The organism is Caulobacter sp. 10L414 (genome assembly GCF_056395525.1).
Window position 1 is genome coordinate 1 of sequence record NZ_JBFTJR010000046.1, and the last position, 43354, is coordinate 43354.

Consider the following 43354-nt stretch of genomic DNA (forward strand, 5'->3'; position numbering starts at 1 on the left):
ATCCAGCAAAGTCAAACAAGTCCAGAACCCTACACCACGATACATACCCCTGCCGCGGGGTGGAGCAGCCCGGTAGCTCGTCAGGCTCATAACCTGAAGGTCACAGGTTCAAATCCTGTCCCCGCACCCAAACTCCCGCAGGCGAATTGAAGGTCGATACGGTCGTATCGGCCTTTTTTGATGTCCGCATTTACCACTCATGGTGGTATTTTGGCGACAGGCGGGCCGCCGCGCGCGAATTTTTCTGGCCTGTGGCCGCCTCCCGTCCATATTCTCCGTGCAAAGGCCATAGCGCGTGCCGCAGTTTTGCGTCATGAGTTGCTGTGGAAGGACGCGGGCCGGCAATTGGCCCGTCGATTGAGGTTTTGAGGATAAGATGGCGAACGGTGTCGTTAAGTGGTTCAACCCGGCCAAGGGCTTTGGCTTCATTCAGCCCGAGGACGGCGGCCAGGACGTGTTCGTCCACATCGCCGCGGTTGAACGTTCGGGCCTGTCGGGCCTGAACGAAGGCGATCAAGTGGCTTATGAGCTGGAAGAGGACCGCCGCTCGGGCAAGACCTCGGCCGGCAACCTGCGTGTGACCGGCCATGGCGCCGCTCCGGCCGGCGGCGCTCCGCGTCGTCCGCAACGCAGCTTCGACGCCCCGCGCGGCGGCGGCTACGGCGGCGGCGGCGGCACCGGCGAAGCCGGTACGGGCGTCGTGAAGTGGTTCAACAGCACCAAGGGCTTCGGCTTCATCCAGCCGGACAACGGCGGTGGCGACATCTTCGTGCACATCTCGGCCGTCGAGCGTGCGGGCCTGCGCGGCCTGAACGAAGGCCAGCAAGTCGGCTACGAGCTGGAGCAAGACCGTCGCTCGGGCAAGACCTCGGCCGGCAACCTGCGCATCCTCTAAGCCTCACGCGCGCCGATCGCTCGCGGTCGGCGCCTGACGCCTGAATGCAAGAAGGCCCCGCTGGGGCCTCCGTCATCCTGGGATGGCTGGAGGCTCCGGCGGGGCCTTTTCGCGTTCTGCGGTCTCGACTGAAGTCCCCGGGCGGCCGAAGCCGCCGGGAGACCGGATCAGAGGCCCTGGGCGGCGGCGCGCTCGGCGGCGGCCTGGTTCACCGCCAGGGCGGTCATGTTGACGATGCCGCGGGCCGTGACGCTGGGCGTCAGCACGTGCACCGGGCGGCTCATGCCCAGCAGGATCGGGCCGACCAGCAGGGCCTCGGTGGCGGCCGTCAGCAGGGTCAGGCTGATGTTGGCCGCGTCCAGGGTCGGCATGACCAGCAGGTTGGCCGAGCCCTTCAGGGTGCTGTCGCCGACCAGGCGGTCGCGCAGGGCCTGGGAGAGGGCGGCGTCGGCGTGCATCTCGCCGTCGACCTCGAGCTCGGGTGCGGCCGAGCGCACCATGGACAGGGCCTCGCGCATCTTGCGGGCGGTCGGCGAGTTGCTGGCGCCGAACGAGGAGTGCGACAGCAGCGCGGCCTTCGGCGTCAGGCCGAAACGGCGCACCGATTCGGCCGCCAGCAGGGTCATCTCGGCGATCTGCTCGGCGGTCGGCTCGACATTGACGTGGGTGTCGCAGAAGAACAGCGTGCCGTTGTCGAGGATCAGCGACGACATGGCGTAGACCCGGCCGACGTTTTCGCGCTTGGGGATGATCGGCAGCACGTAGGTCATGTGCTGCCACCAGTCGCCGCTGCCGCCCACCAGGGCCGCGTCGACATGGCCGGTCTGCAGCAGCATCGAGGCGGCCACCGTGCGACGGCCCTCGACGCGGCGCTTGGCGGCCAGGGGCGGCACGCCGCGGCGGCCGACCAGGTTCTGGTACTGGCCGACGATCGGCTCGAACACCTCGTGGTCGGCCAGCGGGTCGAGGATCTCGACGCCGCCGCCCAGGTCGAGGCGCAGGCCCATCTCGGCGACCTTGGCCTTGATGACGTCGCGGCGGCCGATCAGCACCGGCGCGGCCAGGCCGTCGTCGACCACGGTCTGCACGGCGCGCAGGACCCGTTCGTCCTCGGCCTCGGCGTAGGCGACGCGCACCTTGGCGGCCTTGGTGGCCTTGCGGGCGCGCTCGAACACCGGGCGCATCAGCTGGCCCGAGCGGTAGACGAACAGCTCCAGTTCGGCGCGGTAGGCGTCGAAGTCGGCGATCGGACGCGTAGCCACGCCCGTCTCCATGGCCGCGCGGGCCACGGCCGGGGCGATCTGCAGGATCAGGCGCGGATCGAAGGGCTTGGGGATGATGTACTGGGCGCCGAACATCGGGGCTGCGCCGCCATAGGCGCTGGCGACCACTTCGCTGGCTTCGGCGCGGGCGAGCTCGGCGATGGCCTCGACGGCCGCCACCTTCATCGCCTCGTTGATCTCCGAGGCGCCGACGTCGAGCGCGCCGCGGAAGATGAACGGGAAGCAGAGGACGTTGTTGACCTGGTTGGGATAGTCGCTGCGGCCGGTGGCCATGATGGCGTCGGGGCGGTCGGCGTAGACCAGCTCGGGCAGGATCTCCGGATCCGGATTGGCCATGGCCAGGATCAGCGGCTTTTCGGCCAGCAGCGGCAGCCACTCGGGCTTGAAGACGCGCGGGGCCGACAGGCCCAGGAAGATGTCGGCGCCGGGCAGCACGTCGGGCAGGGTGCGCGCGTCGGTCGGACGGGCGTAGCGGGCCATGTTCTCGGGCATGTCCGGATCACGGCCGGCGTAGACCACGCCCTTGATGTCGGTGAGCGTCACGTTCTCGACCGGCAGGCCCATCGAGACCAGCAGGTCGACGCAGGCCAGGGCCGCGGCGCCGGCGCCCGAGGTGACGAGCTTGACGTCCTTCAGCGCCTTGCCCTGGACGAGCAGGGCGTTGCGGACGGCGGCGGCGCAGACGATGGCGGTGCCGTGCTGGTCGTCGTGGAAGACCGGGATGTTCATCCGCTCGCGCAGGGCGCGCTCGATGACGAAGCACTCCGGCGCCTTGATGTCTTCCAGGTTGATGCCGCCGAAGGTGGGCTCGAGCGCGGCCACCACCTCGATGAAGCGGTCGGGATCCTTGGCGTCGACCTCGATGTCGAAGACGTCGATGCCGGCGAACTTCTTGAAGAGGACGGCCTTGCCCTCCATCACCGGCTTGGAGGCCAGCGGGCCGATGTCGCCCAGGCCCAGCACGGCGGTGCCGTTGGWGATCACGGCGACCAGGTTGCCGCGSGCGGTGTAGTCGCGGGCTAGATCGGGATCCTCGGCGATGGCTACGCAGGGGGCGGCGACGCCGGGGGAGTAGGCCAGGGCGAGGTCGCGCTGGGTGGCCATCCGCTTGGTGGCCTCGATCTGCAGTTTTCCGGGCCGCGGCAGCCGGTGGTAGTCCAGGGCGGCTTTACGGAAATCCTCGTCCATCATCGATCCTTCGCGGGTGTTCTGCGCAGCGCTGTGAAAGCGGGCCGTCTTTTCGCGCTCGTCGGATGGCGAACGCTCGCGGCCCGTCTGGCCGTGTAGCTACCGGGGTTGGCCGCGCATTTCCAACCTTACGCAGCGTCCTGGGCCCATTTTTTGCGATTCTGCGGCCAGGACGCGTCGGTCCGCGAGCGCGGGACGACCTGCGGTCGAGCGCTGGTAAGTAATAAAAGACTTATATACGCTCAATCGGCGGGCGCTGGGCGCCGCGAGGCTGGGCGAACCGGCGGCGAGCGGGCGCCGCGGGGCCGGTGCGGAACCGGCGACGCTGGACAGGGGCGGCGGACGGTTCCAGCCTTCGGGGGAAGGCGAAAGAGCGTATGATGACCACGAGACTGCAGGGCGCGAGGAAGCAAGAGCGATGAGCGGCCTGACGACCCATATTCTCGACACCGCCGCCGGCCGCCCGGCCGCTGGAGTGGCCGTGCGCGTGCTGCGTCGCATCGAAGGGCCGCCGGTCCTCCTGAAGGCGACGCTCACCGACGCCGACGGCCGCGCGCGGCTGGTCGAGGGCGAGGCGCTGGAGGTCGGCGGCTATCGCCTGGAGTTCGAGGTCGCCGCCTATTTCGCCGCCAGCGGGACCAAGGTCTCCGATCCGCCGTTCCTCGACGTGGTGACGATCGATTTCGCCGTGGCCGACGCGGCCCAGCATCACCACGTGCCGCTGCTGGTGTCGCCGTTCGGCTATTCCACCTACCGGGGCAGCTGAGATGGGCGGAACGATCCGTTTCCTGCTGGACGGCGAGGTGCGGGAGGCGGCGGGCGTCGACCCGACCACCACCCTGCTGGAGCATCTGCGCGGGCCGCTGCGCCGGACCGGAACCAAGGAGGGCTGCGCCGAGGGCGACTGCGGCTCGTGCACCGTGCTGGTGGGCGAGCTGACCACGGGCGATGATCTGGATCCGGTCAACTGGCGGGCGGTCAACGCCTGCATCCAGTTCCTGCCGATGCTGGACGGCAAGGCGGTGATGACCGTCGAGAGCCTTTCCACCCAGACCATGGCCGGATGCGAGGGAAAGCCGCATCCCGTGCAGCAGGCGATGATCGACAAGCACGGCTCGCAATGCGGGTTCTGCACGCCTGGCATCGTCATGTCGCTGTACGGCCGGGCCGTCGGCGCCTGCGGGGCCGGCGCGCCGGTCGAGGACGTGCTGGCGGGCAATCTCTGCCGCTGCACCGGCTATGGCCCGATCCTGGAGGCCGCGCGCGAGGTGGTGCGCGAGCCCGCGCCCGACGTGGCCGCGCCGCTGAAGGCGATCCAGCGCCAGACCATGCTGAGCCTGGCCCACGAGGATCCGGTGCGCGGGGTCACCCGCCGCTGGCTGGCGCCGCGCAGCCTGGCCGAACTGGCCGCCGCCGCCGAGGCCAATCCCGACGCGGCCTTCGTGGCCGGGGCCACGGACGTCGGCCTGTGGGTCACCAAGCTGAGAAAGCCGCCGGAGGTCATGATCGACATCGGCCGCGTGCCGGAGCTGAAGACCATCGGCCGGGTGGGCGATGCTTTGCGGATCGGCGCGGGCGTGCGCTATGTCGAGGCCATCGAGACCCTGAGCGCCCGCTATCCGGGCCTGTCGGACATGATGCGGCGGCTGGGTTCGACCCAGGTGCGCAACAGCGGCACGATCGGCGGCAACATCGCCAACGGCTCGCCGATCGGCGACATGCCGCCGGCCCTGATCGCCCTGGGCGCCCGGCTGGTGCTGCGCCGGGGCGAACAGACCCGCGAGATCGCGCTGGAGGACTTCTTCATCGCCTACGGCAAGCAGGACCGCCAGCCGGGCGAGTTCGTCGAGGCGGTGATCGTGCCGCGCGGCCCGGCGGGCCGGATCTTCAAGGTCTACAAGCTGTCCAAGCGCTTCGACCAGGACATCTCGGCTGTCTGCGCCGCCTTCGCCATCACCGTGGTCGACGGCGTGGTGATCGAGGCGCGGGTCGCGTTCGGCGGCATGGCCGGCACGCCCAAGCGGGCCGACGCCTGCGAGGCGGCGCTGCTGGGCGCGCCCTGGACGCGCGAAAGCGTCGAGGCGGCCGCCGCCAGGCTGGACGAGGACTACACGCCGCTTTCGGACATGCGGGCCTCGGCCGACTATCGGGCGCGGGCGGCGCGCAACCTGCTGGTCCGGGCCTTCATCGAGAGCGCTGAGCCCGGCGTGGCGACCAGCGTGCTGGCGGAGGCGGCCCATGGCTGACTCCGGCGCTTCGCTGAAAGTCACTCCGTTCCAGGGCGTTCACGCCTCGGTTCCGCACGACAGCGCCCTGCGCCACGTGACCGGGACGGCGATCTATGTCGACGATCTGCCCGAGCCGGCCGGCATGCTGCACGTGCATCTGGGCATGAGCACGCGGGCCCACGCGCGGATCGCAGCGATGGACCTGTCGGCCGTGCGCGCCTCGCCCGGCGTGGTGCGGGTGCTGACCGCCGACGACATTCCCGGCGAGAACGACGTCAGCCCGGTGATCCACGACGACAGGCTGTTCGCGCAAGGCGAGGTCTATTGCGTTGGCCAGAGCCTGTTCGCTGTGGCCGCGACCTCGATCGCCGCCGCCCGCGCTGCCGCCGCCAAGGCCGTGATCACCTACGAGGATCTGCCGGCGGCGATCACGATCGAGGACGCGGCGAAGGCCGAGCTGAAGATCGAGGCCAGCCAGCGCATGGCGCGCGGCGACGCCGAGGCGGCGATCGCCGCCTCGCCAAATCGGGTTCGAGGCCGGTTCGCGATCGGCGGCCAGGACCACTTCTATCTGGAGGGCCAGGCCTCGCTGGCGACCCCGCGCGAGGAGGGCGACGTCCACGTCTGGTGCTCGACCCAGCACCCCACCGAGGTGCAGCACCTGATCGCCCGCGTTCTGGGCCGTCCCGACCACGCCGTGACGGTGGAGGTGCGGCGGATGGGCGGCGGCTTCGGCGGCAAGGAGACGCAGGCCTCGCTGTTCGCGGCGGCCGCGGCCCTGGTGGCGGTCAAGACCGGCCGCCCGGCCAAGTGCCGGCCCGACCGCGACGAGGACATGGTCATGACCGGCAAGCGGCATGACTTCGAGGTGGCCTACGACGTCGGCTTCGACGACGAGGGGCGGCTGGAAGGGATCAAGCTGGAGCTCTCTTCGCGCTGCGGGGCGACGACGGATCTTTCGCCGGCCATCAACGACCGGGCGATGTTCCATGCCGACAACGCCTACTACCTGCCGGCGGTCGAGATCGTCTCGCACCGCTATCGCACCCACACCGTCTCCAACACCGCCTTCCGGGGCTTCGGCGGGCCGCAGGGCATGGCGGCGATCGAGCGGGTGATGGACGCGGTGGCGCAGGCGGCGGGTCTCGACCCGCTGGAGGTGCGCCGGCGCAACCTCTATGGCGGCCATGGCGAAGGAGCGAGCCGCAATCTGACGCCCTACTATCAGGTGGTGGAAGACAACGTCGCGCCGGAGCTGATCGAGGACCTGGCGCGCTCGTGCGACTATCAGGCCCGGCAGCGGGCGGTGGACGCCTTCAACGCCGCCAATCCGATCCTCAAGAAGGGCCTGGCCCTGACGCCGGTGAAGTTCGGGGTCTCGTTCACGACGACGCACCTGAACCAGGCCGGCGCGCTGATCCACATCTATGCCGACGGCTCGATCATGCTGAACCACGGCGGCACCGAGATGGGGCAGGGGCTCTACATCAAGGTCGCGCAGGTGGCGGCCGAAGCGTTCCAGGTGCCGCTCGACCGGGTGAAGATCACCTCGACCACCACCGACAAGGTGCCCAACACCTCGGCCACGGCGGCCTCGTCGGGAGCGGACCTCAACGGCATGGCGGTGCTGGACGCGGCGGGCAAGCTGAAGGGGCGGCTGGTCGCCTTCGCCGCGCAGAAGTGGGGCGTGGATCCCTCGCAGGTGGCCTTCACGCCCGAGGGCGTGCGGATCGGCGGCGAGACGCTGAGCTTTCCCGATTTCTGCCGCCAGGCGTACCTGGCGCGGATCTCGCTGTCGGCCACCGGCTTCTACGCCACGCCCAAGATCGCCTACGACCGCAAGACCCATCGCGGGCGGCCGTTCTACTACTTCGCCTATGGCGCGGCCTGCAGCGAGGTGGTGATCGACACCCTGACCGGCGAGACCAAGGTGCTGCGCGCCGACATCCTGCATGACGTGGGGCGCTCGCTGAACCCGGCCATCGATCTTGGCCAGGTCGAGGGCGGCTTCATCCAGGGCATGGGCTGGCTGACGACGGAAGAGCTGGTCTACGACGCCAAGGGCGTGCTGAAGACCCACGCCCCCTCGACCTACAAGATCCCGACGGCCAGCGACCGGCCCCGCGTGCTGAACGTCGCCCTGTGGGAGCCCGGCCGCAACGCCGAGCCGACCGTGCACCGCTCCAAGGCCGTGGGCGAGCCGCCGCTGATGCTGGCGATCTCGGTGTTCTCGGCGATCACCCGGGCGGTGGCGGCGGTCGCCGATCACAAGGTGATGCCGAACCTGGATGCGCCGGCGACGCCCGAGGCGGTGCTGATGGCGGTCGAAGACGTGCGGAGGCGGGCGGCCGATGCGTGAGGTCGTCTATCTCACACCTCTCCCAGAGGGAGAGGGAGGGGCCCACGCCGTCAGGCGTGGGAGGGTGAGGGGGTACACCTTCAACCGTCTTACCCCCTCACCCTCCCACCGCTGCGCGGCGGGCCCCTCCCTCTCCCCATGGGAGAGGTTTGATTTTGTGGGAGCGGCGTCGTGCTGAACGCTCACAAGAACTGGGCGCGCGCGGCCCTGTCGCGGCTGGACGCCAATGACAACGCCGCGCTCGTCACCGTGCTGGCCACCGAGGGCTCGGCGCCGCGCGAGGCGGGGACCAAGATGGTGGTCTGGGAGGGCGGCCAGTCGGGCACGATCGGCGGCGGAAACCTGGAGCACCAGGCGACCAGCCAGGCGCGGCGGATGCTGACCGGATCGCAGGCCGCCTTCGCGATCCAGGACTATCCGCTGGGGCCGCTGTTGGCCCAGTGCTGCGGCGGCCGGGTGCGGCTGATGATCGAGCGGGTCGAGGCCGCCAGCCGCGACTGGCTGACCGAGGCCGCGCGCCGGATGGACGCCGACCAGCCGTTCGAGCTGCGCACGCGCTTCGACCCGGGCCTGCTGAGCAAGACCATCGCCCCCATAGCGGCGCTGGACGCCGATCCGCCGGCCGTGGCGCTGGGCGGCTCGCCCGCCGCTGCGCGCGGGCGCCGGCCCGAGCTCGGCGACGAACTGGTCGAGCGCAGCGAGGCGCCGCGCCGGCCGCTGCTGCTGTTCGGCGCGGGCCATGTGGGCCAGGCCATCGCGCGGGCCTTCGCGCCGCTGCCGTTCAAGCTCTTCTGGTACGACAGCCGCCCCGAAGCGGCCGAGGTTCCCGGGGTCATCGTGCGCGAGCCGGCCGAACTGGCGGCCCTGGCCATGGGCGCGACGCCGGAGGCCTATGGCCTGATCCTGACCCACGACCACGCGCTGGACTACGCGCTGGCCTCGGCGGGCCTGGCAGGCGGGGGCTTTGCCTATCTCGGGCTGATCGGTTCGAAGACCAAGCGGGCGCGGTTCATGCACCGGCTGCGCGACGACGGCTTTTCCGAACTGGCGCTGAACCGCCTGACCTGCCCGATCGGCCTGCCGGGGCTGAAGAGCAAGGCCCCGGAGGTGATCGCCGTGTCGGTGGCCGCCGACCTCTTGATGCGGCTGGAAGCCGCCCAGGCCAGCAACGACGAGGGGTTTCGTGCAAGCGTATAGGGCGTCGATCCTCCACCTGACTGGGGATCCGACGAAGAGCGGGGAGGCCGTGGCCTTCCACGAGGACGGCCTGCTGGTCGTCGGCGAGGGGCGGGTGGTCGCGTGCGGCGACTACGCCGCGCTGGCGCCGGCGCATGCCGATGTTCCGGTCGAGGACCTTTCGGGCTGCTGGATCACGCCGGGCTTCGTCGACACCCACATCCACTTTCCGCAGGTCGACATCGTCGCCGCCCATGGCGCGCAGCTGCTCGACTGGCTGGAGCAGCACACCTTTCCGGCCGAGGCGGCCTTCGCCGATCCGCAGCACGCCCGCGAGACGGCGACCTTCTTCGTCGACGAGCTGCTGCGCAACGGCACCACGACGGCGCTGGTGTTCGGCTCGGTGCACAAGGGTTCGGTCGACGCCCTGTTCGCCGAGGCCTTCGCGCGCGACATGCGGCTGATCGCCGGCAAGGCCCTGATGGACCGCAACGCTCCGCCGGGCCTGACCGACACCGTCGAGGGCGCGCGGGCCGACATGGAGACGCTGATCGCCGACTGGCACGGCAAGGGCCGGCTCGGCTACGCGGTCACGCCGCGCTTCGCCATCAGCTGCACCGACGCCCAGCTGGAGATGGCCGGCCAGGTGCTGGCGCAGCATCCGGGCGTCTGGATGCAGACCCACCTGTCGGAAAACCCCCGCGAGATCGTCGAGACCGCCGAACTGTTTCCGGGGGCTGCCGACTATCTCGACGTCTACGAGCGGTTCGGCCTGGTGCAGAAGCGTTCGGTGTTCGCCCACTGCGTCCACCTGCAGGGCGAGGCGTTCCAGCGGCTGGCGGCCAGGGACGCGGCGGTGTCGTTCTGCCCGACCTCGAACCTGTTCCTGGGGTCTGGCCTGTTTCCGCTGCCGACGGCCTGCCAGCACGGGGTGAAGGTGGGCATCGGCACCGATGTCGGCGCCGGCACCACCTTCTCGATCCTCCACACCCTGGGCGAGGCCTACAAGGTGGGCCAGCTGCGCGGGCAGGCGCTGGATCCGTTCCACGCGCTGTACCTGGCCACCCTGGGCGGCGCGCGGGCGCTGGACCTGGACGACCGCATCGGCAACCTGGCCCCCGGCAAGGAAGCCGATTTCCTGGTGCTGGACCTGGCCGCCACGCCGCTGCTGGAGCGCCGGCTGAAGGCGGCCAAGGGACTGGAAGACCGGCTGTTCGCCCTTACCGTGCTGGGGGATGACCGGGTGGTGGCCCGGACGTATCTGGCGGGCGTGGAGCGGTGGCGGAAGTAGGCGAGGGCTGAAGAACAGGAACCTCCCCCCTGTGGGGGAGGTGTCGCCGAAGGCGACGGTGGGGGGACGTTTTCAGCTTCCGCGGACCTGGCCGATCTCGCAATAACTCCCCCCACCGACCGCTGCGCGGTCGCCTCCCCCAGAGGGGGAGGTTCTCTCGCTTACCCCACCACCCCGTTCATCGTCCGCGCATAGAGCGCCAGCAGCCGGTCCGCATCCACGGCGATCGCCGCGCTGTGGATCGGCTGGTCGTCCCAGGCGGACGGGCCGAAGAGTTCGCCTTCGACCTTCTGCAGGGTCTGGCCAAGGGCGATGCCCTCGGTGACCACGCGCACCGAGCCGCGGCGGACCTCGAACAGGCTTTCGTCGATGACATAGGCCACGGCGGCGGCGTCGTGGACGCAGCAGCCGACGATGCCGTCGCGGCCGCCGTAGAAGGCGGCGTAGGGCTTGGAGATGGCGTTCAGGAACTGGCCGGCCGGACCGGCCGAGGCTTCCAGCGCCTCCATGAAGTCGGGGCTCATGATCACCTGGGTGGTGACGTCCAGGCCGATGACGGTGACGTGCCACGGGGCGGTGAACACGCGGTCGGCGGCTTCCGGATCGTTCCAGATGTTGGCTTCGGCCACCGGGGTGACGTTGCCCGGCTTGCCGGCGACGGCGAAGGCGCCGCCCATGATCACCACGCCCTTGAGCAGGGTGGCCACTTCCGGATCGGCTTCGAGGGCCAAGGCGAGGTTGGTCAGCGGGCCGACGGCGACCAGGGTGATCTCGCCGGGATTGGCGCGGGCGATGTCGATGATCGCCTGGTGCGCGGGCTTGGCTTCCGGCTGGGCGGGAACCAGGCCCGTCAGCTCGACGTCGCCCAGGCCGTTCTCGCCGTGCACGAAGGTGGGCGAGGGGTTGCGCGGGCGCGAGAGCGGCTTGTCCGTGCCCTTGTAGACCGGGGCGGCCAGGCCGAAGCGATCCTTCAGATAGAGGGCGTTGCGAGTGGTGGTGTCGATGTCGGCGTTGCCGAACACGGTCGTCACCGCCACCAGGTCGAGCGCGGGGCTGGCCTCGATGAACAGCAGGGCCATGGCGTCGTCGATGCCGGGATCGGTGTCGAAGATGATCTTGGTCGTCATCGGTCTTCTTGTCTGCGGACCCGGCGGAAGGCCGGGAAAGCCGATGACCTTAGCCGTCCAAGGCGGCGCGGGCATGTCAAAACGACAACGGCCCGGGCGTTTTTCAACGCCCGGGCCGCCGTTTGCTTCAAGTCTTCGTTCGCTTAGCGGCGGGCGCTCAGCGAGATGCCGACCACGCGCGGCTCGTTGACGAAGCCGGTCAGGTTGTTGAAGTCGATGCCGCCGCGCAGGTTCACCTCGTTGGTGATGTTGCGGGCGAACACGGCCACTTCGTACGCGCCGTCGGTGCGGGCGTAGCCCAGCTTCAGGCCGCCTTCGAAGGTGTCCTTGCTGTTGAACTCCTTGCTCTCGTAGAGGAAGAGGTTCGTGTAGCCCTGACGGAACCAGTCGGTTTCAGCGAAGAGTTCGCCATTGGCGCCGACCGGCACGTTGTAGCGGGCGCCGAAGTTCAGGATGTATTCCGGCGCGTTCGGGAACGGGTTGCCGTTGACCAGGGCCTGGCCGGCGCTGTTCAGCGGATCGGTCACGGTGCACTGGGCGCAGACGGCCACGGCAAGGCTCGAGTCCTTGATCTTGGTGTGGCTGTAGCTGTAGCCGGCGGTGACCAGCAGGTTCGAGGTCACCTTCCACTCGCCGTCGAGTTCGACGCCGTAGGCCTCGCCCTTCTTGGCGTTGATCAGGCGGTTGGAGTTGCTGCCGCCGCCGACCGCGCTGAACTGCGGGTCGTCGATGGTGTAGGTGAACACCGCGCCGTTCAGGCGGACGCGACGCTCGAACAGCTCGCTCTTAACACCGGCTTCCCACGACAGGATGGTTTCCGACTGGGCGACCGAGGCCGGGCTGCCGAAGGCGATGTCGCGGCCCTGGATCGACGGGCCGCGGAAGCCGCGGGCCACCTTGCCGTAGACGCTGACGTCGTCATTGACGGCGTAGAAGGCCGACAGGTCCCAGCTGACTTCGCTGTCGGACACCGAGACCGGAGCCGAGGCGCCGAACGGCGAGGACAGGACGGCCATGTCCTTGTCGTCGTCGGTCCAGCGGACGCCGGCGGTCACCTTTAGGGCGTCGGTGAACTGGTAGGTCCCCTGACCGAACACGGCCCACGAGGTGTTCTTGTGCTCCAGGGTGCTGRGGGCGACGAAGAACGGGTTGGTCGAAACGGTGAAGGCCGACTTGAAGTAGTAGGCGCCGACCTGCCAGCTGGCCTTGCCGTCGGTGTCGCTGGCCAGGCGGATTTCCTGGGTGACCTGGTCGAGGTCGCCGATGGAGTCCTGGGTGTCGGAGTCGAACGGGATGAAGCCCGGGCCGACGCCGGCCACGCCGCCGTCGATGTCGCCGCGGCTGCGGCCGTTGGCAGTTTCATAGGCGCTGATCGAGGTCAGCTTCACGCCGCCGAAGTCGTGGTCGATCTTCAGCGAGACGCCGGTCGAGTCGTACTCCTGCGGGTTGTTGGCGCCGCCGTTGTAGCTGACCTTGTCGCGGTCGAAGTTCGAATTGATCTTGTTGCTGCCGGCCGTGAGGATGTTGGCGCGGAAGACCGCGGCCGTGCCGTCCAGCGAACGGGTGTGGGCGATGGCCAGGATCGAGGTGTCCTCGGTCGGGGTGGCCAGGATCTGCAGGCGCGCGGCCTTTTCATCGTAGCCGCCCAGCGCGTCCTTCACGCCGGTGAAGCTGTTGTCGATGTAGTCGTCGCGGTGCTGGTACAGGGCCGAGGCGCGGACGGCCAGCTTGCCCGGGACGATGGCGCCGCCGACGCCGCCTTCGAAGGTGGCCGAGCCGTACGAGCCGTAGGTGGCCGTGCCGTTGGCGCGGAAGTCTTCGCTCGGCTTGACGGTGTCGAACTTGACGATGCCGGCGGTGGTGTTGCGGCCAAACAGCGTGCCTTGCGGACCGCGCAGGACTTCGACCTGCTCGACGTCATAGACCGGCGAGGACTTGAGCACGACGTTCTCGAGGACGACGTCGTCCATGATCACCGACACCGGCTGCGAGGCGGCCAGGTCGAAGTCGGCGTTGCCCAGGCCGCGGATGTAGAAGCGCGGGGCGGCGCGGCCGTTGGAGCTTTCGATGTAGAGGCCGGGGACGCGGCTCGACAGGGCCAGCACGTCTTCGCCGGCGGCGAAGATCGAGGCCAGTTTCTCGCCCGAGACGGCGGCGACGGAGACCGGCACGTCCTGGATGTTTTCCGAGCGCTTCTGGGCGGTGACGATCACGTCGTCGAGGGCGACCGGCGTATCCTGGGCGAAGGCCGGGGCCGCGACGGCGGCGGCCAGCAGGAGAGCGCCGAACGCGGCGCCGGAGCGCAGCTTGGCTTGATTGGTCATGTCGAAATCCCCTTCGAACACCGGTGGAGGAGCCGGTTGCGGGGTGCAATGCACAATGGCGTCGCTGAAATCAAAAGGCTTGATGACGACTCGGTATCGACTCCGTGAAGTTTGTTCTGGGGCTGTCACTATTTGACCACGCTGCGACAGCGGCGCCCAAAACTAGATCATAAGTCAGGACATACTTACTTACTGTCCTTGTGCGGAGCGTCTTGGGCTTATGGCGCAAGGCGTTGGTCGGCGCCGCCCTGAAGCAGGGAAACGTGCGCGGACACGATTTTCCAGCCCGCTTCGGTGCGCAGCCAGGTCTGGCTCTGGCGACCGGGCTGTTTTGCCCCGGTTCTGAGGAATTCGACGTTGGCGATCGCGAAATCACGCCCAAAAGTGGTGATTTCCGTGCGCAGGCGCTCGCGCAGCGGCGAGCCGCCGGTCCGTCCGATTCGAAAGGCGGCGATCTGCGCGAAGCCGTAGAGGTTCTCGGCGACGCCGTAGCGGACCGTCTGCGGCGCGTCGCGGAAGAAGCCGTCCAGCGCCTCGACGTCGTTGGTCATCAGGGCGGTCTCGTAGGCGTCGACGGCGGCGGTCACCTGCGCCAGCACCTCGGGGTCGTTGATGATCATGCTTTGAACTCTTGGGCAGGCGTTGGGGGACGGTGGGCGGCGATCACGCCGGCCCGTTCCAGGCGCAGGGCGGCGGCGAAGGCCAGGTCTTCGCGCCAGGCCGGCGCAATCAGCTGCACGCCGACGGGCGGCTTGCCGGGACGGTTCACGGGCGCGGCGATCACCGGCAGGCCGATATAGCTGATCGGCTGGGTGTAGGCGCCCAGCGTCTTGCGCACCGAGACCTGGACGCCGGCCAGTTCCATGGTCGCCTGGCCGATCGGCGGGGCGGGGCAGGGGGCGACGGGCGCGAGCAGCAGGTCGAAGTCCTCGAACAGCTTGCGGGCCTCATCCCGGAATACCGGGCGATAGCGGCGGGCGGCGTCGGCGACCTCGTCCGGCAGCAGGGCGCCGGCCAACAGGCGGTCGCGCACGGCCGGGTCGTAGTCGAGGGCGCGGGCGGCCAGGTCGTCGAAGTGCAGGCGGCCGCCTTCCGACGCCGACATGGCGAAGGCGGCGGCGCGGGCGGCCTGGGCGCCGGGCAACTCGACGTCGCGGCGCGCCTGCAGGGCGTCGGCGACGATCTCCAGCGCCTCGACCACCTCGGGAAAGGCGCCTTGCTGGAACCAGCCGCCGAGCACGCCGACCCGCAGGGGCTGTTCGGCCAGGGCGTCGAGGCGGCCCGACAGCGGATCAGCGACCGGCGGCGAAAGCTCGTCGCGCGGATCGGGGCCCTGCAGGGCGTCGTAGGCCGCGGCCAGGTCGGCGGCCGTGCGGGTGAACGGGCCGATGTGGTCCAGGCTATGGACGAACGGGAAGGTCCCGGCCCGCGACAGCCGGCCCAGCGTGGGCTTCATGCCGAACACCCCGCACAGGCTTGCGGGGATGCGGATCGAGCCGTTGGTGTCCGAACCCAGGGTCAGGGGCAGTATCCCGCCGGAGACAGCGGCGGCCGAACCGCCCGACGAGCCGCCGGCGATGCGGGCGAGGTTGTGCGGGTTGCGGGTCGGGCCGTCGTGGGCGTTCTCGGTGACGAAGCCGTAGGCGAACTCGTCCATGTTCAGCGCCCCGACCAGCACCGCGCCGGCCGCCTTCAGGCGGGCGACGGCGGTGGCGTCGGCGGTCGCGGGAGGCGCGCCCCGGCGGATCTTGCTGCCGGCCAGGGTGACGTGACCGGCGACGTCGAACAGGTTCTTGACCGCGAACGGAACGCCGGCCAGCGGACCCAGATCGACGCCGGCGGCGAAGGCGGCGTCCACGGCGTCGGCCTGGGCCAGGGCCTCGGCCTCGAAGACGGCGGTGAAGGCGTTGAACGGCTCGGCCCGGGCGGCGGCCAGCGCCCGCCCGGCGATCTCGCGGGCGGTGGTGCGGCTCTCGCGCAGCGCCTTGCCCAGCCCCTGGATGGTGTCGAAGCTCATGGCTCGAACGCCTCCGTGGCGAAGGCCGGATCGGTCAGGTTCGCAAACAGCGCGGTCTGGTCGCGCAACAGGGCCAGGTTCTCGGCGACGCCGGCGCGGCAGCCTTGCGGAACAGGCAGGCCGAGCTCGGCGCTGCGGGAGTCCAGATAGGCGGCGACCTTGGCGTCGGTGAGGTTTTGGAAGGCCGACAGATCGCCGCCCGACATGGGAAGTCACTCACGCTAGGAAGTAATTGAATACTTCATAGCCAGCCGACGATAACGCCGCCAGCGCGGGTTTTTCAAGCGCTTAAGCTGGAGCGATCGCCTGCCGAATGCGCGACGCGGGTGCAGGCGGCGCCCAGCGCGGAGGCAGGTTTCGCAAAGCGGGGCGCAGGCGGCGGCGCGGGCTTCGCCCCAGCGCCGACGCGGCCGGAGACTGAAGGCCGTTTCAAGTCTTCGGTTCGTCCCGCGCCATGCATCACCACCTCGCCTCCACTCCGGAAACCGTCCGTTTCGGCATCTTCGACGCGGCCTTCGATCCCGTCCTGACCATCCAGTCGGGCGACAGCGTGACGTTCGAGTGCGTGTCGGGCGGCCCGGAGGTGATGCCCAGCGCGGAGTCGTGGCTGACCATCCCGCCGGCCCTGCAGGCGATCCACGACGCCAAGCTGGATCGGATCGGGCCGCACATCCTCACCGGGCCGGTGGCCATCGCCGGGGCCGAGCCGGGCGACACGCTGGAAGTGCGCATCGAGGCCGTGGAGCCCAACAACGACTGGGGTTACTGCGCGGTGCGGCCGCTGGCCGGCACCATCCCCGAGGATTTCCCCGACCGCTATGTCAGCCACATCGCCGTCGACAAGGCGCGCGGGGTTTGCAAGCCGGAATGGGGGCCGGAGCTGCCGCTGCGCCCGTTCTTCGGCACCATGGGCGTGGCCCCGCCGGCCAGGTACGGGCGCCTGTCCAGCCGCGAGCCGCGCGAGCACGGCGGCAACATGGACAACAAGGAGCTGGGCGCGGGCGCGACCCTCTTCCTGCCGGTCTGGGTTCCGGGGGCGAACTTCTCGGCCGGCGACGGCCACGGCCGCCAGGGCGACGGCGAGGTCTGCGTCAACGCCCTGGAGATGGGCCTGACCGGAACCTTCACCTTCATTCTGCACAAGGCGGCCGACACGGCTCCCCTTGGGGCCGTCGCGACCTGGCCGCGCGCCGAGACGCCGACCCACTACATCATCATGGGCTTCAACGAGGACCTGGACCTGGCCATGAAGCAGGCCCTGCGCGGCATGATCGACTTCATCTGCGCCCGCTCGGCCCTGACCCGCGTGCAGGCCTATCAGTTCTGCTCGCTGGCCGTGGACTTCCGCGTCACCCAGACGGTCAACGGCGAGAAGGGCGTCCACGGCCTGCTGGAGAAGGGCGTGCTGTTCTAGGGCGTCCCCCAGACCCGCTCTTCCCCGCCTTCGCGGGGGAGCTCTGTGGGAGGGGGCGGTGTGGATCCGAGCTGGCGCGGCGGCCCTACTTGGTCTGCGCCTTGCCGATCTTGCCCTTCTCGATGATCCAGACGTCCTTGCCGCCGCTGGTGCCGACGGCCAGGGGCATCTTGTAGAGGGTGCTGAGGAACACGTGGGTCTCGACCGGCGTGGGCGAGACGATGTGGCTGGCGAAGGCCAGGGCCGGCTTGCCGTCGGCGGCCTTGGGCTTTTCGATCAGCAGGCACGAGGCCGACAGGGCGTCGACCCGCTTTATCGTCTTGCCGTCGGCGGCGACGAAGATCCGGTAGTGGCCGCCGACCGGAATGGCGCCCGCCGCCGGCGCAGGGGCCAGCAGCCAGACGATCCAGCCGTCGCCGTCCGGGTTCTTGACCATGGCGGTGTTGTAGCCGGCGCGGCAGGTGCTGGCGCCGGTGGTCGCGGCGGCCTGGCGGGCCGAGAAGGCCAGGCGTTCCTCTTCGGTCAGCTTGCGGTCGGCCGGCTCGGTGACCGGACCCGCGCCCTTGCCGTCGACCACGACGTCGTAGCCGACCTCCAGGCCCGCGCCCTTGTCGCGGATGAAGCGGACCTTGGCGGTCTTGCCGTCGTCCTGCACCAGCCAGCCCCGCAGGCCGGCGTTCTGCAGGTCGGGAACTTTGGCGGTCAGGGCGTCGCTGGCCAGCCAGGCGGCGATGTCCTGGCGATAGATGGCGTTCCCGAAGGCCTCGATCTGCGGCAGGTCGTAGGCCTTGATGGGGGCGACGGGCTTGGCAGGCGCCTTGCTGGTGGCGGCGGCGGTCCCGGCCGAGGGCTGGGCGTGCGCGACGCCGGAAAGCAGAAGGGCCAGGCTGAAGGCCAGGGCCGGACGGAACGACGCCACGCAGATACTCCCCCAAACAGGAAAATCGACCGAAGGTAGCGTATGGGCTGCGCACGTCCATGACGAAGGTGGCTGGCCGTGGAGCTTTTCGTCGCGCAACATCAGGCATGGTCGCTCGAGCGGGGGCTCCGGCGCCGATTTCATCGATGCGGAGGGGGAGGGCGTCGTGGGGGACAGATGTGCGGCTCGGGGCGCGTGGAGCGCGCTGTGGCTCGGCGCGGTGGCGCTCGCGGCCGGCGGCTTGGCCGCGGCGGCCGAGCCGGAGACCGTCTATTCCTTTCGCACGATCCTTGCGCCCCGGGATGCGCCCGCCGTGGGCGAGACGCGCGTGGTCGCGCAAGGCTGGGTCAGCGGCGGCCTGTTCACCGAACGCTCGGGGCGGCTCGATCGCGCGGTGTCGAGCGAGGAAGGCGGCTTCACCCTGCCCGAGGGGCAGTTTCTCGCGCTGGCGCGTTCCCGGATGCTGATCGGCTGCACGATCGATCGCGTGAAGATCAGGGCGGGCCGTCCTCACGTCTGCCTGGCGGACGTCGACGGCGACGGGCGGTTCGAGTCGTGGTTTCCGTTCTTCGACGAGATCGTGCTCTTCGCCAACACCCGCAAGGCGCCTCTGGCGAAGATGAAGCCCGTGGCTCCGGTCGGGCTGCGGCCGGTCGACGAAGCCGGGCTCGAAGAGGTCATCCCCGAGGTCGGCTTCGAAATCACGCCGCTCAAGGGACGGCTGGAGTTCTGCCGCACGGTCAAGGGCCAGAGCGACGGCTACTGCACTCACGCGGGGCCGGCGCTCGACAGTTCCGGCCAGGAGGCGACGATCCGAGCCTTTGGCGCGGCGTTTTCCTATCGCCGGCTGGGCGACCGCTATGAGGTGAAGACGATCGCGCCCCTGCGGATCCAGCCCTATGGCGCGGGATCCTGAAGCAGGCTCAGCCCTCCAGCGCCTCGTAAAGCCCTCGCGCCTCGGTCGCGGGGCCCCGGCGTTCGCCGCAGTCGAGGATGCGCACGTTCACCAGCCGGCCGCCGATGGCGAAGACCAGAACGTCGCCGGCCTTGAGCGATCGCGAGGGCTTGTCGATGCGGCTGTCGGGCGCGCCGGCGCGGGTCAGGCGGATGCGGCCCTCGTCGACGAAGCGGGCGGCCATGGAGCGGGTCTTGAAGAAGCGGGCGCGCCACAGCCAGACGTCGGCGCGGCAGTGGTCGTCGTTGTGATGAGCCTCGTCGCTCATGAGGCGGCCTTTTCGGGCGCGGCGGCGGCCGGCTTGCGGCGGCGGGGCTTCTTGCGGCGCGCGGGCGCAGGCGGCGGCTCGGTCAGCTTGGCCAGGGCCGCGAACGGCGAGTCGGGGCGCGCCTTGACCGGCTTGGGCTCCAGCCGCTGGGCGCCGCGGCGCTTCCAGATGATCGGCGCGTCGGGCTTGGCCCGCACGGCCGGGGTGTAGTCGAGCGAGCGCAGCACCGACGAGGCCTCGGCCGGGGTCCAGCCCAGGGCCTCCAGCGCCGCGGGGGTCAGCACCACGCCGCCGGGACGCTGCTCGGCGCGCAGCAGGGCGTCGAGCTTCTCCAGGGTCTCGACCTGGACGAGATGCTTGCCGGCGACGCGCAGGCCGCTGGCGGCCAGGGCGCGGGGCGAGGGAAGCGGCGAGGGCGGGCATACGAGCCCCACCAGCGGGCCGCGCCAGCCGCCGGGATCCAGCGCCCGTGCGCAGGCGATGGCCTCGGACTTCAGCACGCCCGGGCAATAGAGCGAGAAGGCGCCGATGCGCACGCCCAGACTCTTCAGCGCCCGGCGCTCGGCCTGGCTCAGCGCCTTCAGTTCGGGGTCGAGCGGCCGCTTGTCGAGCACGCCGCCGGCTTCGAGCAGGCGGTGGGCGACGCCGCGCGGCAGGCCCTTCAGCTCGCTGCCGGCCAGGGCCTGCTGCAGCTTGCGAAGCGGCGCCAGATGCCGGTCGACCTCGGCGGCCAGGAAGGCGTCGAGGCGGCGCTCGGCCCGCTCGCGCGCCGGGGCGGGGCCAAGCTCGCCCAGCAGGCGGGCGTGGGGCGACATCAGGTCGCCGCCCGAGCGCACGGCCCCGGCCGCCTCGCCGCGCCACAGGATCGCGCCGTCGGGCGTCAGGGCGAAGGCCTCATCCGGCTCGGCGGCCAGCAGGCCCAGGCGCCGGGCGATCTCGGGGCCGACCGCGCGCTGGGCGGCGTTGCGCAGGGCGCGCTCCTCCAGCGGGGTGGCGGCCTTTTCGGGGGTGAAGGTGACGCCGGTCAGCCGGCCGACGACCTGGCCCTCGACGCTGACCTCGCCGTCGGCAGCGACCCCCGCCAGCAGCACCTCGCGCTCGCCCAGCTGCTTCATCAGCACGCTGGTGCGGCGGTCGATGAACCGGGCCATCAGCTTTTCGTGCAGGGTGTCGCTGATCTTGTCTTCCAGTTCGCGGGTGCGGCCCTGCCAGTGGACGGGATTGGCCAGCCAGTCGGGCCGGTTGGCGATGTAGGACAGGGTGCGCACGCCCGACAGGCGCGCGGCCAGGCTGTCGATCTCGCCGTCGGTGCGGTCCAGCGCCTTGAACTGGCCGTTGATCCAGTCTTCCGGCAGGCGCTTGCGGCCCGTGGTCAGGTCGTCGAACAGGGTGCGGACCATCCGCTGGTGGTCGTCGTCGGTGGTCTTGCGGAAGTCGGGCGTCTGGCAGACGTCCCACAGCTTCAGCAGCGCCGAGCGGTCGGTCTTGCAGCGGGCGACGACGTCTTCATGCGTGGCCAGCTTGCGCAGGGTGCGCTCGTCCAGCGCTTCCTGCGAAAGGGTGAGGCCCGTGCGGTTCGGTGGTTCGGACAGCGAGCGCAGCAGGCCCTGCAGCGAGCCGAAGTCGAGGCGTGCGCTGCGCCATTCGGCGGCCAGCACCGGCTGGAAGCTGTGCTCCTCGACGGCCTGGACGAGGTCCTCGTCCATCTCCTCGCAGTCGCCCGTCACCCCGAACGTGCCGTCGCGGGTGTAGCGGCCGGCGCGACCGGCGATCTGGCCCACCTCCTGCGGGTGCAGCCAGCGGGTGCGGCGGCCGTCGAACTTGCGAAGGCCCGCGAAGGCCACGTGGTCGACGTCCATGTTCAGGCCCATGCCGATGGCGTCGGTGGCCACCAGGAAATCGACCTCGCCGCTCTGGTAGAGGGCGACCTGGGCGTTGCGGGTGCGCGGGCTGAGCGAGCCCATGACCACGGCCGCGCCGCCCCGCTGGCGGCGGATCAGTTCGGCGATGGCGTAGACGGCGTCGGTCGAGAAGGCCACGACCGCCGTGCGCCGGGGCAGGCGGGTCAGCTTCTTGGAGCCGGCGTAGGATAGGTTCGAGAACCGCTCGCGGCCGACGATCTCGGCGTCGGGCAGCAGCCGGCGGACCAGCGGGGCCATGGTCGCCGCGCCCAGCAGCATGGTCTCGAACCGGCCGCGGGCGTGCAGCAGGCGGTGGGTGAAGATGTGGCCGCGCTCGGGATCGGCGCACAGCTGGATCTCGTCGATGGCCACGAAGTCGACTTCGCGGCCTAGCGGCATGGCCTCGACGGTGCAGACGAAATAGGCCGCGCGCGGCGGGGTGATCTTCTCCTCGCCGGTGATCAGGGCGACGGCCGCCTTGCCGCGCAGCTTGACGATGCGGTCGTAGATCTCGCGCGCCAGGAGGCGCAGCGGCAGGCCGATCATGCCCGAGCCGTGGCCCAGCATGCGTTCGACGGCCAGATGGGTCTTGCCGGTGTTGGTGGGCCCCAGGACCGCGGTGAGCCGCGACGGGGCGAGGCCGGTGGAACGGTCGCTCATGACCCTCCGAAAGTGGGGCGGGAATCGTGGCGAGGCAAGCGGGGCTTGGCCTTGGATGCGACGATCCGCCGCCCGGGCCGTAAACCATGCCGTACGGAATGACCGGCTATGAGGGCGAGGAGTTCCTCCCGCTCGCGCTTATCCCGGCCAAGGACCCATGTTCGCCACGCTTCGGTGTTTGGATCAGCACGACCCGACGCTGGTGATCTGGGCGCTGCTCGTCTGCCTGGCGTCGATGGCCGTGGGCGTGCACGCCTATCACCGCGGCGCGACGGCGGCGGGGCCGGCCCGCATGGCCTGGATCCTGCTGACCGGCCTGGTGCTGGGCAGCGGCGTCTGGGCCACCCACTTCATCGCCATGCTGGGCTTCCAGCCCGGACTGCGGCTCAGCTTCGACGAGCCGATGACCGCCCTGTCCTTCCTGGTGGCCCTGGCGGGCCTCGCGGGCGGGGCGGGCCTGGCCATGACCGCGACCGGACGGGCGCGGCGGCTGGCCGGCGGGGCGCTCTGTGGCGGAAGCATAGCGGCCATGCACTTCGTCGGCGTCTCGGCCATGCGGCTGCCGGCCCTGATGATCTGGCGGGCCGACCTGGTGGTCGCCGCGATCCTGATCGCCGCCAGCCTTTCCGCCCTGGCCTTCGTCGACCTGCGGCGCGAGAGCGGCCTTCGCGGGCGGACGGCGTCGATCCTGCTGCTGGCGGCCGCCGTCTGCGGCCTGCACTTCGTGGGCATGGGCGCGGTCACCCTGCTGCCGGTCGGCGACGTCGAGGCGGCGGGCCGGTTCACGCGCGGCGAGCTGGCGCGATCGGTGATCGCCATGGTCTCGATGATCGTGCTGGCCGGCTGCGGCATGCTGCTGACCCACCGGCTGGCCCATCGCTCGGCCTTCGCCACCCTGCGCTCGGCGCTGAACCGGGCCCCGATCGGCCTGGGCTATTTCGACCGCAACAACCTGCTGCAGGTGTGGAACGCGACCCTGGCCGATTTCGCCCGGCCCTACGGCCTGACCCTGGCGCAGGGCATGAGCCTTTCCGAGATCGCCGAGCGCACGGCGATGGACGCCAAGGCCCGGCAGGCGGCCAAGGCGGTGCTCGACGCGGTCGACGAGCAGGTGGGCGAGTGGGTGTCGCCCGACACCTTCAGCTCGCCCGACGGCCGCTTCCAGTCGCTGAAGCTGACGCCGGCCGAGGACGGCGGCTTCCTGCTGATCATCACCGACATCACCGAGCACGTGACGGTGACCGAGCGCGAGATCGAGGCCCGGCGCCTGGCCGAAGGCGCCAGCCGCGCCAAGAGCGAGTTCCTGGCCAATATGAGCCACGAGATCCGCACCCCGCTGAACGGCATCCTGGGCATGACCCAGGTCATGTCGCGCGAGGCCCTGGACGCGGATCAGCGCGAACGGCTGGAGATCATCGGCGCCTCGGGCGCGGCCCTACTGGAGATTCTCAACGACGTGCTCGACCTGTCCAAGATCGAGGCGGGCCGCATGGAGCTGAACGAGGCGGCGTTCGACCTGGAGGAGACGGTGAGGCTGGCCCTGGCGCCCTATGCGCCGCTGGCGGCCGAAAAGGACCTCGCGCTGACCCTGACGGTGGACGCGGCCGCGGCCGGCGCGTGGCTGGGCGATGCGCCCCGGCTTCGCCAGATCCTCGGCAATCTGGTGGTCAATGCGGTGAAGTTCACCGACCAGGGCGGCGTCGCGGTGTCGGTCGAGCGGCGCGAGACGGGGCTGCGCTTCATCGTGGCTGACACCGGCGAGGGGGTGTCGGAGGCCGACCGCGAGCGGATCTTCAAGGCCTTCACCCAGGCCGACGCCTCGGCCACCCGGCGCCATGGCGGCACCGGCCTTGGCCTGACCATCTCGCGCAGCCTGGCCGAGCGGATGGGCGGCGGGCTGTGGCTGGAGAGCCGGGAAGGCGAGGGGGCGACCTTCGGCGTCGACCTGCCGCTGGTCCCAGTGGCCGAGGAACTGGCGGCGGAAACGGCGGCGCCTGCCGTCCAGGCGATCGCGCAGGGCGCGCTGCGCATCCTGGCGGCCGAGGACAATCCGGTGAACCAGACCGTGCTGCAGGCCCTGCTGGCGCCGTTCGAGGTCGAGCTGACCCTGGTCGCCGACGGCCGCCAGGCGGTGGCCGCCTGCGAGGCCGATCCGGCCATCGACCTGATCCTGATGGACATCCAGATGCCGGAACTGAACGGCCTGGCCGCCGCCGAAGCGATCCGCGCGTTCGAGGCCGCGCACGGCCTGGCGGCCGTCCCGATCATCGCGGTGACCGCCAACGCCATGCCCCACCAGGTCGAGACCTACTTCGCCGCCGGCATGACCGGCTTCGTCGCCAAGCCGCTGAACCTGGCCGACCTGCTGGCGGCGATCGAACAGGCGACGAGCCCGAAGGCGGACGCGGCCTAGGGACGCCTGGAACTGAACCTCTTTCCGGCGGATATGTAGGTGCATATGTGGAGGCGCGGATGACCCGGTCCAGCACTCGAACCTTTCGCAGCGGCAACAGCCAGGCCGTGCGCCTGCCCAAGGAGGTGGCGTTCGCGGAAGAGACCGAGCTCACCCTAGTTCGTTCGGGCGACGTGCTGACGATCTATCCGGCGCGGGGCACGGTCCAGGATCTGGTCGCGCGATTGGCCGAATTGCCGAAGCCGAGCGCGGTGGAAGTGCGCGACGACGAGGATCTGCTCGAGCGGCCCGGGCTCTGAGACGTGGCGGCGCTGCTGGCCTGGTAGCCGCCCCTACCGCTCGAACGCCACCTTGCCGTCGACCACGGTCAGGATCGGCTGGGCTTTGAGGATTTCGGCCTCGGGCACGGTCATCAGGTCGCGGTCGAAGGCGGTGAGGTCGGCGGCCTTGCCGGGCTCCAGCGTGCCGCGGTCCTTGTCGGCGAAGGCGGCGTAGGCCGGCGCCCAGGTCAGCATGCGCAGGGCCTGCTCGCGGGTGACGGCCTCTTCGGGATGCCAGTCGGCGTTGGAGAAGCCGGTCAGGCTCTTGCGGGCGACAGCGGCGTAGAACTCGATGCGCGGATCGCCGACCTCGACGGGCGCGTCCGAACCGGCGGCCACGACCGCGCCGCTCTTCAGCATGTCGGCCCAGGCGTAGGCGCCCTTCAGCCGGTCCTTGCCCAGGCGTGCGGGCGCGAAATAGAGATCGCCGATGGCGTGGCTGGGCTGCATAGAGGCCACCACGCCCATCTTCGAAAAGCGCGGCAGGTCGGCGGCGTCGACGACCTGGGCGTGCTCGATGCGCCAGCGGCGGCCGGCGTCGGAGCTCCCATCCTGTTTGGCGAGCGTCTCGCCAAACCAGTCCAGCACCATGCGGTTGCCGCGATCGCCGATGGCGTGCATGGCGACCTGGGCGTTCACCGCCTTGGCCTTCTGCATCAGGGCCAGGCCCTGGCCGTGCTCGGTGAGCACCAGGCCCAGGCCCTCGGCGTCGCTGTAGGGCGACAGCAGCGCCGCCCCGCGCGAGCCCAGGGCGCCGTCCATGTAGAGCTTGATCCCGCGCAGGCGGATCAGGCCGGTCGGGTCGGCGCTGGGGCCGGTCTTCAGCACCTCGGCGGCGCTCGACGGGTCCATGTAGTTGTCGACTCGCAGGGAGAAGCGGCCTTCGGCGGCCAGCTGGCGCAGCTGGTCGAGATCGGCCGCCTCGACGCTCATATTGCCAAGACCCGTCCAGCCGCGCCCGGCGTAGAGCTGGCCGGCCGTCTCCAGCGCCTGGCGCTTGAGGGCCGGCGAGGGCGGCGGGATCACGGTCTCGACCAGGGCCTGGGCGTGGTCGACCAGCATGCCGGTCGGCTCGCCCTTGTCGTCCTTGAGGATCTGGCCGCCGGCCGGGGCCTGGGTGTCGCGGGTCAGGCCGGCCTTGGCCAGGGCGGCGCTGGAGGCGACCACGGCGTGGCYGTCGGCGCGGCCCAGCACGATGATCCGGCCCGGCGCCGCGCGGTCGAGGTCGGCGCGGGTGGGAAAGCGCTTCTCGGGCCAGTGGGTCTCGATCCAGCCGCGCCCGGCGATGGGCGCGTCGCCCGGATGGGCCGCGGCGTAGTCGCGGACGGCGGCGACCAGGGCCTCGACGGAGTCGGTCTTGTCGAGATTGAGGGTCAGCTCGCGCAGGCCGATGCCGGTCAGGTGGGCATGGGCGTCGACGAAGCCGGGATAGGCCGCGCCGCCCTTGAGGTCGATGTCGCGGACGTCCCTGGCGGCCTTGGCGCGAGCCGCGGCCAGCGGGCCGACGAAGGCGATGGTCCTGTCGCGGATCAGCACCGCCTCGGCGGCGGGCGCGCCGGCGACGCCGGTGTGGATCGGCCCGCCGTGGACCAGGATGTCGCCGGCCAGGGCCGGACCGGCGGCGAGGGTGAGGGCGGCGGCGAGCAGGGCGGTGCGGCGCAAGGGCTATCTCCGAACTTCGGCGTGGAAAGGTAGAGGGCGGCCCTCGCGTCCGGCAACAGCGGTGTTAATCTGTTAAGCGATGGGACAGGGCTTCATGCTTTTCGAGACGGCGATCGGTCGCTGCGGCCTGGCGTGGGGCGCGGCCGGACTGATCGGCGTGCAGTTGCCCGAGAGCGCGCCCGGGGCGGCCTGGGCGCGGCTGCGCAAGCGCTATCCCGACGCCGTCGAGACCGCGCCGCCGTCGGAGGTGGACGAGGCGGCCGACCGCATCATCGACCTCTTAGCCGGCGGGCGCGACGACCTGTCGGACGTGGCGCTGGACCTGACCGTGGTCCAGCCCTTCAACCGCCGGGTCTACGAGATCGCCCGGGCCATCCGCCCCGGCGAGACCTCGACCTACGGCCAGGTGGCCAAGGCGATGGGCGAGCCCGGCGCCATGCGGGCGGTGGGCAAGGCCCTGGGCGAGAACCCCTGGCCGATCGTCGTGCCCTGCCACCGGGTGCTGGGCGCCGACGGCAAGATGGGCGGTTTCAGCGCCGACGGCGGCGCGTCGACCAAGGCCCGGCTGCTGACCATCGAGCGGGCCAGGATCAGCGACGTTCCCACGCTGTTCGACATGGACTTCTCGGTGGCGCCGCCCAAGGGGCGCTGATCTCGCGAACGAAAAAGGGCGGCCCTTGCGGGCCGCCCTTCGCTTTCGCCGCCGGGGGCTAGAGGCCGCCGGGCTTGCACTCGTTCTGGAAGAACTTTTCGATCTCGACCAGTTGGGTCTCCATCATGTCGGGGGTCATGGTCGCGTAGCCGTGGCCCATGTCCTTGATCTCGAGCCACTTGTACGGCTTGCCGGCCGCCTTGAGGCCGTTGATGAAGCGCAGCGAGTCCTTGATGTCGACGATCGTGTCGCGGTCGCCGTGATAGAGGAAGATCGGGATCTTGGCCTCGCCGGCGGCCTGGATGGCGTCGAGGCCGCCCACGAACGGACGCTGGAACTCACGCAGCAGGCGGCTTTCGGCCGTGGCCTTCTTCATGTCGGCCAGGCTGCCGCCGGCGCCCGACACCGCGCACTGATAAAGGCCGTTCGGACGGATGGTGGCGGCCAGCGCCGCGTAGCCGCCGTAGGAATAGCCGAACATGGCGATGCGCTTGGGATCGGCGATCTTCTCGTCGATCAGCCACTTGGCGCCGTCGTCCTTGTCGTCCTGCATCTTCTGGCCCCACTCGCTGTCGCCGGCGGTCCAGAGCTTGCGGCCCCAGCCCATCGAGCCGCGGAACTGGGGTTGCAGCACGGCGTAGCCGCGCGAGGCGAAGTACTGGGTCCAGCCGGAGACGTCCCACTCCATGTGGTCGCGGGCCCAGGGGCCGCCGTGGGGCAGGATGATGGTCGGGAACGGACCGGTCCCGAAGCTGGCCGGCGGGGTGGTCAGGATGCCGGGGATGCGCAGGCCGTCACGCGCGGCGTACTGCACCAGGCGCGTGTCGCCCAGCGAGGCGACGTCGATCGAGGCGCGGCTCTTGCCGAACAGCGACGACTTGCCGTCCTTGATCAGATAGAACTCCGGCGGCTGCTTGGGGCCCGACTTGACGGCGATGACCACCTTCATGTCGTCGGACCAGGCCTGGATGTCGGTGGCCGCGCCGTCGACGACCGAGACGTTGGCCTGATCGCCCGAAGCCGGGTCGATCCACGGCACGCGGGTGGTCTTGGAGCCGGTCAGGCCGCGGATCGCCTTGTTCAGGCTGTCCAGCTGGGCCCCGCGGGCCGAGCCCTTTTCCCAGTACTCGTTGGTGCGCTCGGCGTCGTAGCTGTAGCCGACGATGTCGAGATAGTCGTCCTTGGCCATCGACTGGATGACGCCGGTCGACTCGAACATCTTGTGCTGGAACAGCGGCTCCAGGATCTTCTTCTGGGCGATGTCGTAGGTGTAGATCCCGACCTTGTCCTGGCCCTGCGAGGCCGAGATGTAGACGATGTTGGGATCCTTGGAGTAGCCCACGACCTCGACCGGATCGCGGTCCTTACCGAAGTACTTGAAGTGGGGCTCGAACTCGCCGGTCTTGGGGTTCTTCAGCTCGATCAGGAAGTAGATCTGGCCGTTCTCGAAATCGACCGAGCGGCGCAGACGCACCTCGCCGTTGGAGTCGAAGGTGTAGCCGTACTTTTCCGAGCCGCGGTACACGCGTTCCTGGGCGCCCGTGTAGACGTCCATCTTGAAGTAGTCGCCCTCGACGTTGACGAGGATGTTGCGCGGATCGAGCGGCAGGCGGCTGACGATGCTGGCGCGAACGGACGGATCGTCCTTGCCGGCCAGGTCGAGCATCTTCTTGGCGCCGCGGGTCGGCTCGAAGTCGGTGATGCGGCTGCGGCGGATGTGGGTCTTGTACGAGCCGAAGGTCCACGGCTTCTGCATGGTGATCAGGATGCGGTCGTTCTTGATGAACGAGGCGCCCATCAGGGTGGAGCCTTCCTCGGCGCCCATCATCACCGGCTGCTTGTCCATGGCGCCGGTGTCCCACACGGCGACGAAGCTGGCCTTGCCGTCCTCGGACACGATGGCGACGATGTGCTTGCCGTCCGGCGACACGCTGACGTTGGAATAGGTCGGTCGCTGGGTCAGGACTCGCGCGCTCGGCGGCTTGGCCGCGGCATGGGCGAGCGCCGGCCCCGACAGCGCCATCAAGCTGACGGCGGCCGCCAGGCAAAGCTTGCGAAATTGTGGCGTCACTTGGTCCTCATGCTCATTACTCGTTGCCGCAGGGGCGATCGCGATGTGCGCGGGCGCGGCACGAATCCGCTCGCGCCGTGCTCGCTTTCGCTATTACCGGGCAACTTGCTTCCCCCTGCGCCCCGAGGGGAGACTAGGGTTCCTCGAACGCCATTCGCAAACTTTTTGAGCGCGCGGACACGTCGGGGGCAAAACTGTGTCCAAATTGTAACTGCTTGGCCCCGATTGCCGTAGGTTACGCAATGCGGGTTGTGCCGTCGCAAACTCGTCTTTTAGGTTTCCGGCTGCGCGGCATGGCTGCGCCCTAGCGCGCCGCAATCGGGGACGGCGATTCCGCTATGAGACGCCCCGGGGGAAATTCTTGATGCTTAATCGTAACGTTCTGTTGGGGACGACAGTCCTCATCGGTCTGGCCAGCGCTTCCGTGGCGTTCGCCCAGACCTCTCCTGCCAAGCCGAACCAGCCGGCGACCCAGACCGCCAGCAAGGAAGACGGCAGCGAAGTCGAAGAGCTGATCGTCACCGGCTCGCGCATCCGTCGCAACGAGTACACCTCGGCTTCGCCGATCCAGGTCATCACCTCGGAGCAAGCGACCCTCGAAGGCCTGATCGATACTGCGGAAGTTCTGCAACAGTCGTCGGTCGCCTCGGGTTCGTTCCAGGTGAACAGCCAGCTGATCGGCACGCTGGCCTACGGCCAGGAGCAGGTCACCTCGGGCGCCAACTACATCTCGCTGCGCGGCCTGGGGGCTAACCGCACGCTGGTGTTGCTGAACGGCCGTCGCGTCGGCCCGGCCGGCGTCTCGGGCGCCATCGGCCCCGTCGACCTCGCCGTGATCCCGCAGTCGATCATCGCCCGTCAGGAAATCCTGAAGGACGGCGCTTCGTCGGTCTACGGCTCGGACGCCGTCGCCGGCGTGGTCAACATCATCACCAAGGACAACGTCGATGGCGGCGCCATCACGGTCTACGGCAACCAGCCCTTCGAGAGCGGCGGCGAGCGCTTCCAGGTCAACGGCAACTGGGGCAAGACCTTCGACCGCGGCTACATCGGCATCTCGGGCGACTACTACAAGCGCAACCCGCTGACCCGCGGCGACCGCGACAACCTGGGCTGCACGCAGAACGTCTACTTCGACCCGACCAACGGCGACCGCCTCGACCAGCGCCTGCACGACGGTTCGTACCTCTGCAGCAACATCACCAACAACGCCATCCAGGTCGTCGACAACGTCAACAACCGCGTTCTGGTCTACGCCCAGCCGGGTCGTGACTACGGCACCGCCCAGTACGGCAACGACTCGCCGTACGCCGGCATGGCCCGCGTGAACCGCGCCGGCTATCCGACCACCTACCGCAACGCCGACACCTATCTCGACACCCCGCTCTACGCGCAGGAGCAGGTCATCAACCCGATGACCCGTTACGGCGTGTTCCTGACCGGCGGCTTCGACCTGACCTCGAAGACCGAAGTCTACGGCGAGTTCATGTACTCGCGTCGTGAGACCGAGACGAACCAGATCTCGAACGTCGGCCCGGCCACGGTCACCAGCACCAACAACGGCATCCTGGGCTCGACCACGGGCGGCCTGCTGGCCTCGAACCCGAACAACGTGGCTCCGAACGGCACGCCCTTCGGCTACACCACCAGCGTGTTCATCGCCCGCACCCTGTTCGCCAACCAGAACGTCGACTACCTGCGCGGCGTGATCGGCATCAAGGGCGAACTGCCCGAACTGCCGGTGCTCGGCGGCTGGCACTGGGACGCCTACGTCCAACGCGCCAAGTCGGACGGCGAATACAACAACCAGTTCATCTACACCGACCGTCTGACGGCCGTGTCGGGCGCCAGCGCCTGCACCAACAACCCGGCCTTCATCGGCAACAAGTCGGGCTTCAGCTGCGCCAACCTGAACGGCGGCGCCGGCATCCCCTGGACCTCGCAGCGCGTCGTCTCGGGCCAGTTCAACGACCAGGAGCGCGCGTTCCTGTTCGGCTGGAACCGCGGCACCACCGAGTACACCCAGACGACGGCGGAAGTCTCGATCACGGGCGACCTGTTCACCCTGCCGGCCGGCCCGCTGGGCGCGGCCTTCGGCGTGTCCTGGCGCAAGGACGAGATCAACGACAACCCGGGCGAAAACGCCCTGGCTCGTAACATGTACAACTACACCACGGCCGGCATCACTAAGGGCTCGGACACCGTCCGCGAAGCCTACGGCGAACTGGACATCCCGGTGTTCAAGTCGCTGCCGCTGGTCCAGAGCCTGAACGTCAACCTGTCGGGCCGCATCTCGGACTACGAGTCGTACGGTCAGAGCGAGACCTACAAGGTCGGCGTGAACTGGCAGATCGTGCCGGCCCTGCGCCTGCGCGGCAGCTACGGCACCTCGTTCCGCGCCCCGGCGCTGTTCGAACAGTTCATCGGCGCTCGCACGGCCTTCCAAAGCCAGGCGATCGACCCCTGCGTGAACTACCAGAACAACGAAAACCCGGTCATCCGCGCCAACTGCGCCGGCACCAACCACCCGGGTCTGCCGGCTGGCACCAGCATTCCGGAAAACTACACCGGCACCGGCGTTCCGTCGGCCCTGGTGCTGACCGGCGGTGGTCGTGACGTCCTGAAGCCGGAAACCTCCGACGCTTCGATGGTCGGCGTGATCTGGACGCCGTCGTTCATCGACCTGAGCGTTGCGGTCGACTACTTCGAGTACGACGTGAAGGACGAAATCCGCACCTTCGGCGCGGCCAACATCCTGTACCAGTGCTACAGCCGCACCGACTTCCCGAACAACCCGTACTGCTCGCTGTTCACCCGCACCAACACGCCGTCGGCCACCAACTACGGCGTCACGCAGGTCGACAACTCCTACGTGAACGTGGCGGCGCAGAAGAACCGCGGCATCGACATGAACGTGCGCTACCAGCACGAGTTCGGCGAGACCCGGATGATCATCGACGGCCAGTTCACCTGGCAGCTCGAGGACACCACCGAGCTCCTGGGCGCGGCTGACGCCGAAGACTACAACGGTTCGACCACCGAGCCGGACTTCACGGGCGGCGTCAACGTCCGCTTCGAGCGCGGCGACTGGACCCTGGCCTGGGGCGTCGACATGTACGGCAAGGCTTCGGACACCGAAGTGCTGGGCACCGACCTGGCCTCGACCAACGCCACGTACAACGTGACCTGCACGTTCACCCCGACCCCGCCTCCGGGTGGCACCTCGACGCCGCAAGTGGGAGCCTGCTCGTCGTTCCGCAACACTTCGGGCGCCCTGGCGACCCCGGGTTCGCTGGTGGTGAACAGCCAGCCGATCTACCGTAAGCTGTATAACGAGTTCACGGCCTACCACAACATCTCGATCACCCGCCGCAAGGACGACTGGACCTTCCGCGCTGGTATCCAGAACCTGTTCGGCGAGGAAGCGCCGCTTGCCGGCAGCGGTCTGTACCGCAAGGGCACCGCGGCTCTGAACCTCTACGACCTGCTGGGCCGTCGCGGCTGGATTTCGGTCACCAAGACCTTCTAATCCCGACGCGAGCTAGCTCGATCGAGGGCGGCGGAGTTTCTCCGCCGCCCTTTTTCGTGCGCGCCGGGCCGGCGAACGGGCATAAAAAAACGGGCGCGCCGCAAGGCCGCCCGTTCTTCGTTTCTCAGAGGATGAGGAGGCCTCAGGCGACCTGGGCGGCGAGGCCTTCGAGCACGCGGCGCAGGTCGGCTTCGCGGAACGGCTTCTGCAGCACCGGCGAGCCCTTGTGCGGTTCGGTCAGGCCCGCCTCGCCATAGCCGCTGGCGAAGGCGAAGGGCACGCCGCGCGCCTTCAGGGCGTCGGCGACGGGGAAGATCGGGCGGCCGCCCAGGTTGACGTCGAGCAGGGCCGCGTCGATCTCGGCCGAGCCGGCCAGGCGCAGGGCCTCCTCGATCTCGGCGGCGGGACCCACGACCTCGCAGCCGAGATCGCCGAGCATGTCCTCGACCAGCATCGAGACGAGGGCCTCGTCTTCGACCACCAGTACCTTCAGGGCGGCGAGGGTCTTCATCTGTTTCACGGCTCCAGGGCGGCGAGGGGCAGCGTCATGGCGCAGACCAAGCCTGATTGATCATAGGCGAGACGGACCACGCCGGACAACTCGCCGGCGAGGCCCTTTTCGAGAAGGCGGGCGCCGAAGCCGCGACGGCTCGGCGGGGTGACGGTCGGGCCGTCGCGCTCGGTCCAGCGCAGGACGAGGCGGCCAGGGGCTTCCGGCGGCTCGATCGACCAGGCCACGGTGACCCGGCCCTCCGGGTTCGACAAGGCGCCGTACTTGGCCGCGTTGGTGGCCAGTTCGTGCACGGCCATGCCGATGGCCACGGTGGCCTTGGGGTTCAGCCGCAGGTCGCGGGCGTAGTCGAAATCCAGGCGCTCGCGGCCGGCGAAGGCCTCCAGCTCGGCGTCGACGATCTCGCGCAGGCTGGCGCTTTCCCAGTTCTGTTCGGTCAGCAGGTTGTGGGTCTGCGACAGGGCGATCAGCCGGGCCTCGAAGGCCTCGCGGAAGGCGGGCAGGTCGTCGGCGGCGCGCAGGGTCTGGGCGGCCATCGACTGGACGGTGACCAGGGTGTTCTTCACGCGGTGGTTCAGTTCGTTGAGCAGCAGGCGCTGGCGCTCCTCGGCGCGCTTGCGCTCGGTGACGTCCAGCGACACCCCGGCCATGCGCCGCACGCTTCCGCCGATCACCGGCGTCTCGTCGCGCACGGCGGCGCGGCCGCGGGCGTGCACCCAGCGCGTCTCGCCGCTGGGGATCACCACGCGGTACTCGATGTCGTAGTCGCCGCCGGTGCGGATGGCCTCGTCCATCGCCGCCAGCATCCGCTCGCGGTCGCTGGCGTGGATGGTGGCCACCAGGTCGTCGAAGCCGAAGGTTTGGTCGGGCTTGCGTCCATAGTTCGACTTGCAGATGTCGGAGGCCTCGTAGGCGCGGGTCTCGACGTCCAGCTCCCACGAGCCCAGGCGGCCGGAATCGAGGGCGAACTTCAGGCGCTCCTCGGTGCGGCGGCGTTCGGTCAGCTCGCGGTGGCCGGCCTCGCCGGCGCGGCTGCGCTCGATGGCGACGGCGGCCTGGGCGGCCAGGCCGATGATCAGGGTTTCGGCGCGGGCGTCGAACTTGCCGGTTTCGCGATGGCCGAAGAACAGGCCGCCCAGCACCAGGCCGTCGACCGTCTTGACCGGCGAGGCCAGGTAGCTGCGCACGGGCAGGTGGCCCTCGGGCATGCCCTTGCGCGGCGCGTTCTGGCCATAGCGGGGATCGGTCAGGATGTCGTCGGACCGCACCACGCCCACGCCGTCGAAGGTGGGGGCGAAGATCGCCGTCTTGCGGGGCATCGGAAAGTCGGCGAACGCCTCGGGCGGCGCCCCGGCCAGGCCGTAGAGCATGTAGCTTTCGCCGTCCTCGTCGACGACGTTGTAGAAGAACGCCCCGAACTGGGCGCCGATCAGCTCTACGCCGCCGTCGATAACCGCCTGGACGGTCTCGCCCAGGCTCTGGTGCGCGCCGATGGCCGCGGCGATGCGGMTGAACGCGTGGTTGCGGCGCACCTCGTCGGCATGAGCGGCCTGCGCTTCGGCCAGCCGTCGGCGGAGATCGGCAATCTCCTCCGTCGCTGACACCGCGTCGGCCTCCAAAACGGTCACCTAGGCTCCCCCCTAGACCCCTGCGCCGACAACACGGCGCGTCGTCGTCAACGCGCCGGATGCGGACCGGTTCCGCTCGATCGTAAACAAGCTTGGCCTTTAGGGAAGCGGAGACATGAAACGCCTGTCTCGCTGGGCGGCGACGGGTCTCAGCCCGCCGCGCCCTCGCTCACCAGGAAGGCGCGCAGCGGGGCCGGATCGACGCCCTTGGCCACGAACGCATCGCCGATGGCGCGCACCAGCACGAAGGTCAGGGCGCCGCCCTCGGCCTTCTTGTCCTGGCCCATGTGGGCGATCAGGGCGTCGGCGCCGAAGGGCTGGCTGCGCACCTCGGCCAGGGTGGTCGGCAGGCCGGCGGCCTTGATGGCGGCCACGGCGCGGACGGCGTCCTGCGCGGGGCACAAACCCTGGGCGGCCGAGAAGCGGAAGGCCTGGGCCATGCCCACGCCGACGGCCTCGCCGTGCTTGAGCGCGTCGCCGAAACCCATCTCGGCCTCGATGGCGTGGCCGAAGGTGTGGCCGAGATTCAGGAGCGCGCGGCGGCCGGCCTCCTTCTCGTCCTCGGCGACGATCTCGGCCTTCATCTCGACGCTGCGGCCGACGGCGCGGACCAGGGCCAGGGTGTCGCGCTCGAGCACGGCGTGGACGTTCTTTTCCAGCCATTCGAAGAAGTCGAAGTCGCCCAGCAGCCCGTACTTGATGACCTCGGCATAGCCGCAGGCCAGCTCGCGGGCGGGCAGGGTGGCCAGCACGTCGAGGTCGGCCAGGACGAGGCGCGGCTGGTGGAAGGCGCCGATCAGGTTCTTGCCGCGCGGGGTGTCGATGGCGGTCTTGCCGCCGACCGAGCTGTCGACCTGGGCCAGCAGCGAGGTCGGGATCTGGATGAAGTCGACACCGCGCTTGAAGATCGCCGCGGCGAAGCCGGCGAGGTCGCCGATCACGCCGCCGCCGAAGGCCACGATCATGTCGCCGCGCTCCAGGCCCAGCGCCAGCAACTGGTCCGACAGGTGCGCCAGGCCCTCGAAGCTCTTGGTCTCCTCGCCCGGCGGCAGCACGATGACGTCGACCGAGGCGCCGGCCTTCTCCAGCGACACCGACAGGCGCTCGACATGGTGCTCGCCGACATTGGCGTCGGTGACCACGGCGCAGCGCTTGCGCTTGGCCAGGAACGGCAGGACGTGCTCGCCGGCCTTGTCGATCAGGCCCGTGCCGATGACGACGTCGTAGGCGCGATCGCCCAGGCCCACGGGAACGGTGCTGATCACGGTCTTACTCTCCGGTAGCGGACGCGGCGGCGAGGCGGCCCTGCAGGGCGGCGATGACGGCCTCGACGGCCACCATGTGGGGCGTGTCGCCGGTCTCGACGGTCAGGTGGGCCTCGCCGTAGGCGGGGTAGCGGGTCACGGCCTGCTCGCGCAGGACATCCATCGGGTCGCGGTTCTTCAGCAGCGGCCGGCCGTCCTTGCGGCCGACGCGGCGAGCCAGAAGCTCCAGGTCCGCCTTCAGCCAGACGGCGATGGCCTTGTCCTTGATCAGGGCGCGGGTCTCGGCGTTGACGAAGGCGCCGCCGCCGGTGGCCAGCACGTGCGGCGGCTCGTCCAGCAGGCGGGCGATGACCCGGCGCTCGCCGTCGCGGAAGGCTTCCTCGCCCATCTCGGCGAAGATCTCGGGGATCGAGCGGCCGGCGGCGCGCTCGACCTCGTTGTCGGCGTCGCGGAACGGCAGGTCGAGGGTGTTGGCCAGGCGGCGCCCGACGCTGGACTTGCCAACGCCCATCAGCCCGACCAGCACGATGGTCCGGTCACGGAGGTCTGGATAGCGGGGCGGAACGAGATCGGCGGTCATGGTCGGTTCCCCCGATACACGACCCGCGCCCCCGCCGCCACGCCCTGGGTTCCGCTTATTCCTGGGGCGGGCGCCATGTTTCGTGAAAGAGCCTCCCCGCCCGCGACGGCGGGGAGGCGCAGGCTTCCGTCCTTAGAAGTCGAAGCCGATGGTGGCGAAGATCTGCCGCGGCGCCGAGGAATGGAACACCAGGATGGAGCCGGTCGCGTCGTCGGGCGCGAACACGCTGCTGTCGAAGTTCGACGCGTAGCGCTTGTCGGTCAGGTTGGTGATGTTCAGCGAGGCCTTGGCGCCCTTCATGACGCCGACCTGGTCGAACCGGTAGGCCAGGCCCAGGTCGAAGGTGGTGTAGCCGCCGAAGCTCTGGTCGTTGGTGTAGGTGTAGTAGCGACGGCCGGTGTACTTGCCCTGCAGCGAGGCCGAGAACGGGCCGCGCTTGACGCTGACCACGCTGGCGAACATCTCCTTGGGCGTGTCGACCTGCTGCTTGCCGGCCGTCTTCTTGATCACGCAGGTCGCGCCCGAGCACCAGTTCAGGTCTTCGTCATAGGTCGACTTGTTGTACGAGGCCGAGTTGTACCAGTTCAGCCACGACAGCGGCTTCCACAGCACGCCAAGCTCGGCGCCCTTGCTGGTGACGCTGCCGGCGTTGTGGAAGGAGTTGCCGCAGCCGGGGTTCTGCTGCTGGTTGGTCGGGCAGGGGTTGTACTGCAGCAGGCGGTTGTCGAAATCGACCTCATAGGCCGAGATCGAGACCTGCAGGGTTTCACCCACATAGCGGTAGCCGGCGTCGAAGCTCTTGGAGGTCTCCGGCTCCAGGTACTTGCCCTGGGCGTCCCAGACGGCCTGGCTGACCGACTGCGGGCCCAGTTTGAAGCCGCCCTGGAACATGGCCATGTTCTCGGCGTAGCTGGCGAACACTTCGTGGCCGGGCGCGATGCGCCAGCGCGCGCCGGCTTCGGGCAGGAAGCTGTCGGACGCCTTCAGCGAGCCGCTGGCGAACTGGGTCGAGGCCGCCGCCGGCGCCTTGGCGATACCGGGCAGGGCCGTGGCTGTCGACTTGGCGTTGGTGCTCTTGAAGCCGAAGTCGATGCTGAGAGCGTCGTCCAGCAGGGTGATGGTGTCCTGCACGTAGAACTGCTGGGTGGTCCAGTCGGTCTTCTGCACCCACTGGGCGGTGTCGGGACGGCCCTTCAGGTACTGCGCCAGGCTGAACGGGCCGGTGACGTTGGTCCAGATGTAGCGGGCGGCGCTGCTGGTGTTCTGCTCCAGCCAGAGGCCGGCCTGCAGATGGTTGAAGCCGGCGGTCCAGGCCAGGCTCGCGATCACGCCGTCACGGTCGATGGTGTAGCGGGTGTCGCGGATCTGCACCGGCAGGTCGTCGGCCGTCGACGCCGTGCCCTGGTTGGACAGGCCGGTGATGAAGTTGTTCCCCGCGCCCTTGTTCTCGTGCTTGTAGACTTGGCCGTGGGCCTTGAGCGTCGGGGTGATGTCGAAGTCGGCCGCGATGTAGAACAGGTCGTCGTTGCGCAGGATCTGGCCGTTGGTGAAGGTGACGTCGCTGAGCTTTTCCGGCGCCGTCGAGGTCACGCACTTGGAAGCCAGCGAGGCCACCGAACAGGCGGCGCGCGACACGTAGGCGTTCCAGTCGGGCGCGTAGCCGCCCCAGTCCCAGCCCAGGCGACCCAGCATATCCTTCGACAGATAGGCGTCGTCGGCCTGGTTGGTGCGCGAGATGTCGGCGAAGGCCGTCACCTGGCCGCGCTCGCCCTTGTAGGTCAGCTTGCCGTTGAACTGCTTGCCGGTCGACTTGTTGTAGACCGGCTGGTTCACGAACAGGTCCTGCTGGGCGTAGTGGCCCGACAGGTAGGCCGACCAGCCGTTGTGCTCGCCGGTGTCGAAGCGCGCGAAGGTGCGCCAGGTGTCTTCGCTGCCGTAGCTCTGGCTGAGCGACAGGCCCATCTCTTTCTTGGGATCGGCCGAGACGTAGATCAGCGCGCCGCCGAGGTTGCTGGTCGAGGGGATCGACAGGCCGGCGATGCCGGTGGCCAGATCCGCGCGGCCGAGGTTCTCGGAGATCAGCGCGCGGCTGATCGTCAGGCCGTTGTAGTTGTTGTAGGCGCCGTCGCCGAGCGGCATGCCGTCCAGCGTGTAGCCGAGGTGGGTGGTGTTGAAGCCGCGCACCTGCAGCGACAGCGACTGCTCGTTGACGCCCAGGGCGTCGATCGACTGGGCGCTGACGCCCGGCAGGAAGTTCAGGGCCTTCTGCACGCTCGTGCCCGGGGGCAGCACTTCGAGGCTGGCCGGCGTGAGGGTCGAGACCGAGCGGGTCTGGCCGCTGCCGACCACGACGACGCCGTCGAGCTCTTCGGCGGCCGCGGTCGAGGTCGTCGCGGCGGTGTCGGCCGCGTTGGCCTGGGCGGCGATCATGAGGCAGGCGGCGATCGCGATCGCGCTGGCGGACCGTTGCAGCATCTTAAGGCATCCCCCGAGACGGAAACGCCACAGGGAACTGTTACCCACGGCGCCGTTTGTTTTCAGCGCCGCGTCTATTTCACAGGTTGATGACAGTTTTTCCGCAACAGCATTCGGCGCCCGTCGCGCCGTTGTCGTCCGTCGAGGTCCGAGCATTCGACGAACGACAACTATGGTGCGGGGAGCGGGCGCCCCGGGGCGTGCCTACTTCAGGGCGTAGGCGATGACGTAGTCGCCGCGGTCGGGCGACTGGCGCGCGCCGCCGGCGGTGATCACCACGTACTGCTTGCCGGTCCTGGGCGAGCGGTAGCTCATCGGGCCGCCCTGGCTGCCTACGGGCAGGCGGGCCTTCCAGACCTCCTTGCCCGTCGCCGAGTCGAAGGCCCGCAGGTAGTAGTCCTGCGTGCCGGCGAAGAAGACGAGGCCGCCCTGCGTGGCCAGGCTGCCGCCCAGGGTGGGCAGGCCGATTGGCATGGGCAGGCCCATCTTGATCCCCAGGGGGCCGGTGTCGCGCACCGTGCCGACCGGCACCTGCCACTTGATCTTCCGGGTCGTCATGTCGACGGCGGTCATCGTGCCGTAGGGCGGGGCCTGGCAGGGGATGCCCAGCACCGACAGGAAGCGGTTCTTGTCGACCGAATAGGGCGTGCCTTTCAGCGGCACGGCGCCCATGCCGGTGTTGACCGCCTCGCCGCCGCCCGAGGCTGCGACCTTGCTGGTGTCCTGCGGGATCATCCGCACCCAAAGGCCAAGGCGCATGTCGTTGACGAAGAGGGTGTTGGTGGTCGGGTCGGTCGACAGGCCGCCCCAGTTCATGCCGCCCAGGGAGCCGGGGAAGCTCAGCGACTTGTCCGTGCCGGGGGCGGTGTAGAGTCCCTCGTAGCGCATGCCCTTGAAGGCGATGCGGCACAGCAGCTGGTCGAAGGGCGTGGCGCCCCACATGTCGGCCTCGGTCAGGGTCTGGGCCCCGATCTGCGGCATGCCGGTCGAGCGGGGCTGGGTCAGGGCGTAGGGCTCGCCGGGGATGTCGGCGGCCTTGACCGGCACGTTCTCGACCTTGGTCAGGGGCTGGCCCGTGGCGCGGTCGAGCACGTAGAGCTGGCCGGCCTTGGTGCCGAAGACCAGGGCCGGAACGCTGCCGCCGCCGGCCTTGGGGAAGTCGATGAAGCTGGGCTGCATCGGCACGTCGAAGTCCCACAGGTCGTTGCGGACGGTCTGGAACACCCACTTCTCGCGGCCCGTCGTGGCGTCCAGCGCCAGCATCGAGGCGCCGTAGCGGTGGTCGAGCGCGCTGCGGGTCTTGCCGTAGAGATCGACCGAGGCGCTGCCCACCGGCATGAACACGGTGTTGGAGGCGGCGTCGTACGACATCGACGACCAGACATTGGGGGTCGAGCGGGCGTAGGTCTTGCCGGCCGGCGGGGTGCCGGTGATCGACGGGTCGCCCGGATCGAAGGCCCAGCGCAGGGCGCCGGTGATCACGTCGAAGCCGCGCACCACGCCGCCGGGCATGTCGACCTGGACGTTGTCGGCGATGCGGCCGCCGACGACGACGGTCGTGCCGGCCAGGGTCGGGGCGGCGGTCAGCTGGTACTGCGGGTCGGGCGCGTCGCCGAGGCCGGCCTTCAGGTCGACGCGGCCAGCGGTTCCGAAGTCCTGGCAGGCTTTGCCGGTGTCGGCGTCGAAGGCCATCAGCACGGCGTTGATGGTGTTCATCAGGATGCGGCGGCGGCACGGCGCGCCTTCGGGCACGGTCGCGGCCGGGACGGGTGTCGAGCCGGCGGCCGTCGGCTGGACCAGCGGCGCCCCGGCGTCGAAATAGGCCAGGCCCCGGCAGCGCATCCAGACCGAGGCGCGGGCGTCGACGACGGCCTTCCACTTCTCGGCGCCGGTGTCGGCGTCCAGCGCGACGACGTTGTTGTGCGGCGTGCAGATATAGACCGTGTCGCCCACCTGCAGCGGGGTGTCCTGATCCTCGGCGCCGTTGCCGTCGCTGGCCGCGACGTCGCCGGTGCGGTAGGTCCAGGCGACCTTCAGGCCCTTCACATTGTCGCGGGTGATCTCGTCCAGCGCCACGAAGCGGCTGGCGCCGGGGGTGTTGCCATAGGCCTCCCAGTTCTTCTGGGCCCTGGCCGGATCGACGGGGACAAGGGCGGCGGCCGCGCCGGTGAAGGCCACGGTGGGGTGGGGAAAGAACATGGCGGTGAAGCCGGCGCCTGCGCCCAGGGCCAGCACCGCGCCGGTCGCCAGGGCCGGAACCAGGGCCGGCGGCTTGCCGCTGGCCCGCGCCATCAGCGGATAGGAGAAGGCGACCACGGCCGCGCCGACGCTCAGCGCCAGCAGGCGCGAGATCAGAGGCCAGAACGACGGGCCCGTCTCCCACAGCGCCCAGACGATGGTCAGCACGAAGACCGCGCCGAACAGCAGCGCCCCCGTGGTCCTGGCCCGGAAGATCAGCGCGCCCGACACGGCCAGCGCCGCGCCGGCGGCCAGGAAGTAGGGGCTGCCGCCCAGCGCCAGCAGCTTGCCGCCGCCGATCAGGAAGAACAGGCCCGCGGCCAGGATGACCGCCCCGAGCAGTCCCAGCCAGAGGCGGGCCAGGGGGGCAAGGGCGGTGCGAGCGGCGGACACGGTGGTGGGCATGCGGAGGGGTCTCCCATGGATGATCGACGCGGCTCGACCACTCCCGCCCGGCTGGGCGCATGGAGCCCCCCACGGGCTCAAGCTCGCGAAAGGCAAGCTGTACGTTCGGGCAGTGAACCCGAACGCGGCCGGGCTGCAAGCTTTTATGGCCGACCGGGGTTACGCGCTCGCGCCCCGGTTCGGCCGCCGCGCCGTCTTCTGCCTGCCGCGCTTCCTTGCCATAGTAGGGACCATGGCTTTTCCCTCGCGTTCCCCGCTGGCGCTCGCCGCCGCCGTTTCCGTCCTCGCCGTCGCGGCGCAGGCCCACGCCCAGGACCCCGCGGTGGCCGTCAGCACGCTGGCGCCGCCGGACCTGTTCTCGAACCCCGCCGCCGACACCGGCCTGCCGGGCGACCTGTGGAAGGACGCCTCGCCGGGCCTGATGCGCGAGACGCTGCCCAAGCTGGGGGCCAAGCCGTTGTCGCCGGCCTTCGCCGACTTCGCGCGGCGGGTGCTGGCCACCGGGGCGCGGGCGCCGGCGGGCGTGGGCGATGACCCGGAGATGGGCGGGGCGCGGGCCTTGGCCCTGATCGCCCTGGGCGAGGCGGCCGGCGCCAAGCGGGTTATGGACCGCACGCCGGGCCTGGACCAGAACGCCGCCCTGGCCATGGCCGCGGCCGAGGCCAACCTGATCGCCGGCGACGACGACCGCGCCTGCGCCGTGGCCGACGCGCTGAGCGCCGATCGCGGGACGGGCTACTGGCTGCGGCTGCGGGCCTTCTGCCAGGCGCGGGCCGGCCAGACGGCCGAGGCCCAGCTGACCTTCAACCTGGCCCAGCAGCAGGGCAAGGACGCCGACTACGCCCGGCTGATGCCGGCGCTGCTGTCGGGCGCGGCGCCGACGGGCGGCGCCAACCTGCGCACCGGGATCAACTACGCCCTGTCGAAGAAGCTGGGGCTCGACATCCAGGCCGCCGCGGCCACCGCGACGCCGGCCACCCGGCCGCTGCTGGCGCCGCCGGCCGCGGATCTGGCCGCCGCGCAAGCCGCCGACTGGGCGTTCCTGAAGTCGGCCAAGCCGGGGGCTGACTTCGCCGCCGCCGCCCGCGCCGCCGCGCCGCTGATCGCGGCCATGGTCGCCGCCGACGCGCCGCTGACCGATCCGGGCCTGTTCCTGCGCGCGGCCCTGACCGCGGGCGACGTCAAGACCGCCCAGGCGATCCGGGGCAAGATGACCGGCGACGCCATCCCCGGCGTCGGCAACCAGGACCTGGCGCTGTTCGACGCGGCCTTGGCCGCCAGTTCGGGCGGCTCGACCGACCAGGCGCTGGACCGGCTGGTGGAACTGGGCGCGAGCGGCGGGGCCAAGTCGCCGGCCCAGCCGGCCGCCGTGGTGCTGCAGGCGCTGGGCGGGACGCTGAGCCCCGAGGACCGTGCGACCTTCGCCGGCTTCGAAGGCGGCAAGTCGAACGCTTCGGCCGCGCGCCTGGCGCTGCTGGACGCGGCGGCCGCGGCCGGCCGCAAGGGCGAGACCGCGGTGCTGGCCCTGTCGGTCGCCGCCGACGCCGGCGTCGCCGGACCCTCGGCCGCCGATCGCGCCCGCATCGTCGCCGCCCTGAAC

At 69.9% G+C, this 43354-nt stretch carries 30 protein-coding genes, 1 tRNA gene and 1 pseudogene; 15 read left to right on the top strand and 17 right to left on the bottom strand.

Features of this window, described 5'->3' with window-relative positions; all coding sequences use genetic code 11:
* The first annotated feature begins 53 nt into the window (after positions 1 to 53).
* The 3 genes and pseudogenes from AC1DCG_RS17755 (at position 54) to AC1DCG_RS17765 (ending at position 895) form a co-directional block, all read left to right on the top strand.
* Positions 54 to 130: transfer RNA gene (locus AC1DCG_RS17755), tRNA-Met, on the top strand.
* A gap of 246 nt (positions 131 to 376) precedes the next feature.
* Positions 377 to 580: pseudogene (locus tag AC1DCG_RS17760) on the top strand (cold-shock protein); the annotation flags it as partial.
* Positions 581 to 700: 120 nt separating this feature from the next.
* The gene (locus tag AC1DCG_RS17765) at positions 701 to 895 is read left to right on the top strand and encodes a cold-shock protein (protein WP_233245359.1); all 195 of its coding nucleotides are present in this window, start codon (positions 701 to 703) and stop codon (positions 893 to 895) included.
* A gap of 167 nt (positions 896 to 1062) precedes the next feature.
* Here AC1DCG_RS17765 and AC1DCG_RS17770 read toward each other — a convergent pair whose 3' ends face one another.
* A complete protein-coding gene (locus tag AC1DCG_RS17770) occupies positions 1063 to 3366 on the bottom strand; it encodes an NADP-dependent malic enzyme (RefSeq protein ID WP_477041586.1) in 2304 nt (767 codons plus the stop codon).
* Between the two features lie 418 nt (positions 3367 to 3784).
* On the opposite strand from AC1DCG_RS17770, the gene uraH reads away from it, so the two are divergent.
* The 5 genes from uraH to guaD all read left to right on the top strand — a co-directional run bounded on the left by uraH (position 3785) and on the right by guaD (position 10420).
* Positions 3785 to 4132: a hydroxyisourate hydrolase gene (gene uraH, locus AC1DCG_RS17775; protein ID WP_477030409.1), complete on the top strand. Its 348-nt coding sequence runs from the start codon at positions 3785 to 3787 to the stop codon at positions 4130 to 4132.
* Between the two features lies 1 nt (position 4133).
* Positions 4134 to 5612 (top strand): xanthine dehydrogenase small subunit, encoded by a 1479-nt coding sequence (gene xdhA / locus AC1DCG_RS17780; RefSeq protein ID WP_477030410.1) that lies wholly within the window; start codon positions 4134 to 4136, stop codon positions 5610 to 5612.
* Positions 5605 to 7953 carry a xanthine dehydrogenase molybdopterin binding subunit gene (gene xdhB, locus AC1DCG_RS17785; protein WP_477030411.1) on the top strand — a complete coding sequence of 783 codons (2349 nt, stop codon included), beginning with the start codon at positions 5605 to 5607 and terminating at the stop codon, positions 7951 to 7953. Before xdhA ends, xdhB begins: the two co-directional genes overlap by 8 nt.
* A 174-nt stretch (positions 7954 to 8127) precedes the next feature.
* On the top strand, positions 8128 to 9150 hold the full coding sequence (xdhC, locus tag AC1DCG_RS17790) for a xanthine dehydrogenase accessory protein XdhC (protein WP_477030451.1): 1023 nt from the start codon (positions 8128 to 8130) through the stop codon (positions 9148 to 9150).
* A complete protein-coding gene (gene guaD / locus AC1DCG_RS17795; protein ID WP_477030412.1) occupies positions 9137 to 10420 on the top strand; it encodes a guanine deaminase in 1284 nt (427 codons plus the stop codon). Before xdhC ends, guaD begins: the two co-directional genes overlap by 14 nt.
* Positions 10421 to 10581: 161 nt before the next feature.
* Here guaD and AC1DCG_RS17800 read toward each other — a convergent pair whose 3' ends face one another.
* The 5 genes from AC1DCG_RS17800 to AC1DCG_RS17820 form a co-directional block, all read right to left on the bottom strand.
* A complete protein-coding gene (locus AC1DCG_RS17800; protein ID WP_477030413.1) occupies positions 10582 to 11547 on the bottom strand; it encodes a nucleoside hydrolase in 966 nt (321 codons plus the stop codon).
* A gap of 143 nt (positions 11548 to 11690) precedes the next feature.
* Positions 11691 to 13871 carry a TonB-dependent receptor gene (locus AC1DCG_RS17805; RefSeq protein ID WP_477041587.1) on the bottom strand — a complete coding sequence of 727 codons (2181 nt, stop codon included), beginning with the start codon at positions 13869 to 13871 and terminating at the stop codon, positions 11691 to 11693.
* A gap of 218 nt (positions 13872 to 14089) precedes the next feature.
* Entirely contained in the window at positions 14090 to 14491 is a 402-nt protein-coding gene (hpxZ, locus tag AC1DCG_RS17810; RefSeq protein WP_477030414.1) for an oxalurate catabolism protein HpxZ, read from the bottom strand.
* Entirely contained in the window at positions 14488 to 15888 is a 1401-nt protein-coding gene (locus AC1DCG_RS17815) for an AtzE family amidohydrolase (protein ID WP_477036820.1), read from the bottom strand. The genes hpxZ and AC1DCG_RS17815 overlap by 4 nt, the downstream gene beginning before the upstream one ends.
* Positions 15885 to 16094 carry an AtzG-like protein gene (locus tag AC1DCG_RS17820; protein ID WP_477030416.1) on the bottom strand — a complete coding sequence of 70 codons (210 nt, stop codon included), beginning with the start codon at positions 16092 to 16094 and terminating at the stop codon, positions 15885 to 15887. The genes AC1DCG_RS17815 and AC1DCG_RS17820 overlap by 4 nt, the downstream gene beginning before the upstream one ends.
* A gap of 248 nt (positions 16095 to 16342) precedes the next feature.
* Here AC1DCG_RS17820 and AC1DCG_RS17825 point away from each other — a divergent pair, with 248 nt between their 5' ends.
* Positions 16343 to 17302, top strand: coding sequence for an acetamidase/formamidase family protein (locus AC1DCG_RS17825; RefSeq protein WP_477030417.1), 960 nt, complete (start codon positions 16343 to 16345; stop codon positions 17300 to 17302).
* Between the two features lie 85 nt (positions 17303 to 17387).
* Here the strand turns inward: AC1DCG_RS17825 and AC1DCG_RS17830 are convergent, their stop codons facing one another.
* Positions 17388 to 18221, bottom strand: a complete 834-nt coding sequence (locus AC1DCG_RS17830) for a hypothetical protein (protein WP_477030418.1) — start codon at positions 18219 to 18221, stop codon at positions 17388 to 17390.
* A 220-nt stretch (positions 18222 to 18441) separates the two neighbouring features.
* Here AC1DCG_RS17830 and AC1DCG_RS17835 point away from each other — a divergent pair, with 220 nt between their 5' ends.
* The gene (locus AC1DCG_RS17835; RefSeq protein WP_477036821.1) at positions 18442 to 19137 is read left to right on the top strand and encodes a hypothetical protein; all 696 of its coding nucleotides are present in this window, start codon (positions 18442 to 18444) and stop codon (positions 19135 to 19137) included.
* Positions 19138 to 19144: 7 nt separating this feature from the next.
* Here the strand turns inward: AC1DCG_RS17835 and AC1DCG_RS17840 are convergent, their stop codons facing one another.
* Positions 19145 to 19444, bottom strand: a complete 300-nt coding sequence (locus AC1DCG_RS17840) for an RNA-binding S4 domain-containing protein (RefSeq protein WP_101718314.1) — start codon at positions 19442 to 19444, stop codon at positions 19145 to 19147.
* Positions 19441 to 22005: a helicase-related protein gene (locus AC1DCG_RS17845; protein WP_477036822.1), complete on the bottom strand. Its 2565-nt coding sequence runs from the start codon at positions 22003 to 22005 to the stop codon at positions 19441 to 19443. The genes AC1DCG_RS17840 and AC1DCG_RS17845 overlap by 4 nt, the downstream gene beginning before the upstream one ends.
* A gap of 157 nt (positions 22006 to 22162) precedes the next feature.
* Between AC1DCG_RS17845 and AC1DCG_RS17850 the strand changes: the two genes are divergently transcribed.
* Both AC1DCG_RS17850 and AC1DCG_RS17855 read left to right on the top strand, forming a co-directional pair.
* Positions 22163 to 24418, top strand: coding sequence for an ATP-binding protein (locus AC1DCG_RS17850; protein WP_477030421.1), 2256 nt, complete (start codon positions 22163 to 22165; stop codon positions 24416 to 24418).
* Positions 24419 to 24477: 59 nt separating this feature from the next.
* Positions 24478 to 24717, top strand: coding sequence for an antitoxin (locus AC1DCG_RS17855; protein WP_165258296.1), 240 nt, complete (start codon positions 24478 to 24480; stop codon positions 24715 to 24717).
* A gap of 33 nt (positions 24718 to 24750) precedes the next feature.
* Here AC1DCG_RS17855 and AC1DCG_RS17860 read toward each other — a convergent pair whose 3' ends face one another.
* On the bottom strand, positions 24751 to 26400 hold the full coding sequence (locus AC1DCG_RS17860) for an amidohydrolase (protein WP_477041588.1): 1650 nt from the start codon (positions 26398 to 26400) through the stop codon (positions 24751 to 24753).
* Positions 26401 to 26479: 79 nt separating this feature from the next.
* On the opposite strand from AC1DCG_RS17860, the gene AC1DCG_RS17865 reads away from it, so the two are divergent.
* The gene (locus tag AC1DCG_RS17865) at positions 26480 to 27052 is read left to right on the top strand and encodes a methylated-DNA--[protein]-cysteine S-methyltransferase (RefSeq protein WP_477030422.1); all 573 of its coding nucleotides are present in this window, start codon (positions 26480 to 26482) and stop codon (positions 27050 to 27052) included.
* A gap of 58 nt (positions 27053 to 27110) precedes the next feature.
* On the opposite strand, the gene AC1DCG_RS17870 is transcribed toward AC1DCG_RS17865, so the two are convergent.
* Positions 27111 to 29123 carry an alpha/beta hydrolase family protein gene (locus AC1DCG_RS17870; RefSeq protein WP_477036824.1) on the bottom strand — a complete coding sequence of 671 codons (2013 nt, stop codon included), beginning with the start codon at positions 29121 to 29123 and terminating at the stop codon, positions 27111 to 27113.
* Positions 29124 to 29487: 364 nt separating this feature from the next.
* Here AC1DCG_RS17870 and AC1DCG_RS17875 point away from each other — a divergent pair, with 364 nt between their 5' ends.
* Positions 29488 to 32652 (top strand): TonB-dependent receptor plug domain-containing protein, encoded by a 3165-nt coding sequence (locus AC1DCG_RS17875; RefSeq protein ID WP_477030424.1) that lies wholly within the window; start codon positions 29488 to 29490, stop codon positions 32650 to 32652.
* A gap of 142 nt (positions 32653 to 32794) precedes the next feature.
* On the opposite strand, the gene AC1DCG_RS17880 is transcribed toward AC1DCG_RS17875, so the two are convergent.
* From AC1DCG_RS17880 to AC1DCG_RS17905, 6 genes are all read right to left on the bottom strand, one after another.
* Positions 32795 to 33163 (bottom strand): response regulator, encoded by a 369-nt coding sequence (locus AC1DCG_RS17880; protein WP_109099141.1) that lies wholly within the window; start codon positions 33161 to 33163, stop codon positions 32795 to 32797.
* A 5-nt stretch (positions 33164 to 33168) separates the two neighbouring features.
* The gene (locus tag AC1DCG_RS17885) at positions 33169 to 34791 is read right to left on the bottom strand and encodes an HWE histidine kinase domain-containing protein (RefSeq protein ID WP_477041589.1); all 1623 of its coding nucleotides are present in this window, start codon (positions 34789 to 34791) and stop codon (positions 33169 to 33171) included.
* 149 nt (positions 34792 to 34940) lie between these two features.
* Positions 34941 to 36056, bottom strand: coding sequence for a 3-dehydroquinate synthase (gene aroB / locus AC1DCG_RS17890; protein WP_477030426.1), 1116 nt, complete (start codon positions 36054 to 36056; stop codon positions 34941 to 34943).
* 4 nt (positions 36057 to 36060) lie between these two features.
* Positions 36061 to 36636, bottom strand: a complete 576-nt coding sequence (locus tag AC1DCG_RS17895; RefSeq protein ID WP_165258282.1) for a shikimate kinase — start codon at positions 36634 to 36636, stop codon at positions 36061 to 36063.
* Between the two features lie 132 nt (positions 36637 to 36768).
* On the bottom strand, positions 36769 to 39111 hold the full coding sequence (locus tag AC1DCG_RS17900) for a TonB-dependent receptor (RefSeq protein WP_477041590.1): 2343 nt from the start codon (positions 39109 to 39111) through the stop codon (positions 36769 to 36771).
* Between the two features lie 204 nt (positions 39112 to 39315).
* The gene (locus tag AC1DCG_RS17905; protein ID WP_477030428.1) at positions 39316 to 41754 is read right to left on the bottom strand and encodes a membrane-bound PQQ-dependent dehydrogenase, glucose/quinate/shikimate family; all 2439 of its coding nucleotides are present in this window, start codon (positions 41752 to 41754) and stop codon (positions 39316 to 39318) included.
* Positions 41755 to 41986: 232 nt separating this feature from the next.
* On the opposite strand from AC1DCG_RS17905, the gene AC1DCG_RS17910 reads away from it, so the two are divergent.
* The coding region (locus AC1DCG_RS17910) for a hypothetical protein (protein ID WP_477041591.1) at positions 41987 to 43354 on the top strand (1368 nt) is incomplete at its 3' end.

Excerpts from the sequence above, each read along its gene's own strand:
- xdhB (WP_477030411.1), top strand. The coding sequence starts at position 5,605 with ATGGCTGACTCCGGCGCTTCGCTGAAAGTCACTCCGTTCCAGGGCGTT.
- AC1DCG_RS17820 (WP_477030416.1), bottom strand. The coding sequence starts at position 16,094 with ATGTCGGGCGGCGATCTGTCGGCCTTCCAAAACCTCACCGACGCCAAG.
- AC1DCG_RS17845 (WP_477036822.1), bottom strand. The coding sequence starts at position 22,005 with ATGAGCGACCGTTCCACCGGCCTCGCCCCGTCGCGGCTCACCGCGGTC.
- AC1DCG_RS17900 (WP_477041590.1), bottom strand. The coding sequence starts at position 39,111 with ATGCTGCAACGGTCCGCCAGCGCGATCGCGATCGCCGCCTGCCTCATG.
- AC1DCG_RS17825 (WP_477030417.1), top strand. The coding sequence starts at position 16,343 with ATGCATCACCACCTCGCCTCCACTCCGGAAACCGTCCGTTTCGGCATC.
- AC1DCG_RS17880 (WP_109099141.1), bottom strand. The coding sequence starts at position 33,163 with ATGAAGACCCTCGCCGCCCTGAAGGTACTGGTGGTCGAAGACGAGGCC.
- uraH (WP_477030409.1), top strand. The coding sequence starts at position 3,785 with ATGAGCGGCCTGACGACCCATATTCTCGACACCGCCGCCGGCCGCCCG.
- AC1DCG_RS17840 (WP_101718314.1), bottom strand. The coding sequence starts at position 19,444 with ATGAGCGACGAGGCTCATCACAACGACGACCACTGCCGCGCCGACGTC.
- AC1DCG_RS17815 (WP_477036820.1), bottom strand. The coding sequence starts at position 15,888 with ATGAGCTTCGACACCATCCAGGGGCTGGGCAAGGCGCTGCGCGAGAGC.
- AC1DCG_RS17800 (WP_477030413.1), bottom strand. The coding sequence starts at position 11,547 with ATGACGACCAAGATCATCTTCGACACCGATCCCGGCATCGACGACGCC.
- AC1DCG_RS17850 (WP_477030421.1), top strand. The coding sequence starts at position 22,163 with ATGTTCGCCACGCTTCGGTGTTTGGATCAGCACGACCCGACGCTGGTG.
- xdhA (WP_477030410.1), top strand. The coding sequence starts at position 4,134 with ATGGGCGGAACGATCCGTTTCCTGCTGGACGGCGAGGTGCGGGAGGCG.
- AC1DCG_RS17865 (WP_477030422.1), top strand. The coding sequence starts at position 26,480 with ATGGGACAGGGCTTCATGCTTTTCGAGACGGCGATCGGTCGCTGCGGC.
- AC1DCG_RS17875 (WP_477030424.1), top strand. The coding sequence starts at position 29,488 with ATGCTTAATCGTAACGTTCTGTTGGGGACGACAGTCCTCATCGGTCTG.
- AC1DCG_RS17855 (WP_165258296.1), top strand. The coding sequence starts at position 24,478 with ATGACCCGGTCCAGCACTCGAACCTTTCGCAGCGGCAACAGCCAGGCC.
- AC1DCG_RS17895 (WP_165258282.1), bottom strand. The coding sequence starts at position 36,636 with ATGACCGCCGATCTCGTTCCGCCCCGCTATCCAGACCTCCGTGACCGG.
- hpxZ (WP_477030414.1), bottom strand. The coding sequence starts at position 14,491 with ATGATCATCAACGACCCCGAGGTGCTGGCGCAGGTGACCGCCGCCGTC.
- AC1DCG_RS17905 (WP_477030428.1), bottom strand. The coding sequence starts at position 41,754 with ATGCCCACCACCGTGTCCGCCGCTCGCACCGCCCTTGCCCCCCTGGCC.